At 66.2% G+C, this 41,601-nt stretch carries 35 protein-coding genes and 1 other RNA gene; 8 read left to right on the top strand and 28 right to left on the bottom strand.

Going from position 1 to position 41,601, the window contains the following annotated elements:
- On the bottom strand, nucleotides 1-784 hold a 784-nt coding region (mnmD, locus tag WBB14_RS32060), incomplete at its 3' end, for a tRNA (5-methylaminomethyl-2-thiouridine)(34)-methyltransferase MnmD (protein ID WP_424243348.1).
- A 143-nt stretch (nucleotides 785-927) separates the two neighbouring features.
- Here mnmD and WBB14_RS32055 point away from each other — a divergent pair.
- On the top strand, nucleotides 928-1,803 hold the full coding sequence (locus WBB14_RS32055) for an inositol monophosphatase family protein (protein WP_424243347.1): 876 nt from the start codon (nucleotides 928-930) through the stop codon (nucleotides 1,801-1,803).
- Between the two features lie 6 nt (nucleotides 1,804-1,809).
- Here the strand turns inward: WBB14_RS32055 and WBB14_RS32050 are convergent, their stop codons facing one another.
- Nucleotides 1,810-3,510, bottom strand: a complete 1,701-nt coding sequence (locus tag WBB14_RS32050; protein WP_424243346.1) for an AMP-binding protein — start codon at nucleotides 3,508-3,510, stop codon at nucleotides 1,810-1,812.
- A 75-nt stretch (nucleotides 3,511-3,585) separates the two neighbouring features.
- Between WBB14_RS32050 and WBB14_RS32045 the strand changes: the two genes are divergently transcribed.
- Nucleotides 3,586-4,782, top strand: coding sequence for a M20 aminoacylase family protein (locus WBB14_RS32045; RefSeq protein WP_424243345.1), 1,197 nt, complete (start codon nucleotides 3,586-3,588; stop codon nucleotides 4,780-4,782).
- A 3-nt stretch (nucleotides 4,783-4,785) separates the two neighbouring features.
- Here WBB14_RS32045 and WBB14_RS32040 read toward each other — a convergent pair whose 3' ends face one another.
- Entirely contained in the window at nucleotides 4,786-5,679 is an 894-nt protein-coding gene (locus WBB14_RS32040; RefSeq protein WP_424243344.1) for a LysR family transcriptional regulator, read from the bottom strand.
- A gap of 120 nt (nucleotides 5,680-5,799) precedes the next feature.
- Between WBB14_RS32040 and WBB14_RS32035 the strand changes: the two genes are divergently transcribed.
- The 4 genes from WBB14_RS32035 to pagP all read left to right on the top strand — a co-directional run bounded on the left by WBB14_RS32035 (nucleotide 5,800) and on the right by pagP (nucleotide 9,571).
- Nucleotides 5,800-6,888: a YeiH family protein gene (locus WBB14_RS32035; RefSeq protein WP_424243343.1), complete on the top strand. Its 1,089-nt coding sequence runs from the start codon at nucleotides 5,800-5,802 to the stop codon at nucleotides 6,886-6,888.
- 105 nt (nucleotides 6,889-6,993) lie between these two features.
- Complete coding sequence (locus WBB14_RS32030; RefSeq protein WP_013391547.1) at nucleotides 6,994-7,404, top strand: acyl-CoA thioesterase; 411 nt, start codon at nucleotides 6,994-6,996, stop codon at nucleotides 7,402-7,404.
- A gap of 10 nt (nucleotides 7,405-7,414) precedes the next feature.
- Complete coding sequence (gene mgtE, locus WBB14_RS32025) at nucleotides 7,415-8,887, top strand: magnesium transporter (RefSeq protein ID WP_332014970.1); 1,473 nt, start codon at nucleotides 7,415-7,417, stop codon at nucleotides 8,885-8,887.
- A 129-nt stretch (nucleotides 8,888-9,016) separates the two neighbouring features.
- The gene (gene pagP, locus WBB14_RS32020; RefSeq protein WP_424243342.1) at nucleotides 9,017-9,571 is read left to right on the top strand and encodes a lipid IV(A) palmitoyltransferase PagP; all 555 of its coding nucleotides are present in this window, start codon (nucleotides 9,017-9,019) and stop codon (nucleotides 9,569-9,571) included.
- A gap of 14 nt (nucleotides 9,572-9,585) precedes the next feature.
- On the opposite strand, the gene WBB14_RS32015 is transcribed toward pagP, so the two are convergent.
- From WBB14_RS32015 to WBB14_RS31975, 9 genes are all read right to left on the bottom strand, one after another.
- Complete coding sequence (locus WBB14_RS32015) at nucleotides 9,586-10,197, bottom strand: gamma-glutamylcyclotransferase (RefSeq protein ID WP_424243341.1); 612 nt, start codon at nucleotides 10,195-10,197, stop codon at nucleotides 9,586-9,588.
- Between the two features lie 160 nt (nucleotides 10,198-10,357).
- Nucleotides 10,358-10,816 carry an Lrp/AsnC family transcriptional regulator gene (locus WBB14_RS32010; protein WP_332014967.1) on the bottom strand — a complete coding sequence of 153 codons (459 nt, stop codon included), beginning with the start codon at nucleotides 10,814-10,816 and terminating at the stop codon, nucleotides 10,358-10,360.
- A gap of 92 nt (nucleotides 10,817-10,908) precedes the next feature.
- On the bottom strand, nucleotides 10,909-11,691 hold the full coding sequence (locus tag WBB14_RS32005) for an SDR family NAD(P)-dependent oxidoreductase (protein WP_424243340.1): 783 nt from the start codon (nucleotides 11,689-11,691) through the stop codon (nucleotides 10,909-10,911).
- Nucleotides 11,692-11,760: 69 nt separating this feature from the next.
- Nucleotides 11,761-13,455 carry a thiamine pyrophosphate-binding protein gene (locus WBB14_RS32000; RefSeq protein ID WP_424243339.1) on the bottom strand — a complete coding sequence of 565 codons (1,695 nt, stop codon included), beginning with the start codon at nucleotides 13,453-13,455 and terminating at the stop codon, nucleotides 11,761-11,763.
- A 61-nt stretch (nucleotides 13,456-13,516) separates the two neighbouring features.
- Nucleotides 13,517-14,506 carry a tripartite tricarboxylate transporter substrate binding protein gene (locus WBB14_RS31995; RefSeq protein ID WP_424243338.1) on the bottom strand — a complete coding sequence of 330 codons (990 nt, stop codon included), beginning with the start codon at nucleotides 14,504-14,506 and terminating at the stop codon, nucleotides 13,517-13,519.
- Complete coding sequence (locus WBB14_RS31990; protein WP_424243337.1) at nucleotides 14,503-15,258, bottom strand: GntR family transcriptional regulator; 756 nt, start codon at nucleotides 15,256-15,258, stop codon at nucleotides 14,503-14,505. Before WBB14_RS31990 ends, WBB14_RS31995 begins: the two co-directional genes overlap by 4 nt.
- 200 nt (nucleotides 15,259-15,458) lie before the next feature.
- Nucleotides 15,459-16,178: a VOC family protein gene (locus WBB14_RS31985; protein WP_424243336.1), complete on the bottom strand. Its 720-nt coding sequence runs from the start codon at nucleotides 16,176-16,178 to the stop codon at nucleotides 15,459-15,461.
- A gap of 14 nt (nucleotides 16,179-16,192) precedes the next feature.
- Nucleotides 16,193-18,928: a preprotein translocase subunit SecA gene (secA, locus tag WBB14_RS31980; protein WP_424243335.1), complete on the bottom strand. Its 2,736-nt coding sequence runs from the start codon at nucleotides 18,926-18,928 to the stop codon at nucleotides 16,193-16,195.
- A 191-nt stretch (nucleotides 18,929-19,119) separates the two neighbouring features.
- Nucleotides 19,120-20,091: a M23 family metallopeptidase gene (locus WBB14_RS31975; RefSeq protein ID WP_424243350.1), complete on the bottom strand. Its 972-nt coding sequence runs from the start codon at nucleotides 20,089-20,091 to the stop codon at nucleotides 19,120-19,122.
- Nucleotides 20,092-20,218: 127 nt separating this feature from the next.
- On the opposite strand from WBB14_RS31975, the gene WBB14_RS31970 reads away from it, so the two are divergent.
- The gene (locus WBB14_RS31970) at nucleotides 20,219-20,626 is read left to right on the top strand and encodes a DciA family protein (RefSeq protein ID WP_424243349.1); all 408 of its coding nucleotides are present in this window, start codon (nucleotides 20,219-20,221) and stop codon (nucleotides 20,624-20,626) included.
- 252 nt (nucleotides 20,627-20,878) lie between these two features.
- Here the strand turns inward: WBB14_RS31970 and lpxC are convergent, their stop codons facing one another.
- The 16 genes from lpxC to rnpB all read right to left on the bottom strand — a co-directional run bounded on the left by lpxC (nucleotide 20,879) and on the right by rnpB (nucleotide 39,945).
- Nucleotides 20,879-21,802, bottom strand: a complete 924-nt coding sequence (lpxC, locus tag WBB14_RS31965) for a UDP-3-O-acyl-N-acetylglucosamine deacetylase (protein WP_332013174.1) — start codon at nucleotides 21,800-21,802, stop codon at nucleotides 20,879-20,881.
- 240 nt (nucleotides 21,803-22,042) lie between these two features.
- On the bottom strand, nucleotides 22,043-23,227 hold the full coding sequence (ftsZ, locus tag WBB14_RS31960) for a cell division protein FtsZ (protein ID WP_013391532.1): 1,185 nt from the start codon (nucleotides 23,225-23,227) through the stop codon (nucleotides 22,043-22,045).
- A 189-nt stretch (nucleotides 23,228-23,416) separates the two neighbouring features.
- On the bottom strand, nucleotides 23,417-24,643 hold the full coding sequence (ftsA, locus tag WBB14_RS31955) for a cell division protein FtsA (RefSeq protein WP_006217473.1): 1,227 nt from the start codon (nucleotides 24,641-24,643) through the stop codon (nucleotides 23,417-23,419).
- Nucleotides 24,644-24,647: 4 nt separating this feature from the next.
- Nucleotides 24,648-25,472: a cell division protein FtsQ/DivIB gene (locus WBB14_RS31950; RefSeq protein WP_424243334.1), complete on the bottom strand. Its 825-nt coding sequence runs from the start codon at nucleotides 25,470-25,472 to the stop codon at nucleotides 24,648-24,650.
- 12 nt (nucleotides 25,473-25,484) lie between these two features.
- Nucleotides 25,485-26,435: a D-alanine--D-alanine ligase gene (locus tag WBB14_RS31945; RefSeq protein ID WP_424243333.1), complete on the bottom strand. Its 951-nt coding sequence runs from the start codon at nucleotides 26,433-26,435 to the stop codon at nucleotides 25,485-25,487.
- A complete protein-coding gene (gene murC, locus WBB14_RS31940; RefSeq protein ID WP_424243332.1) occupies nucleotides 26,432-27,838 on the bottom strand; it encodes a UDP-N-acetylmuramate--L-alanine ligase in 1,407 nt (468 codons plus the stop codon). The genes WBB14_RS31945 and murC overlap by 4 nt, the downstream gene beginning before the upstream one ends.
- Nucleotides 27,835-28,911 (bottom strand): undecaprenyldiphospho-muramoylpentapeptide beta-N-acetylglucosaminyltransferase, encoded by a 1,077-nt coding sequence (gene murG / locus WBB14_RS31935; RefSeq protein WP_424243331.1) that lies wholly within the window; start codon nucleotides 28,909-28,911, stop codon nucleotides 27,835-27,837. Before murG ends, murC begins: the two co-directional genes overlap by 4 nt.
- Nucleotides 28,908-30,101 carry a putative lipid II flippase FtsW gene (gene ftsW / locus WBB14_RS31930; RefSeq protein WP_424243330.1) on the bottom strand — a complete coding sequence of 398 codons (1,194 nt, stop codon included), beginning with the start codon at nucleotides 30,099-30,101 and terminating at the stop codon, nucleotides 28,908-28,910. Before ftsW ends, murG begins: the two co-directional genes overlap by 4 nt.
- A complete protein-coding gene (murD, locus tag WBB14_RS31925; RefSeq protein WP_424243329.1) occupies nucleotides 30,098-31,630 on the bottom strand; it encodes a UDP-N-acetylmuramoyl-L-alanine--D-glutamate ligase in 1,533 nt (510 codons plus the stop codon). The genes ftsW and murD overlap by 4 nt, the downstream gene beginning before the upstream one ends.
- Nucleotides 31,627-32,796, bottom strand: coding sequence for a phospho-N-acetylmuramoyl-pentapeptide-transferase (mraY, locus tag WBB14_RS31920; protein WP_013391525.1), 1,170 nt, complete (start codon nucleotides 32,794-32,796; stop codon nucleotides 31,627-31,629). Before mraY ends, murD begins: the two co-directional genes overlap by 4 nt.
- Nucleotides 32,786-35,641, bottom strand: coding sequence for a bifunctional UDP-N-acetylmuramoyl-L-alanyl-D-glutamate--2,6-diaminopimelate ligase MurE/UDP-N-acetylmuramoyl-tripeptide--D-alanyl-D-alanine ligase MurF (gene murF, locus WBB14_RS31915; RefSeq protein ID WP_424243328.1), 2,856 nt, complete (start codon nucleotides 35,639-35,641; stop codon nucleotides 32,786-32,788). The genes mraY and murF overlap by 11 nt, the downstream gene beginning before the upstream one ends.
- Entirely contained in the window at nucleotides 35,638-37,368 is a 1,731-nt protein-coding gene (locus WBB14_RS31910; RefSeq protein WP_013391523.1) for a peptidoglycan D,D-transpeptidase FtsI family protein, read from the bottom strand. Before WBB14_RS31910 ends, murF begins: the two co-directional genes overlap by 4 nt.
- Nucleotides 37,365-37,655 carry a cell division protein FtsL gene (gene ftsL, locus WBB14_RS31905; RefSeq protein ID WP_207472113.1) on the bottom strand — a complete coding sequence of 97 codons (291 nt, stop codon included), beginning with the start codon at nucleotides 37,653-37,655 and terminating at the stop codon, nucleotides 37,365-37,367. Before ftsL ends, WBB14_RS31910 begins: the two co-directional genes overlap by 4 nt.
- Nucleotides 37,655-38,749: a 16S rRNA (cytosine(1402)-N(4))-methyltransferase RsmH gene (gene rsmH / locus WBB14_RS31900; protein WP_424243327.1), complete on the bottom strand. Its 1,095-nt coding sequence runs from the start codon at nucleotides 38,747-38,749 to the stop codon at nucleotides 37,655-37,657. The genes ftsL and rsmH overlap by 1 nt, the downstream gene beginning before the upstream one ends.
- Before the next feature lie 7 nt (nucleotides 38,750-38,756).
- A complete protein-coding gene (gene mraZ / locus WBB14_RS31895; RefSeq protein WP_006226256.1) occupies nucleotides 38,757-39,185 on the bottom strand; it encodes a division/cell wall cluster transcriptional repressor MraZ in 429 nt (142 codons plus the stop codon).
- A gap of 354 nt (nucleotides 39,186-39,539) precedes the next feature.
- Nucleotides 39,540-39,945, bottom strand: an RNA gene (rnpB, locus tag WBB14_RS31890) — RNase P RNA component class A.
- A gap of 133 nt (nucleotides 39,946-40,078) precedes the next feature.
- On the opposite strand from rnpB, the gene WBB14_RS31885 reads away from it, so the two are divergent.
- Nucleotides 40,079-41,601, top strand: a 1,523-nt coding sequence (locus tag WBB14_RS31885) for an ATP-binding cassette domain-containing protein (RefSeq protein WP_424243326.1), incomplete at its 3' end; no start/stop codon positions are given.

The raw sequence follows: 41,601 nt of genomic DNA, 5'->3' as shown, positions 1-41,601 counted from the left end.
GCCCCGCCCCCACCACCACGGCAAGGCGGGAATCCCCGTCCGGGACGCTCGGCGCCGCGCTGCCCTGCTTGACTGCGGTCGCCACGGTCATATGCCACTTGCCGCCGTAGCCGGACGCTCGCCGCGCCTCGAAACCCGCCGCCTGCAAGGCCTGGCGCAACTCGCCGGTGCAGGCCCATGTGGCCAACGTGGCACCGGGCGCCGCCAGCCTGGCCAGGTCGCGCAGCAATGGCAGCTCCCACATCCGCGGATTGCGGTCGGGCGCGAAGCCGTCCAGAAAGAATGCGTCCACGCTGGCGCTCAGGCGGGACGCCAGGACCTGCGCATCGCCGAAGCCCAGCGTCAGCGTGACGGCGCCGCCCTCGAACTCCAGACGATGCAATCCAGGCAACAGGATCGGCCATTGCGCCGCCAGTTGCCGCCCCAGGCCAGCCAACGGTTCGGGCGCGTAGCGCGCCAGCAGGGTCGCCAGGTCTTCGCAGTCGAAGGGGTGCCCTTCCAGCGACACCACATGCAGCGCGGCGCTGCGCTGGGGATCGTCGCGCCATGCTTGCCAGAGGGCCAGGAAGTTCAGTCCCAGGCCGAAGCCTGTTTCGCAAACCGTGAACGCGCGGCGTCCACGCCAACGCTCGGGCAGGTCGTTGCCCCGCAGGAACACGTGCTCCGCCTGTCCCAGCGCGCCCGATGGCGAATGGTAGACATCGCCATAAGCGGGGCTGTAGAGCCGCCCGTCGGCATCGAATTCAGCCTTGGCAGGGATCAGGGGAGCATAGGTAAGGGGCATGGAAACGGCGGTGACGGACGAAAATGGAGAATGGGAATCAGCGCGGATTATCGGATGCGGCTGCGTTGGGCGGACGCCACGCAGCGAGGCGGATTCGGCGCGCCGCCACGGACTTGACGCATACATAGGCTTACACTGGTTTCATGGATACCTACGATCAGCCCCGTTCGCAGACCTCGCCCATCGACCTGTGTGCCGCGATCGACGCGGCAGTCACGGCGGCCCATGCCGGCGCGGCCATACTGCAATCCTACGCGCATCACCGCGCGGATCTCGTGATCGACCGCAAGGCGCGCAACGATCTCGTGTCCCAGGCGGACCGCGAGGCGGAGGCCGCCATTATCCAGGAGCTGCAAGCGCGCACGCCCAAGTTTGGCATCGTCGCCGAAGAGACCGGCGGCAAGCCGCAAGGCCGCGCCACCTGGTACATCGATCCACTGGACGGCACCACCAACTTCCTCCACGACATTCCGCATTACGCGGTGTCGATCGCCCTGATCGCGCACGCCGGCACCGCCATATCGGCCACCGAAACGCTGGCCGAGGACACGCCCGTGGTCGGCGTGGTGTACGACCCCAGCCGCGAGGAACTCTTTACCGCGGTCTACGGCCTGGGCGCGTGGCTCAACGGCCGGCGCATCAAGTGCTCGCGCACGCCGACCATCGAAGACGCGGTGCTGGCCACCGGCTTTCCCTTCCGCGATTTTTCATTCGCCGCGCAATACATGCCCATGCTGCATGACGCCATCAACCGCGCCCGCGGCGTGCGCCGCATGGGCGCGGCCGCGTTGGACCTGGCATGGACCGCTTGCGGCCGCTACGACGGCTACTGGGAAATGGGCCTGGCGCCGTGGGACGTGGCAGCCGGCACGCTGATCCTGCGCGAGGCGGGCGGTGCATGTTCCGACATGCACCGGCAGGATCCCTGGCCCATCGGCGGGCGCGTCGTGGCGGGCAACAAGGCCATCGAACGCGCCTTGCACGACATGATCGCGCCGCACCTGGACAAGAAGGACTGACGGCCCTTACGCCGCCGTGCCCGTGGGTGCGCCGGCGACCGCATCGGGACGCAGCTCCCGGCGCAGTATCTTGCCCACATTGCTCTTGGGCAGCTCGTCGCGGAACTCCACGTAGCGCGGACGCTTGTAGCCGGTGAGCTTATCGCGGCACCAATCCTGGATCTGCGCCTCGGTCAGCGTCGGATCCCGCCGCACCACGAACACCTTGACGGCCTCGCCCGAGTGTTCGTCCGGCACGCCGATGGCCGCGCACTCCAGCACGCCGGGGTGCTGAGCCACGGCCGCCTCGACCTCGTTCGGATAGACCTTGAAGCCCGACACGGCGATCATGTCCTTCTTGCGGTCGACGATGCGGGTATAGCCCTGCTCGTCCATGATGCCGATGTCGCCCGTGCGGAAGTATCCATCGGCCGTCATGGAATGCCGGGTTTCCTCGGGCTTCTGCCAGTATCCCAGCATGACCTGAGGTCCGCGGATACCCACTTCGCCACGTTCGCCAAGTGGCACTTCGCGGCCTTCGTCGTCCAGGATGGCCACATCGGTGGACGGCAGCGGCAAGCCGATGGAGCCCGAGTAGGCGGTCGCGTTGGTGGGATTCACGGTGGCCACCGGCGAGGTTTCCGACAGGCCATAGCCTTCGATCAGCGGCCTGCCCGTGATCTTCAGCCAACGTTCGGCGACCTGCTGCTGCACCGCCATGCCGCCGCCCAAGGTCAGCCGCAGGGCCGAAAAGTCCAGCCGGGCGAAGTCGTCGTTGTGCGCCAGCGCGTTAAACAGCGTATTGACGCCGGGGAACAAATTGATGGGAACCTTGCGCCACGCATTGATGAGCGCAGGCTGGTCGCGCGGGTTGATGATGAGGACGTTGCGCATGCCCGCATGCAGGCCATACAGCCCGCACACGGTCATCGCGAACACGTGGTAGAGCGGCAGCGCGCTGATGATGGTGAGCTGCTGGTCCGCCAGGTCATGCACCACGGGCTGGGCCACCGCTTCGGTCTGCAGCACATTGGCCACCAGGTTGCGATGCGACAGCATCGCGCCCTTGGGCACGCCGGTGGTGCCGCCGGTGTATTGCAGCACCGCCACGTCGTCCATCGACAGCGCCGGCGGCGCAAAGCGCTGGCGCGCGCCGTCGCGCAGCACATCGGGCAGCTTGTGGGCGCCATCGATCTGCCAAGCGGGAACGATCTTCTTGATATAGCGCGCGGCCAGGTTCACCAGCGGCGCCTTCAGGCCGCCGAGCAGATCGCCGGGGCCGGTCACGATGATGTGCTTGAGCTGTCCGCGGTCCGTGACCCGCTGCAAGGTGTGCGCGAAGTTCTCCAGGATGACGATGGCCGACGCGCCGCTGTCCTGCAGCTGCCGCTGCAGCTCTTCGGCGGTGTAAAGCGGATTCACGTTCACCACGACCAGGCCCGCGCGCAGCGTGCCCAGCATGCTGACCAGATAGGCCGGCACGTTCGGCATCATCAATGCCACCCGCTCGCCCTTGGACAGGCCCTTGCTTTGCAGCCAGCCGGCGAATGCCTGCGCGTGGGCGTCGAGTTGCGCATAGGTGATGTCGCTGCCCATCGCGGTGCAGGCGATGCGCGAGGCGTACTGCTTGCAGGCCCGGTCCAGCAAGTCAGTCAGGGAGGCATAACCCTCTGTGGATATCTCCGCTGGAACCCCCTGCGGATAATGGGCAAGCCACGGACGCATCATGGTATTTGTCTCCATTAAATTGGTTTTTGATTGATGATACCCTTGTTGCGTTCCCTTTTTTCGCCCGAGAGCTCCATGAAACTGCTCGAACCCATCGTCGCGTGGCATCACGACATTTCCAAGATCCGACGCGACATCCACGCGCATCCCGAACTGGCTTTCGAAGAGTTCCGCACCGCCGACGTGGTCGCCGCGAAGCTCGAGGAATGGGGCATTGAAATCGACCGCGGCCTGGGCGGCACGGGCGTGGTCGGCATCATCCGCGGCAAGCTGCCGGGCGAGCGCGCCGTGGGCCTGCGCGCCGACATGGACGCCCTGCCCATGCAGGAGGCCAACACCTTCGCGCACGCCAGCACCAACGCCGGCAAGATGCACGCCTGCGGCCACGACGGCCACACGGCCATGCTGCTGGCCGCCGCGCAATACTTGTCGCAGCACCGCGATTACGCCGGCACGGTCTACGTGATCTTCCAGCCCGCGGAAGAAGGCGGCGGCGGCGCCAAGCGCATGATCGACGACGGCCTGTTCACGCGCTTCCCCATGGAAGCAGTGTTCGGCATGCACAACTGGCCCGGCATGAAGCCCGGCCAGTTCGGCCTGACGGCCGGCCCCATCATGGCCTCCAGCAACGAGTTCTCCATCATCGTGAAGGGCAAGGGCACGCACGCCGGCATGCCCAATCTGGGCGTCGATCCGGTCATGGCGGCGGTGCAACTGGCGCAATCGCTGCAGACCATCATCACGCGCAACCGCAATCCGCTGGACGCGGCGGTGCTCAGCATCACGCAGATCCACGCCGGCAGCGCCGACAACGTCGTGCCCAACCACGCCGAATTGCGCGGCACCGTGCGCACCTTCACGCTGGACGTGCTGGACCTGATCGAACGCCGTATGGAAGAGATCGCGCGCCACACCTGCGCGGCGATGGACTGCGAAGTCGAATTCACGTTCCAGCGCAACTATCCGCCGACCATCAACCACGCCGAAGAAGCCGCGTTCTGCGCCGACGTGCTGCGCGACATCGTCGGCGAGGCCAACGTCAACGACCACGTGCAACCCACCATGGGCGCGGAAGATTTCGCCTTCATGCTGCAGGAACTGCCGGGCTGTTATGTCTGGATTGGCAACGGCACCGGCGACCACCGCGACAGCGGCCACGGCCTCGGTCCCTGCATGCTGCACAACGGCAGCTACGACTTCAACGACGAGCTGCTGCCGCTGGGCGGCACCTACTGGGTCCAATTGGCGCTCAAGCGCCTGGCCAAGGCCTGATCGTCAAACGCCCTCCGCCGTCCCGACCGCCAGGCACATCGCCAGGAAGCGTTCGGCGGCGCGGGCGGCCGCATCCGCATGCGGCACCAGGATGCTCAGGGTCCGCGTCAGCGGCCGGGGCAACAGGCGCAAGGCCGCCAGGGCCCCATCCTCGTGCCGCATCGACATGACAGATACGAAGCCCACGCCCAGTCCGGCTCGCACCGCCTGCTTCACCCCCTCGACGCCGGCCAGCTCCAGGCCCACCGACGGCGCCAGGCCTGCATCCGCAAATGCGCGCTCCACCAGCCGGCGCACGCCCGAACCGGGTTCGCGCATGATCAGCGCCGATGCCGCCAGGTCGCGCAGCGTCACCGCCCCTTTGCTCGCCAGCGCGTGGTCCGCGCGCACCACCGCCACCACTTCGTCCTGGCGCCAGGCATGCACCGCGGTATCCGCGGGCAGGCCCGTAGGCACGTCGCCCTCGATGAACGCCAGATCCAGGGCCGGCAGGCGTTCAACGATTTCACGCGTATTGCCGTCGGACAGATGCAGGCTGACCGCCGGGAAGGCATGGCGGAAATCCGCCACCAGGCTCGGCAGCAAGTAGCTGGCGGGGGTGGTGCTGGCGCCCAGGCGCAGATCGCCGGTTTCCAGTCCGCGCCACGATTCGCGCACCGCCTGCGCCTGTCGGTACACCTGGCGCAACTGGCGAGCCTGCTCGGCCAGGCGTTCGCCGGCCTCGGTCAGCGCAATGCCGTGGCCGCTGCGGCGGTACAGCGGCTCGCCGAACCATTCCTGCAACATCCGCAGCTGGCCGGAAACCGCGGGCTGGGACAGGTTCAACTGTTGCGCGGCGCGGCTGATGTTGCCGGCATCGGCCACGCTGGCGAAGGTAAGTAGCTGGTCCGGGGTCATGGCCGCCTAAACATCAGAATTATTGATATTACATATCCGAAATAAAGATTTTTCAAATAGTAGGCCGCAAATTAATATTTCGGGAAGTTATTTAGATATGCCTCCTCCCAAAGGCCAGCCATGAGTACCTCCACCAGCACCGCCGTCCCCCTACCCGCCACGCCAGCCACGCCGGTAACGCCTCCCGCCGCCACGCCCTGGCGCGACAAGCTCAATGGCGTGCTGTTCGTCGGCCTGCTGGCCGGCGCGGTGATGCAACTGGCGGACCTGCCCGCCATTCGTCAACTGGGCTTTTCGCCGCTGGTGGTGGGCATCGTCTGCGGCATGCTCTACGGCAACTTCCTGCGCGGCACCATGCCGGCCGACTGGGGCGTGGGCGTGAACTTCACCGCGCGGCGCCTGCTGCGCATCGCCGTGGCCTTCTACGGCCTGAACATCAGCATCCAACAGATCGCCGCGGTGGGCCTGCCCGGACTGGCGGTCTCGGTGGCGGTAGTGGTGGGCACCCTGGTGCTCGGCACGGTGGTGGGCCAGCGCCTGCTGGGCCTGGACCGCGACACTGCCATGCTGACCGCCGCAGGCAGCGCCATCTGCGGCGCCGCCGCCGTGCTGGCCTTCGAGCCCACGCTGCGGGCCGCCCCCCACAAGAGCGCGGTAGCCGTAGCCACCGTGGTGCTGTTCGGCACCCTGTCCATGTTCCTTTACCCGGTGCTCTACCATGCGGGCTGGCTGAATTTCGATACCCAGGCGCTGGGCATCTACATCGGCGGCACCATCCATGAAGTGGCCCAGGTCGTCGGCGCGGCCAGCAATATCGACCCCGCCACCACTGAAGTCGCCACCATCGTGAAGATGACCCGCGTGGCCCTGCTGGTGCCGGTCCTGCTGATTCTGGGCATGTATCTGCGCAGCGCGGCCTCGCATGCCGCCGGCGGCCAGGCCAAGGGCGCCAAGCTGCCCATTCCCTGGTTCGCGGTAGGCTTCCTGGTGCTGGCCATCATCAATTCGCTGAACATCATCCCCCCGGACGCCGTGGCCGCCATCCGCCGTCTGGACGTCTTCGCCCTGACCATGGCCATGACCGCGCTGGGCATCGAAACCCGTTTCGCCCAGATCCGCAAGGCCGGCCCCCGGGTGATGGCGCTGGGCCTGATCCTGTACCTCTGGCTGCTGGTCGGCGGCTACGGCATCGTCAAGCTGGCGTCCTGATCCCCGGCCCGCCGCGCCCAGCGCCGCGGCGGGCTTTGCGCATGCACGCCGCTGTCGCGTTTTTCCTGCATAATCGGCTGGTTCCCTAGCAGTGGAGTCGGCCGCATGACCTCCAGCACCAAAACCCCGTTTACGACTTTGCCCGCCGATCGCGACGCGGTATTGCGCGTCATGCCGATGCCGGCGGACGCCAATATCCACGGGGACGTTTTTGGCGGCTGGATCATGTCCCAGGTCGACATCGCCGGATCGATCCCCGCCGCGCGCCGCGCAGCCGGACGCGTGGCCACCGTCGCGGTCAATGCCTTCCAATTCAAAGAGCCGGTGTTCGTGGGCGACCTGCTCAGTTTCTACGCAGCCATCACCAAAACCGGCACGACCTCGGTCACGGTGTCCGTCGAGGTCTACGCGGAACGCCAGCGGCTGGACGCCGAGATCGTCAAGGTCACCGAGGCCACGCTGACCTACGTCGCCACCGACGAAGCCCGCCGCCGCCGTCCCCTCCCTACTCTTTGAGCCGTATCGCATGACGCAGTCCGCCGCCGCGCAGAAACCGCCCGCGACGCCCCGCCGCCTCGACCCGGAAGACGCCCAACACGCGCTGGCGGAAGTGCAGGAACGCCTGCGCCGCCAACAACTGGTCGCCGACCTGGTGCATCGCCAGGAAGAAGGCGACTCCAAGGCCTCGCTGGTCGAAGATCTGGTGCATCGCCAGCACGAAGCCGAACTCAAGACCCTGCTGGACGGCCTGCATCCGTCCGACATCGCCTTCATCCTGGAATCGCTGCCCAAGGACGAACGGCAAGCCATCTGGAAACTCGTCAGCCCCGAGCACGACGCGGACGTGCTGCTGGAAGTCGAAGACTGGGTGCGGGAATCGCTGATCGAGGCGATGGACCGCCAGGACCTGGTCGCCGCTACCGGCAACATGGACGCCGACGAGCTGGCCGACCTGGCGCCCGACCTGCCGCCCGACGTGGTGGCCGAAGTCCAGAAAGGCCTGACCGAAGAGGAACGCGCGCAGTTGCTGGAGGCCATGGGCTATCCGGAGGACAGCGTGGGCGCCATCATGGACTTCGAGATGGTCCGGGTGCGCGAGGACGTGACGCTGGAAGTGGTGCTGCGCTACCTGCGCCGGCTGCACGAGCTGCCCGACCACACCGACCAGATCTTCGTGGTGGACCGCCAGGACAAGCTGCAAGGCATCCTGCCCCTGTCGAAACTGCTGGTCAGCGAGCCCGAAACCGAAGTGAGCGCGGTGATGAACTCGGATTTCCTCGCGCTCAACCCGCTGGACTCCGACGCGGACGCCGCCGGCGCCTTTGAACGCTACGACCTGGTCTCCGCGCCGGTCATGGACGACCAGGGCCGCCTGATCGGCCGCGTCACCATCGCCGACGTGGTCGACGTGATGCGCGAAGACTCCCAGGAACAGGCGCTGTCGCGCGCCGGCCTGCAGGAAGAAGACATTTTCGCCCCCGTCGCCACGGCCCTGCGCAACCGCGCCCCCTGGCTGCTATTCAACCTCTGTACCGCCGCCACGGCCTCTTTCGTGGCCTCCCAGTTCGAAGGCACGGTCAGCCAGATCGTCATCCTGGCGTTCCTGATGTCCATCGTGGCCGGCATCGGCGGCAACTCCGGCAACCAGACCATGACCCTGATCATCCGGGCCCTGGCCATGGGGCGGATCACCGGCCGCAACCTGTGGCAGCTGGTCAAGCGCGAACTCCTCGTCACCCTGATGGTGGGGCTGTGCGGCAGCCTGGTCGCCGCCTTGTTTGCCTGGGCGATTTCGCATTCGCTATCCATCGCGCTGGTGATGATGGCCGCCATGATCTGCAACATGCTGGTCGGCGCGTCGGTGGGCGTGCTGGTGCCGATGGTGCGCGCACGCTTCGGCAAGGATCCCGCGATGGGCTCATCGGTGCTCCTGACCTTTGCCACCGATTCGCTGGGGTTCTTCATCTTTCTTGGCCTGGCGACGATTTTCCTGCTGTAGCCCGGATACAACGGTAAAAAAAACCAGCTTCCCTCTGGCGAGGCCTGCTTGACAGCTAGCTGACAGGGTGGATGACGACCGTTCCATTACAGTAATGGGATTGTCATCTTCCTCCCTTCAGTGCTCACAATGACTGCAAGATTCCGGGCGGCAATCCTTTGCCTGCTGCTCGCCACCTTCGCCGCCACCGCCCAAGCCTGTGACAGCATGCCCTCATGGGCCAAGTCGGCCTGCAACCGCCTCGACCAGATCTGGACCGAGGGCGGCAATGACCTGTACCTGACCGGCTACTCGTGGCACAACCGGGCCACCTACAGCAAAGAGAAGATCGACAGCTTCAACGAGTTGGCCTGGGGCGGCGGCTACGGCCGCAGCATCTACGACGAAGACGGCGACTGGCAGGGCCTGTACGCCATGGCCTTCCTCGATTCGCACAGCAAGGTCGAACCCATTGCCGGCTACGGCTTCCTGAAGATCGGGCGGGTCAGCGAGAACTTCCGCTTGGGCGCGGGTTATACCGTCTTCCTGACGGCCCGCCACGACATCATGAGCTATGTGCCGTTCCCCGGCATCCTGCCGCTCGTGAGCGCAAGCTACAAGGACACGATGCTATACGCGACCTACATCCCGGGTTCCGCGGGAGCGGGCAACGTGCTGTTCATGTTCGGCCGCTGGCGCTTCTGACGCGCCCGCAAGCCTCAGAAGGCCTGGCCCAGCCTGCGCACCAGATCGCCCAGGCGCCAATCGTCGATGCCATGCGCGCGCAGGGCGCGCTCGGTCTCCACGACATAGTCCAGGCAAGGCCCCGAATGGCCCACGGCATTGCGCACCGACGCGAGCAGGCGGTCGTCGCTCAGCCCGGCCGCATACTCCTGGCAGGCCCGGTTCAACAGGAATACCAGCCCCCGCACCGGCGCGGCTTCCGTATGGCAGGTGAGCCAGCGCGGCGAGTAGGCGCCCGTGATCATCTCGCGGCGCCACAGCGCCTGGAATACCGCGAGCACGTCGCAGGCGGCGATCTGGAAAGCCACGCCGCGGCAACAGCCGCCGCGGTCCAGGCCGAATACCAGGCCAGGATTGTCGGGCGAACCGCGATGATCGTGCGACCACAAGCACAAAGACCGGTGATAGCCGCGCACCGTCGCCAGCCGTCGTTCGAGCCAGGTGAAGCCGGGGTGCCATATCAGGGATCCGTAGGCGAACACCCACAGATCGTCGACGCCGTTCCAGCCGACCAACAGGTCATCCACCGAAAGCGCGCGCCGCGAAGTTTCCGTACCGGCGCAGCCGGCGGGTACTGCCAACGACATAGGATCCTCTGATATCCCGATTCATCCCATGATGGGAGTGGGGGATATCCTACGCCGTAGCCCGCGCAAAAGAATTGCGTGATGAGGTCTGGCGCGCGGGCCGAATGGAATTTGCATCCCCGCCGCGCCCCGCCATGGAAAAAAAATTGCGCGCGCCCGCCTACACCGCGTCCAGCGGCAATTCGGTGGTGCTTTTGATGACTTCCATCGAGAAGCTGGCGCTGACGTCCAGCAGGTCCACCGCGCCGATCAGGCGCCGGTAGAAGCGGTCATAGGCCGCCATGTCCTCGACCACGACCTTGAGCAGGTAATCGACGTCGCCCGCCATGCGGTGGAACTCCACCACGTTGGGCAGGGCCATCACGGCGTTGATCAGGCTCTGGGTCCATTTCTCGTTGTGCTGGCTGGTCTTGATGGACACGAAGACGGTCAGGTTCAGGCCCAGCGCGCGAGGATCCAGCAAGATGGCGTTGCGGGCGATGACGCCGTCATCCTTCAGCTTCTGGATGCGGCGCCAGCAAGGCGTGACGGACAGATGCACCTGCTCGGCGATCTCGGCGACCGAACAGGTGGCATCCTTCTGCAGCAAGGCCAGTATCTTGATGTCCGTCTGGTCCATGGGTTTCCTCGGCTGGATCGGCCCCAATGTTGCCTGTTCCGCCTGCCCGCGTCCAGCTTGGAGCGGCGCCCCGAGGCGCCGGATCGCCAGCCTCAGTACGTGCCGGGGTAACCGCCGCCGTCGATCAGGATGTTCTGCGCCGTCATGTAGCCAGCCTGCGCGGAACAGACATAGGCGCAAAGCGCGCCCAGTTCTTCGGGCTGGCCGTAGCGGCCCGCCGGATTCGCGCGCCCGCGCTCGTCCCAGAGCTGCTCGAAGCTCTTGCCGCCAGACTGATCCAGCATGCCCTGTATGTGCCTGACCTGCGCATCCGTGGCGAAGGCGCCGGGCAGCAAGTTGTTGATGGTGACGTTGTGGCGCACGGTCTGGCGCGCCAGGCCGCTGACGAAGCCGATCAGGCCCGAGCGCGCGCCATTGGACAGGCCAAGCTCGGCGTGCGGCGCCTTGACGCTGCGCGACACGATGTTCACGATGCGCCCGAAGCGCCGCTGCATCATCCCGTCCACCACCCGGCGGATCATGTCGATGGGCCCCAGCATCATGGCGTCCAGCGCGGCAATCCAGTCGTCATGGCTCCAGTTGCGGAAGTCCCCCGGCAGCGGGCCGTCCGCGTTGTTGATCAGGATGTCGGGATGCGGACAGGCCGCCATGGCCGCGTCCCGGCCTTGCGCCTGCGTCAGGTCGGCCGACACCCAGCCCACCCCTATCCCGGTTTCATGCGATATCTCGGCCGCGGCCTGCTCCAGCGTGGCGGGATTGCGGGCGGCGATCGTGACCGCCACGCCTTCCCGCGCCAATTGCAGAGCGCACGCCCGGCCCATGCCCCGGCTGCCGCCGAATACCAGTGCCGTCTTGCCGCTGATGCCCAGATCCATGCCCGACTCTCCTGTGATTGCGCGTTGGCGGCGAGCGCCGCCAACGCGAACCAGTATAGGACTGCCCTATCAGCCCATCCACTGGCTGACCGGCGCCGCCGCATCCTGCAAGGGCTGCGCCACCACGTCGATCAGCGCCGGGCCGTCATGCTCCATTGCCGCCTTGATGGCGGCATCCAGCTTGGCCGGATCCTCCACGCGCCAGGCCTTGACGCCATAGGCTTCCGCGATGCGGGCATGGTCGGTGCGATTGAAGTCCACGCTGTAATAGCGCTTGTCGTAGCCCGCCTTCTGGCTGGCCTTGATCCAGCCATAGACCGAGTTCGAGAACACCACCATCAATAGCGGCGCCTTGTGCCGCACGATGGTTTCCAGTTCGCCCACCGTGAAGCCGAAGCTGCCGTCGCCCATCACCGACACGCACTTGGACTGGGGCCGGCCGACCCAGGCGCCCAGGGCGGCCGACATGGAAAAGCCCAGCGCGCCATGCGCGCGGTTGGTGATGAAATGACGGCCGGGGCGCGACACGTCATAGTAGGCGGAGAAATACGGGCAAGGCGTGCCGGGGTCGGCGCAAACCACCGCGTCATCCGGCAGCAGGCGGTTCAGGGACTGCACCACGCGCTCCGGACGGATGGGTGCGTCCAGGCTGTGGGCCAGCGGCTCCAGCTGCGCCCGGCGGGCCTCCTTGGCGCGGCCGGCCAGCACCGCGCCGTCGGCGGCATCCGCAGGACGGTGCGCCAGGCGCGCCGCCACCTCCACGCCCAGGGCTTCCAGCGCCAGCTTGGCGTCGCCCACCATGCCGACCTCGGTCAGGTAATTGGCACCGATCACCATGGGATCGATGTCGATGTGCAGGATGGGCACGTTGCGGTTGGGGAAGCGCCAGTGCTCGGTGGAGGTCGAACCGGCGCGGCAGCCGACGAACAGTACCGCGTCGGCCGCGGCCACCACGTCGCGCGTCGCCATCACGCCGCCGTTGGAGCCGACCACGCCCGCATTCAGGGGATGGTTGTCAGCCAGGCTGCCCTGCCCGCTCACGGTTACGCAGACCGCGGCCTTGAGCGACTCAGCCAATTCCTGCAAGGCGCCGCTGGCGCCAGCGATGACCACGCCGCCGCCACAGATGATCACCGGCGCCCGCGCGCCGACCAGCCGCTGCGCGGCGCGCGCGACGTCCAAGGGATCCGGCGCGTAGCGCATGGCGGGGAAACGTCCGTGCTCGGGCTGGGCCCAGACATCGGACGCGTCCACCTGCTGCTTCATCACGTCGTACGGAAAGCACAGATGGGCGGCGCCGGGCTTGCCCGTCGTCATGGCGCGGAAGGCCGCGCGCACCATGCCGGGAATCTGGTCCGCGCGGTCGATGGTGCGGTTCCATTTGGTCAGCGGACGGTACAGCGCTTCCTGGTCCAGCTCGGTCAGCGGATACTTGCCGCGCGAGCCCACCGCCACGTCCGAGGTGATGCCGAGTACCGGGATGGACGATTCATTGGCCTCCACCAGGCCGGGCAGCAGATAGGTCGCGCCGCCGCCGCTGGGGCCTTCGCACACGCCGACCTTGCCGGTCACGCGGGCATAGGCGTCCGCCATGTAGCCGGCGCTGCGCTCATCGCGCGTCAGGATGTGCTGCATGCCGTGGTCCAGCCGGTACAGCGCGTCGTAGAACGGCAAGCTGGTATCGCCGCACAGGCCGAAAATGTGCTTGACGCCGTTGTGCTGCAGCATGCGCACCATGGCTTCGGCGCCGGTCATGTTTTCCATGTCATCTCCACTTGTGTTGCACGCGCGGTGGCCGAGCGGCATTCCGCCGGCCACGCGTGGTTCAGTTGTCCAGATTGATGTTGCTGCTCTTGATGAAGGCGCTCCAGCGGTCGTATTCCGACTTCACGTAGGCGTCCAGCGCCGGGCCATCGGAGGCCACGATCTCGAAGCCCGCGTCCGTGATCTTCTTGCGGATTTCCGGATCGGCCAGCACGGCCTTGAAATCGGCGGTCAGCTTTTTCACCGTCGCTTCCGGCGTGCCCTTGGGCGCGAACATGCCGCTCCAGGAATAGGCGACAAAGCCGGGGAAACCCGATTCCGCCACCGTCGGCACATTGGGCAGGTCGGCCAGGCGCTTATCGCCCGCCACCGCCAGTGGCTTGATCTTGCCGGCCTGGATCTGGCCGCGCAGGGCGGCGAAGCTCAGCCAGGTCATGCTGGCCTGGCCACCCACCACCGCCTGGATGGCCGGTCCGCCGCCACCATACGGCACATGCAGCAACTCGACCTTCGACAGGCGCTTGAGTTCTTCGGGCGCCAGATGGTTCAGCGAGCCCACGCCCGTCGAGGCGTAGTTGAACTTGTTGGGCGGCTGCTTGGCCGCGGCGGCCAGGAACTCCTTCAGATTATCCCCGGGCACACTGGGATTGGCGCCCAGCACCAGCGGAAAGCGCACGGTCTGCGATATGGCGACGAAGTCCTTGAACGTGTCGTACGGCAGCTTGGGCTTCACGGCGGGGTTGATGCCGTGGTTGTCGAAGCTGACCAGCAAGGTGTTGCCATCGGGTTCGGCGCGCGCCACGAATGCGGTGGCGATCTGGCTGGCCGCACCCGGGCGGTTTTCAACCACGACCGCGCGGCCGCCCAGTTGCTGCGACAGGCGCGGCTGCAGGATGCGCGCCAGGATGTCGGTACTGCCTCCAGGGGGATACGGCACGACCAATATCAGCGGCCGTTCCTCCGCGGCGGCGGCCGGCGCGGCGACAAAGCCCCCCGCCGTGGCGGACAGCATGCATAGCGCAGCCAGTCCACGCTTTATCCTGTGATTCATGAATTTTCCCCTGCCTGTATGGTGTTGGCCGGCGCTGCCGCGGCGGGTTCGGCCTGGTCCCGCATGTAGATTGTGGAAAAACCGGTACGTATGACGTCGGTGATCTGGTCCAGGCGACGGCCGATGTGCGCGCTCATCAGGCCCGGCAAGGCCTCGATATCGCGCCGCGCCAACGCTTCGACGATGCGCATGTGTTCGCCCTGCGTATGGCTGCGGCGCCCTTGCTGCATGTCGATCCAGCGCACGAAATGGATGCGGGCGTTGACGCTTTCCAGTGCGCGCACGAATTCCTCGTTGCGCGAGTAGCGGGCCAACGTCAAATGGAAGGCCTCGTCGAGTTCCAACAGGCGAGTGGCGTCGCTGTCCTCGGGCACGTCGCGGGACCGCTCCACGAACTCCCGCAGGCTGGCCAGTTCTTCGTCGCTGGCGCGTTCGCAGGCCGCGCGCACGATGCCCGCCTCCAGCACGGCGCGGTATTCGTAGAGACTGTGGATCTGCTTGGCGTCGAGCAGGCGGGCGATGAAACCACGGTTGACCGAGCGCGTCAGAAACCCTTCCACCATCAACTGGTTCAGCACCTCGCGCAATGGCGTGCGGCTGACGTTCAGCCTGCGGGCCAGCTCCACCTCATTGATGCGTTCGCCGGGTTTGAAATCGAAGCGCACGGCCATCGCCTTGACCGCGCCATACAACTCCGCCAGCGCTTCCTTGGTGCGCGCTGCGGGCCGGATTGCAATTGCCGCTTGGGCCATGCCTGATCACCTGCGCTCGATTGGATCATCGGGAATGAAATGCATACTAAAGTGCATACAGTTCGAGCAATAGCCCGGGTTTCCCCGGACGCCGGCCTCCCCGCCCCTAACGAACGGCAAAACGCAGGCGAAAAAAAAACCGCAACGCAGACGTTGCGGGCGGTTCATTCTTTCCTGCGGCGGCGCCTGCCGCCTGACGCTTACAGGCCGGTATCCAGCGTGTAGTGGGCGCCGTCCCTGTTTTCAAGGGTCAGCGTCGAGAGCATGGGCCCCGCCGCTGCCGCGTCCTGACTCACATGGATGCGCAGATTCGCCAGCGGCACATCCCAGCCGCCGCCAGCGGCCTCGGCATTCACGCCGGCCACCAGCGCCAGGCGCTCGGCCACCGCGCGCGCATCGGGCGCCCGCGCATCGATGCGTAGCAAGCTGCGCGCACCGTTGGAATGCGCCATGAGTTCGGGCGACCACACGCACTCGGGCGTCAGATGGCGGCAGAAATACATGCGGATGCCGGGCAAGGGCTGCTCGGCAAAACGCACGGTATGGAAACGGGCCTGCACTTCCTGGCCGTCCAGCATGGCGGCACGGCTCAGTTCCTGGACCGGGTTGACGGCAAACCCAGCCGCCAGCAGGCGCTCGCGGGTGGCTTCGGCGTCATACGTGCGGAACACCAGCGCCTCCAGCCCGAACGGCGACTCGGCGATTTCCTTGCGGGCGGGCGGCGCGCCGGGCGGCCAGCCCAGCAGTTCGACATACGTGCCTTCCAGCACGATCAGCCGGTTGCACGATCCCAGGTTGTGCACCGCCTTGTCGCTGAGGTGGAACCCCTGGCGTTCGAAATGCGGAGCCAGCGCATCCAGCCGGTCGCGCACCATGACCACGGCATGGTCGAATTCAGTGCGGCCGACGGAATGCAGCATGGATGGCTCCTGGATCAGACGAGCTTGCCGTGGCACTGCTTGAACTTCTTGCCGCTGCCGCAAGGGCACGGGTCGTTGCGGCCGACCTTGGGCAAGGCATTGCGCACGGGCTGCGCACCGCTTTCCGGTTCGGACTGGGCCAACGCTTCGTCGTAGTCGGAATGGTGGTACTGCACGTTCTGCACGTGCGGCTGCGCCGCTTCGGCCTCGGCCTGTTCGACCTGTTCCTGCGACTGCACGCGCACCGTCATCAGCACCCTGACCACGTCGTCGCGGATGCGGTCCAGCATGCCCGAGAACAGCTCGAAGGCTTCGCGCTTGTATTCCTGCTTGGGGTTCTTCTGCGCATAGCCGCGCAGATGGATGCCCTGGCGCAGGTAATCCAGCGCCGACAGGTGCTCACGCCAGTGCGTATCGATCGCCTGCAGCATGATCGAACGCTCGAACTGCGCCCAAGATTCCGTGCCCACCTGGTCGACCTTGGCCTGGTAGGCGTCGCGCGCGGCGCTCACCACGCGCTCGCGCAGGTCGTCGTCGGTCAGGCTGGTTTCCTTTTCCAGCATTTCCGTCAGCGGCAGTTGCAGGTGCCAGTCGCCTTCCAGCGCATTCTGCAGCGCCGGCACGTCCCACTGTTCTTCCACCGATTCCGGCGGTACGTAGGTGTTGACCATGTCGGTCACGGCGGCATCGCGCAGGTTCTGCACGGTGGCGCTCACGCTGGCGGCTTCCAGCACGTCATTGCGCTGCGAATACAGCACCTTGCGCTGGTCATTGGCGACGTCGTCGTACTCCAGCAATTGCTTGCGGATGTCGAAGTTGCGGCCTTCCACCTTGCGCTGCGCCGTCTCGATCGAACGCGTCACCATGCCGGCCTCGATGGGCTCGCCCTCGGGCAGCTTCAGGCGTTCCATGATGGCGCGCACCCGGTCGCCCGCGAAGATGCGCATCAGCGAGTCTTCCAGCGACAGATAGAAGCGCGACGAACCCGGATCGCCCTGGCGGCCGGCACGGCCGCGCAGCTGGTTGTCGATACGGCGCGATTCGTGGCGTTCGGTGCCGATGATGCGCAGGCCGCCGGCGGCCTTGACCTGCTCGTTCAGCGGCTTCCAATCGGCGCGCACCTTCGCGATGCGAGCGTCCTTTTCAGCCTCGGACAGCGCCTCGTCGGCGCGGATCAGGTCGACCTGCTTGTCGACGCTGCCGCCCAGCACGATGTCGGTGCCGCGGCCCGCCATGTTGGTGGCGATGGTGATGTGGCCTGGCTTGCCGGCTTCAGCGACGATCTCGGCTTCACGGGCGTGCTGCTTGGCGTTCAGCACTTCGTGCGGCAGCTTGGCCTTCTTCAGCAGGCCCGACAGCAGCTCGGAGTTTTCGATGCTGGTGGTGCCCACCAGCACCGGCTGGCCGCGTTCGTGGCAGTCGCGGATGTCTTCGAGGATGGCGTTGTATTTTTCGCCGTCGGTCTTGAAGACCTGGTCGTTCTGGTCCTTGCGGACCATGGGCTTGTTGGTCGGGATGATGACCGTTTCGAGCCCGTAGATTTCCTGGAACTCGTAGGCTTCCGTGTCGGCCGTGCCGGTCATGCCGGACAGCTTTTCGTACATGCGGAAGTAGTTCTGGAACGTGATCGACGCCAGCGTCTGGTTCTCGTGCTGGATCTTCACGCCTTCCTTGGCCTCGACCGCCTGGTGCAGGCCGTCGGACCAGCGGCGGCCCACCATCAGGCGGCCAGTGAATTCGTCGACGATCACCACTTCGCCGTCCTGCACCACATACTGCTGGTCGCGGAAGAACAGCGTGTTGGCGCGCAGCGCCACCATCAGGTGGTGCATCAGCGCGATATGGCGCGGGTCGTACAGCGATTCGCCCTCGGGCAGGATGCCCAGGCGCGACAGGATGCCTTCGGCGTTCTCGTGCCCGGCTTCGGACAGGTAGACCTGCTGGCTCTTTTCGTCGACCCAGTAGTCGCCTTCGGGTTCCGGCTCCTGCGGCTTGGGTTCGTGGGCCATGCGCTTGAGTAGCGGCGGCACCGCGTTCATGCGGACGTAGAGCTCGGTGTGGTCTTCGGCCTGGCCGGAGATGATCAGCGGCGTGCGGGCTTCGTCGATCAGGATCGAATCCACTTCGTCGACGATGGCGTAGAACAGCCCGCGCTGGCGACGGTCTTCAACACGGTACTCCATGTTGTCGCGCAGGTAGTCGAAGCCGAACTCGTTGTTGGTGCCGTAGGTAATGTCGGCGAGGTAAGCCGCCTTCTTTTCCTCGTTGGGCTGCTGCGGCACCACCACGCCCGTGCTCAAGCCCAGGAAGTGGTACAGGCGTCCCATCCATTCGGCGTCGCGGCGGGCCAGGTAGTCGTTCACCGTGACCACGTGCACGCCCTTGCCGGCGATCGCATTCAGGTAGACCGGCAACGTCGCCATGAGCGTCTTGCCTTCGCCCGTGCGCATTTCGGCGATCTTGCCGCTGTGCAGGGCGATGCCGCCCAGCATCTGCACGTCGAAGTGGCGCATGCCGAACACCCGCTTGCCCGCTTCGCGCACAACCGCGAAAGCTTCGGGCAGCAGATCGTCCAGGGATGTGCCCTGGGCGTGGCGGGAACGGAATTCCTCGGTTTTGGCCGCCAGCTCCGCATCGGAGAGCGCGGAGATCTTGGGTTCGAGCCCATTGATCTGGGTTACCAGCTTGCGATACTGCTTAAGCAGCCGGTCGTTGCGGCTGCCTATGAGTTTTTTGAGCAGAGAAACCATGCGTATGTCGGCCGCACGAGCCACACCGCGCCTGCAAAAGGCCGGAGCAGCGTCACCCGTGACTTGATGTTATTGGTTGAGCGGGGGTCCGCTGGGAAACGAACCAGTTTAACGCACCTGGAGCGCAATAGCCTGAACCTATGGACAGGGTAGCACTGCCGGCCGGTTTGACCGGCGCGGACGCTGCAGGTTCACTGCGCGGCGTGGGCCACCGCGGAAGGCGGCGCGGTCTGATGCGGTCCCAGGAACAGCCGCGGGTCCAACGGCTGTCCCGCCAGGCGGACCTCGAAGTGCAGATGCGGGCCGGTGGAACGGCCGGAACTGCCCACGCGGGCCACCTGCTGGCCGCGTTCGACCAGTTGTCCCTGCTTCACCATCAGGGAGGAAGCATGGGCGTAACGGGTGATCAAGCCATCACCGTGATCGATCTCGACCATATTGCCGTAGCCCGGCTGGAACTTGGACTCCAGTACCACCCCGCCCGAGGCCGCCAGGATGGGCGTACCCGGAGGCGCGGCGAAGTCCAGGCCCTCGTGCATGGCGCTGCGGCCGGTCACGGGGTTGCGGCGCCAGCCATACGATGAGCTGAGATAGGGGTAATCGGTGATGGGCATGGCTGTCGGCATGCGCGCCTGGTCCGCCGACCGCTTGGTCAGCGCCGCGTCCAGCAGCTTCAGATTGTCCGACTGCTGGGCCAGCCTGGCCTGGATCTCGTCGAGCTGGCGGCCCAACGCCTCGGCCGAGGCCGCGCTGGGCGGCGGGTGGTCAGTGAACAAATCGTCCATGACCTGGGTGGCTTCGGGCTGGGTCAGCGCCTCGGGCTGCGCCACGGCCAGTTGCTTGGCCAGCTCGGGATCGGTGTAGGCCACGCCAGCAACCTTGGCCACGCGTTGGCCCAGGCCGTCGATGCTTACCAGCTTGGCCTGCAGCGCCCCTACCTTGGCGGCCAGCAGATTCATGTTTCCGCGCAGGAAATCGGCGTCGCGCCCGGGTTGGCCCGCCAAGGGCCAGCCCACGGTATGTACCGCCGGCAGGATCGGAGTAAGGTATCGTTGTAACGCGGCGCCAAAGATGGCGGCCGTGATCAAGGCGCCCCCCAGAAACAGCGCGAGGCGCGCGCCGCCCAGGGTGAAATGCCCGTCCCGCCCGTCGCGGGCGTGCATAATCACGATTTTCAAGGTTTGCTTCCTAATTCTTAGAGCCGGCATGAATAGACCCACTTCATACCGTCAACGTTCCAGTTCCAGCCGGCGGAAAGAAGATACCGCCCTGGGATGGCTGGGTCATGACATGCGGGGCGCCGGCGTTCTGGCGACCGCCCGCAAGCACTTGCAAATCCAGTACGCGGTGGCGGCGGTTCTGCCCGCCCCGCTGGGCGCCGTATGCCAGGTGGGCAAGCTGGAAAACCAGTGCCTCCACCTGGTGGTGCCGAGTGCCGCGCATGCGGCCAAGATGCGTCAATTGGCACCGCGCATCGCGCGGACCTTGGCAGACCAAGGCTGGAACCTTAACGAAATCGCCGTCAAGGTACAAGCGGGTTTGCCCAAACCCGGCGCCCGCCAGCCGCGCCCTCCCAAAGAGGCGCAACCACTGGGCGAAACCGCCCTGGGCGCGTTCGAGACACTGCACGACAGCCTGCGGCCAGGCCCTCTGGCCGACGCGGTTGCCAAGCTACTGAAGCACCACAAGAGTAGCTGAAGCAGGCTGCGTTGTCCTTGATCCGGCGCCCCCGGAAACGAAGCGAAACCAAGTTCTCGGACGGATCCCTACTATGGTTTGCCACCGGTTTGCGCCTTAAGCGCGAGAGGATGACGACCGTCACATCCTCTGGGCGTCCTCAGGGATCCAGCCGCGCAAAATGATAGCGCGGACGTCGCGGAGCCGGCTTTGCCGGTCCGCAGGCGTCGCCCCCTTGAGGGGGCCCGCATCAGCGGGTAGGGGGAGAGCCTCTCAGGCCAGCTTCCACTCTTGGCGGAACGCCTGCGGCGCTTCAGCCTGGGATTCGTAAGTGATCAGTTCCCAGGCATCGCGCTGCTCCAGCAGCGCGCGGGCCAACTGGTTGTTCAGGCCGTGGCCCGACTTGCACGCGACGTAGCGCGCCACCAGGGGCTTGCCCAGCAAATACAGGTCGCCGATGGCGTCCAGGATCTTGTGTTTTACAAATTCGTCGTCGTAGCGCAGCCCGTCGCTATTGAGCACGCGGTACTCGTCCATGACGATGGCGTTGTCCAGGCTGCCGCCGCGGGCCAGGCCCATGGAGCGCAAGGCCTCGACTTCATTGACGAAACCGAAGGTGCGCGCGCGGGCGATTTCACGCACATACGAGTGCGTGGCGAAATCGATCTCGGCGAAATTGGCCGTGGAATCGATGGCGGGGTGACGGAAGTCGATCGAGAACGCCAGCGCGTAGCCCTCATGGGGTTCCAGGCGGGCCCATTTCTCGTTGCGGCCTTCGCCTTCGCGCACTTCCACCGGCTTCAGCACGCGGATGAATTGCTTGGGCGCGTTCTGTTCAACGATGCCCGCCGAGCGCAGCAGATAGACGAACGTGGCCGCACTGCCGTCCATGATGGGGACTTCTTCGGCAGTGAGGTCGATATGCAGATTGTCGATGCCCAGGCCGGCCAGCGCCGACATCAGGTGTTCCACCGTGGAGACGCGGACATTGCCCTGCTGCAGCACCGATGCCATGCGCGTATCGCCCACGCCGGTGGCCTGCGCGGGCAGATCCACGACCTGCGGCAGATCGACGCGGTGGAAAACGATGCCCGTATTCGGTTGTGCCGGGCGCAAAGTGAGCTCGACCCGCCGTCCGGAGTGGACGCCGACGCCTGTCGTGCGGACGAGATTCTGAATGCTGCGCTGTCGGAACATGAGACTTGGGGAATTTGAGCCAGGAAGCCGGCAAGATGACGAGCAGATTGCCGGCGTAACTGACGTATTGTAACTCTGTCCGATCCCTGGCGCCATTTGGCGTCCGGATCGACCGATACCTCCGTCCCTTATTGAAGCCGTGCAAGGGAAACACGGACCGCTCTGCCTCCGGCTTGCCTGTGGGGACAGGCAGGCCGGAGATGAGGGAGTGCGTTTAGAGCCGAAAATCGGCTCCTAGGTTCAATCCGCTTGCTTGCGCAGGAAGGCCGGGATGTCGAAATGATCCATGCCCGAGCTTTCCAGAGCACGCACCTGGGCCGACGCCTGGCTGCGCGGGTTGCGCATGACAGACGGCATATCCAGGTTGCGGTAATCGCCTTGACCGCCAGCCGGCATCGTGCCCATGGGCATGTTGTCGGTGCCGGTACGCAGCACTTCAGCGGTGTTCTGCACCAGCTGCGGACGCGCTTGCGCACGGCCCAGGCCGGTTGCAACCACGGTCACGCGCAGGTTTTCGCCCATGGATTCGTCGTAGGCGGTGCCGAAGATCACGGTCGCGTCGTCCGAAGCATAGCTGCGGATCGTTTCCATGATTTCGCGCGTTTCGCGCATCTTCAGCGAGCGGCTGGCGGTGATGTTGACCAGCACGCCACGAGCGCCGTTCAGGTCCACGCCTTCCAGCAGCGGGCAAGCGATGGCGTGCTCGGCGGCCACGCGGGCGCGGTCCGCGCCCGAAGCCGACGCCGTGCCCATCATGGCCTGGCCCTGCTCGCCCATGATCGTCTTGACGTCTTCGAAGTCGACGTTGACGTTGCCTTCGACGTTGATGATTTCGGCGATGCCCGCGCAAGCGTTGTGCAGGATGTCGTCGGCCGAACGGAAGCAGTCTTCCTGCGTCGCGTCCTCGTCCATCAGTTCATAGAGGTTCTCGTTGAGCACCACGATGAGCGAATGAACGTGCTTGGCCAGTTCCGAGATACCGTCCTCGGCCATCTTCAGGCGCTTGTTGCCTTCGAAGGTGAAAGGCTTGGTGACCACGCCCACGGTCAGGATGCCCAGTTCCTTGGCGACTTCGGCCACGACCGGACCTGCGCCGGTGCCGGTGCCGCCGCCCATGCCGGCGGTAATGAAGACCATATGCGCGCCATTCAGCGCGGCACGGATCTCCTCGCGCGCGGTTTCAGCCGACGCGCGTCCCTGCTCGGGCTTGGCGCCCGCGCCCAGGCCGGTGCGGCCCAGACGGATCTGCACCGGAGCGTTGGTCGCCGCCAGTGCCTGCGCATCGGTGTTGGCGCAGATGAAATCCACCCCGTGCACACCGCTGCGAATCATGTGCGCGACGGCATTGCCGCCCGCACCGCCCACACCAACGACCTTGATAACGGTCCCTTTGGTGTTGTTCTCAAGCATCTCAAAGTTCATCATGATGACTCCCTCACAAGTCCGATTTCGCAAATCACAAAAATTCCCCAACCAACCTATGTTTTGTGAATCGCCTCAAACTCGTCGCCGGACGGGCCCGCAACGGGTTTGAAGCGCCTCCCCTCTTCTGGCCCAGTCCGCATTACCGCCGCTGACCGCACCAAGGACAGGCCCCAACCTGCCCCTTGAAACTCAGTTCATGAACCATTCCTTCATGCGCGCCAGCAGGCTCTTGAAATTGCCTGTCTGGGCGGCGACCTTGCGGCCGCGCACGCGCTGCATTCTTGCTTCCTGCAACAAGCCCATCACCGTCGAGAAGCGCGGATTGCGCATCACGTCGGCCAGGCTGCCTTCGTATTCGGGCACTGCCACGCGCACCGGCTTGAGGAACACGTCCTCGGCCAGTTCGATCATGCCGGGCAGCTGCGCCGAGCCGCCGGTCAGGACCACGCCGGAAGCCAGCAGGTCTTCGTAGCCGGAATCGCGCACGACCTGCTGCACCAGCGTGAACAGCTCTTCCACGCGCGGCTCGATCACCGCGCCCAGTGCCTGGCGCTTGACCTGGCGCGGGCCGCGATCGCCCAGGCCCGGCACTTCCACGGACTCGTCCGGGCTGGCCAGCACCTGCTTGGCCACGCCGTAGCGCAGCTTGATTTCCTCGGCATCGGGCGTGGGCGTGCGCAGCATCGCGGCGATGTCGTTGGTGATCTGGTCGCCGGCGATGGGCAGCACGGCGGTATGGCGGATCGCGCCGCCGGTGAAGATGGCCACGTCGGTGGTGCCGCCGCCGATGTCGACCAGCACCACGCCCAGCTCCTTTTCATCGGCGGTGAGCACGGCCAGGCTGGAGGCCAGGGGCTGCAGGATCAGGTCCTGCACTTCCAGGCCGCAGCGGCGCACGCACTTGACGATGTTCTGGGCGGCACTGACCGCGCCCGTCACGATGTGCACGCGCACTTCCAGGCGCAGGCCGCTCATGCCGATGGGCTCGCGGATGTCTTCCTGGCCATCGACGATGAACTCCTGCGTCAGCACGTGCAGCACCTGCTGGTCGGTCGGGATGTTCACCGCCTTGGCGGTCTCGATGACGCGGGCAACGTCGGTGGCGGTGACTTCCTTGTCCTTCACGGCGACCATGCCGCTGGAATTGAAGCTGCGGATATGGCTGCCGGCAATGCCGGTGTAGACGTCGCGAATCTTGCAATCTGCCATCAGCTCGGCTTCTTCAAGCGCGCGCTGGATGGAATTCACAGTGGTCTCGATATTGACGACCACGCCCTTGCGCATGCCGCGCGATTCGTGCTGGCCCAGGCCGAGCACTTCGAATCGCCCTTCAGGCAAAATTTCAGCCACCACAGCCACCACCTTGCTGGTGCCGATATCGAGGGCGACGATAAGGTCCTTGATGTCACGGGTCATGGCGTTAGCGTTTCTTGGGAGGTTTCGGTATGGATTTGGATTTGGTTTCCGACGGCGGCAACGGGGCCAGCGCCAGGGCGAAACCATTCGGATAGCGCAAATCGGCCTGCGTCACGGTGCGCCCTTCCAGGCGCCCCGCCACGGCGGGCCACGCCTGCACAAAACGTTGAATGCGGGCCGCGAACGGCAGCGCGCCCGGCAAGCCATGCGGATCCGGCGCATCGGCGCCCGGATCGCGGCCCAGGTCCAGCGACATGCCGTTCGACAGCACCACGCGCCAGGCGTAGCGCGGACTCAGGTCCAGCTGTGTCACGTGCATGTCCAGCGGGGCGAACCAGCGCGCCAATTCGGCGTAGCGCTGCACGACCAGCGATTCGGTGCCATCCGGACCGGAGAATTGCGGCAACACGGTCTCGTCGTCCACCTCGCCCGTGTTGGCCGTGAACGCCTCGCCCCAGGTGTTGATCATCTGGTTCTCGTTCCACAGCGCCAGGGGCTGCTGTTCCTCGATCCGCACGCGCAGCACATTGGGCCAGATCCGCCGCACCGTGGCATGCCGGACCCACGGGACCGACTCGAAGATCTCGCGCGCGTCGTCCAGGTCCACCGTGAAGAAATTGCCCTTGAAGCGGCCCGCGATCGCCGACCGCACCGCCCCCGTGGACACGTAGTGCAGCTCGGTGTCCGGCATCGATTCCAGCTCGATCGCCGACAGCGTGAAGAACGGGCGTTGCACGACCCACACCACGCCCGCGACGAGCATGGCGCAAACCGCCAGCACGGCCAGCGTGTTGGCGATCAGGTTGGTGGTGCGAGCGTCGTTCCACACAGAGTATCCGGGTCAAGCGTTGCGGGCCGGGCTGCGCACTTTGCACGCGGCCTCGGACAAGATCGCCACGCACAGGTCGGCGTAGCTGATTCCCACCGCCTTCGCGGCCATGGGAACGAGTGAGTGACTGGTCATGCCAGGCGAGGTATTCATTTCAAGCAGCCACGGCCGGTTGTCGCGGTCGAGGATGAAATCGGCGCGGCCCCAGCCTTCGCAGCCCAGCGCCTGGTAAGCCTTGACCGCAATCTCGGCGACTTCCGCGGCCACTTCGGGCGGCAGCGTGGCCGGGCAGAAGTACTGCGTGTCGTCGGAAAAGTACTTGTGCTCGTAGTCGTAATTGCCGCCAGGCGCGGCGATCTCGATGACGGGCAGCGCGCGCGCGGTCTTGCCGCCGCCCAGCACCGCCACGGTCAGCTCGCGGCCGGTGATGAACTGCTCGGCCAGCACTTCGGCGTCGAAACGCGCGGCCGCGGCGTAGGCTTCCTTCATGTCGGAATAGCCCACCACCTTGGTGATGCCCACCGTCGAACCTTCGTGCGGCGGCTTGATGATCAGCGGCAGGCTCAGGCGGTCCGGCACCAGGCGCAGTTCCGTGTCCGCGTCCAGCAATTCAAAGTCGGGCGTGGGTAGACCATGCTGCAGCCACACGCGCTTGGTCATGGTCTTGTCCATGGCGAGCGCGGACGCCAGCGGGCCGCTGCCGGTGTAGGGGATGCCCAGCAATTCCAGGGCGCCCTGGATCGTGCCGTCTTCGCCATAGCGGCCGTGCAAAGCGATGAACACGCGGTCAAAGCCCTGTGCTGCCAACTCGGACAGGCTGCGCTCGCCCGTGTCGAACAGGTGCGCGTCGACGCCGGCGCTGACCAGCGCCTGGTGCACGCCCGCGCCCGACATCAAGGACACTTCGCGCTCGGCGGATCGCCCGCCGTACAACACACCCACCTTGCCGAATTGCGTGCTCATGCCAGTTCTCCAACTTGGGCGGGGACCTTGCTGATCGAACCCGCTCCCATAACAATCACCACGTCGCCGTCGCGCACGAAATCCACCACGGCCTGCGGCAATTCCGCCACGTCCTCGACGAACACCGGTTCGACCTTGCCGGCCACGCGCAAGGCGCGCGACAGGGCCCGGCCGTCCGCCGCCACCAGCGGCGGTTCGCCCGCGGCGTAGACCTCGGTCAGCAGCACGGCATCAGCGGTGCCCAGCACGCGCACGAAGTCTTCAAAACAATCCCGAGTCCGCGTGTAGCGATGCGGCTGGAACGCCAGCACGATGCGGCGGTCGGGCCAAGCGCCGCGCGCGGCGGCCAGCGTGGCGGCCATTTCCACCGGATGGTGGCCGTAATCGTCGATCACCGTGAAGCTGCCGCCGCCATGGTTGGCGGGCACGGGGAAGTCGCCGGTTTGCGTGAAGCGGCGGCCCACGCCGTGGAAGGAAGACAGCGCCTCGCAGATGGCCTCGTCGGCCACGCCCAGCTCGGTCGCCACGGCGATCGCGGCCAGCGCGTTGCGCACGTTGTGCAAGCCGGGCAGGTTCAGTTCGACCTGCAGCGGCGGCAACAGGGTGTCGCGATGCGTGCGCTGCACGTTGAAGCGCATGCGCGTGCCTTGCGGCTGCACTTCGTAGGCGCGCACCTGCGCCTCTTCGTTCAGGCCGTAGGTCGTGATGGGCCGCGACACGAAGGGCATGATCTCGCGCACATTCGCGTCGTCCGAACACAGCACGGCGCTGCCGTAGAACGGCAGGCGCTGCGTGAACTCGATGAAGGCGCTCTTCAGGCGCGCCACATCATGCCCGTAGGTGTCCATGTGATCAGCATCGATGTTGGTCACGATGGCCATCACCGGCAGCAGGTTCAGGAACGAGGCGTCGGATTCGTCGGCTTCGACCACGATGTAGTCGCCCTGCCCCAGGCGCGCATTGGCGCCGGCGGAATTCAGGCGGCCGCCGATCACGAAGGTCGGATCCAGGTCGCCGGCGGCGAGCACGCTGGCCACCAGGCTGGTCGTGGTGGTCTTGCCGTGCGTACCGGCGACGGCGATGCCGCGCTTCAGGCGCATCAGTTCGGCCAACATGATGGCGCGCGGCACCACCGGAATGCGCGCCGCGCGGGCGGCGATCACCTCGGGGTTGTCGCCTGCCACTGCCGTGGACGTGACGATGGCGGCAGCGCCGGTGACGTTGCTGGCCACGTGGCCGATCGCGATCTTCATGCCCAGGCCGGCCAGGCGGCGCGTCACCGCCGACTCGTTCAGGTCGGAACCGCTGATGGTGTAGCCCAGGTTGAGCAGCACCTCGGCAATGCCGCTCATGCCCGAGCCGCCTATGCCTACGAAATGGATATGTTGAATTCTGTGTTTCATGATGAACGCCCCGCTGCTTGTTCACAGACGTCGGCGATATGGGCCGCGGCTTCGGGGCGCGCATGCGCGCGGGCCCGTTCGGCCACGGCTTGAAGTTCTTGTCGGGAGCGCTGGCCCAGCCACTGCGCCAGCCACTCGGGAGTGAGGCCGGTCTGCGGCTGCAGCCAGGCGGCCTGCGCGTCGCTCAGGAAGCGCGCGTTGGCAGTCTGGTGGTCATCGATGGCATGCGGGAACGGCACGAACAAGGCCGCGACGCCCGCTGCAGCCACTTCGGACACCGTCATGGCGCCCGCGCGGCAGATCAGCAGGTCGGCCTCACCCATGGCGCCCGCCATGTCATCGATGAATGCGCGGCAGTCGGCTTCCACGCCCGCCTGGGCGTAGGCCTGCTGCAGCGCGGGCAAATGTTGTTCGCCAGCCTGGTGCACCACCACCGGCCGGCTTTCCTGCGGCAGCAGCGCCAGCGCCTGCGGCAGCGTGGTATTCAGCGCCAGGGCGCCCAGGCTGCCGCCCACGACCAGCACGCGCAGCGGACCGCCGCGGCCGGCATAGCGCGCCGCCGGGTCCGGCAGCGCGCACAGGTCCGCTCGCACCGGATTGCCCATGGCCTCGCCCTTGGGCAACACGCCGGGAAAGCCGCTGAGCACGCGCCGCGCCATCCTGGCCAGCCACTTGTTCGCGGTACCGGCCACGGCATTCTGTTCATGCACCACCAGCGGCGTGCCGCGCAGCGCGGCAATGACGCCGCCCGGGAACGCCACATAGCCGCCCATGCCCAACACCACGTCGGGCCGCACATCGGACAGACGCGACCAGGCTTGTCCGAACGCGCGCAACAGCAGGAACGGCAGCTTCAGCAGCGCCGAGGCACCCTTGCCGCGCACGCCCTGGAAGCGCAGCGGGACCAGCTCGATGCCGCGCGGCGGCACCAACCGGCCTTCCATCTTCTCGGGATTGCCCAGCCACAGCACGCGCCAGCCGCGCTCGCGCAACACGTCAGCCACGGCCAGGCCCGGCATGATGTGCCCGCCGGTGCCGCCGGCCATGATCAGGATCGTGCGCGAGGTGCTCATACCCGCCCCCCACGCATCATGACGCGGTTTTCCACGTCGACCCGGATCAGCATGGCGAGCGCGCACAGGTTCATCACCACGCCCGAACCGCCGTAGCTCATCAGGGGCAGGGTCAGGCCCTTGGTGGGCAGCAGGCCCAGGCAGACGCCCATGTTGATGAAGGCCTGCACGCCGAACCACATCGCCACGCCATGCGCCACCAGGCCCGCGAAGGTGCGTTCCATGGCGATGGCCTGGCGGCCGATGTCGAAACCGCGGTAAACAATGATGGCGAACAGCGTGATGACCAGCATCACGCCGGCGAAACCCAGTTCTTCTCCCACCACCGCCATCAGGAAGTCGGTGTGCGCCTCAGGCAGGTAGTGCAGCTTTTCGACGCTGGCGCCCAGGCCCACGCCCAGCCATTCGCCGCGGCCCAGGGCGATCAGCGAGTGCGACAGCTGGTAGGCGCTGCCGTAGGCATTGTCTTCGTTCCAGGGATCCAGATAGGCGAACAGGCGCGCGCGGCGCCACGGCGACAGCCAGATCAGCATCAGGAAGGTGCTGACCAGCACCGCCAGCAGGCTGCTGAAGTACTTGCCGTTGATGCCGCCCAGGAACAGGATGCCGATGGCGATCGCCACGATCACCATGAATGCGCCCAGGTCGGGCTCGAGCAGCAGCAGCATGCCGACGCCCGCCAACGCGAATGCCATCGGCAGGAAGCCGCGCGCAAAGGCCTGCATGTGTTCCTGCTTGCGCACGGTGTAATCGGCGGCGTAGAGCAGCGCAGCCAGCTTCATCAGTTCGGAAGGCTGGAAGTTCAGCGGACCCAGCGGGATCCAGCGGTGCGCGCCGTTGACTTCGCGGCCGATGCCAGGAATCAGCACGGCCACCAGCAGCACGATGGCCACCACGAACAAGGGCACGGCCAGGCGCTGCCACACGCGGATCGGCACAGCCAGCACCACGGCGGCGGCAAGCAGTCCGGCGCTGATGAACAGGCCGTGGCGGATCACGAAGTAGTAGCGGCCATAGGACGCGTAGCGCGGGCCGTCGGCCAGCGCGATCGACGCCGAATACACCATCAGCAGGCCGAGCAGCAGCAAGGTCGAAGCCGCGATGACCAGCGGCAGATCGAAGTTGCGCATGCGGGTACGGCCGGGCCGTACGGCATTGACGCTGGCGGTGAGATCGGCGATCAGGCTCATGCGACCTCTCCACGGTCGCGGGCCAGGTCTTCGACCTCTTCCATGAACACCTGTCCGCGATGCGGGTAGTTGCGGAACATGTCCAAGCTGGCGCAGGCTGGCGACAGCAGCACGGCATCGCCGGGCTGGGCCAGTTCGGCGGCGCCGCGCACGGCGTCTCGCAGCGTCTCGACCGTCACGCAATTCACGCCGGTCGGCGCCAGCACGCGGCCGATTTCGGGGCCGTCCAGGCCGATCAGCATCACGGCGCGCGCATGGCGCGCCACCACCGGAATCAGCGGCGAGAAATCCTGACCCTTGCCCTGGCCGCCGGCGATCAGCACCACCGGCTGGCCCAGGCCCTCCAGCGCGGCGACGGTGGCGCCCACGTTGGTGCCCTTGCTGTCATTGATGTAGTCGACCCCGCCGATGGTGCGCACGAACGCTGCGCGATGCGGTTCGCCGCCGTACTCGCGCAGCGCGCGCAGCATGGCGCCCCAGCCCAGGTCCAGGCAGCGCGCCAATTGCAGCGCGGCCAGCGCATTCAAGGCATTGTGGATGCCGCGGATGCGCAGGGCATCCACCGGCATCAGGCGGCTCATGCGGCCCTTGGCGCGCACGGGTTCGGGCGCGTCCTTCTTGCGGCGCACCGGCGGCGCGGGTTCGTCGAAATCGTTCGGTTCGCAAGCCGCCAGCCAGGCCACGCCCTGCCCCAGCTCCAAGCCCATGTCGCCGACCAGTTCCGGCACGTCGCGGCCGAAGCTGCGCACATTCAGCGCGTTCAGGGTCGCGACCATGTCGACGGTGTACGGATCGTCACGGTTGACGATGGCCACGCGGGCCATCTTCAGCACGCGGGCCTTGGCCTGCGCATAGGCTGCCATGCTGCCGTGCCAGTCCAGGTGATCCTGGGTGACGTTCAGCACCACGGCCGCGTCGGCCATCAGCGAACGCGTGGTTTCCAGTTGGAAGCTGGACAACTCCAGCACCCAGACCTGCGGCAGCGACTCAGCGTCCAGCGCGTCCATCAGCGCGGTCAACGCCGCGGGGCTGATGTTGCCTGCCGCCACGACCGACAGGCCGCTGGCCTCGATCAGTTGGCGCGTCAGCGCGGTGACGGTGGTCTTGCCGTTGGTGCCGGTCACGGTCAAAAGGCGCGGCCGGTACTCGCGCGTTTCGGCCAGCTCGGCCAGCGCGCGCGCAAACAATTCAATCTCGCCGACGATCTCGATGCCGCGGGCCTCGGCCTCGCGCAGCAGATCCGCCGCGGGCGCCTGCGCCGGCGCCAGGCCGGGGCTCAGCACCACCTGGCTCACGCCGTCCAGCAGCGCCGTGTCGAAGGATTCGTCGCAGCCCAGGCGATATTCCACTTCGCTTTGCGCCAGCGACTCGCGCAGCGCGGCCAGCCCGCCCGGCTCGGCGCGCGTGTCGGCCACCCGCAAGCGGGCGCCGAGTCGGGCGCACCAGCGAGCGGCGGCGACACCCGTCTCGCCCAATCCGAGGATCAGGACGAGCGGCGCGTCTGCGCGGGAGGATTCCATCGTATTCATCGCAACTTCAGGGTAGAGAGGCCAATCAGCACCAGCATCATGCTGATGATCCAGAAACGCACGACCACCTGGGTTTCTTTCCAGCCACCCACTTCAAAGTGATGATGCAACGGGGCCATGCGGAAAATGCGTCTACCTGTTCCATAACGTCGCTTGGTGTACTTGAACCAAGTCACTTGCATCATCACGGAAAGCGTCTCGACCACGAACACGCCGCCCATGATGAACAGCACGATTTCCTGGCGCACGATGACGGCGATGGTGCCCAACGCGCCGCCCAGCGCCAGCGCGCCGACGTCACCCATGAAGACCTGCGCCGGATACGCGTTGAACCACAAAAACGCCAGGCCGGCGCCGCCGATCGCGGCGCACAGCACCATCAATTCCGATGCACCGGGGATATAGGGGAACAACAGGTACTTCGAATAGTCCACCCGGCCGACCACGTACGCGAAGATGCCCAACGCGCTGCCCACCATGACGGTCGGCATGATGGCCAGGCCGTCGAGGCCGTCGGTCAGGTTCACGGCATTGCTGGTGCCGACGATGACGGCCCAGGTCAACGCCACGAAGCCCAATACACCCAGCGGATAGCTCACGCTCTTGAAGAACGGAACGATCAGGTCGGCGCGCGTCGGCAGGGGCATCGTGAAGCCGCTGCCGACCCAGGCCTTGAACAGGGGCCACAGTTCGGTATTGGCGGGCGCCGACACGGCGAACGCCAGATACACCGCGGCCACGATGCCGATCGTGGCCTGCCAGAAGAACTTCTGCCGCGCGGGCATGCCTTCCGGATCGCGATAAACCACCTTGCGGTAGTCGTCCATCCAGCCGATCCAGCCGAAGCCGAAAGTCACCAGCAGCACCACCCACACGAAGCGGTTGGTCCAGTCGGCCCACAGCAGCGTGCTGATGGCGATGGAAATAAGGATCAGCACACCGCCCATGGTAGGCGTGCCGGTCTTGACCAGATGGGTTTCCGGACCGTAGGAGCGCACGGCCTGGCCGATCTTCATCTCGGTAAGTTTACGGATCACGCGCGGACCGGCCACCAGGCCGATCAAAAGCGCGGTCGCGCATGCCAGCACGGCGCGCAGGGTGATGTATTCGAACACCCCCAGCGCGCGCACATCGTCAGACAGCATGCGGGCGATTTCAAGCAGCATTCTGCTCTCCCTGCCCCTTGGCCGTCACACCTTCATTCGTAGAAAAAGCCGTCACTACCCGCTCCATGCGCATAAAGCGCGATCCCTTTATCAATACGCAGGACGCGCGCAAGCCGCGCAACGCGGCAACCACTTCGTCTACCGATGCGCAGGCGTGCGCGCCCACACCGAATGCGGCCGCGGCCGCCCGGCTGGCTTCGCCTAGCGTGATGAACGCGTCGAGCCCATGCTCGCGCGCGTAATTGCCCACCTCTACATGCATGGCGGGGCCGTTGTCCCCGACCTCGCCCATGTCGCCCAGCACCAGGACGCGCTTGCCGGCCATGCGGGCCAGCACGTCCACGGCTACGCGAACCGAGTCGGGGTTGGCATTGTAGGTGTCATCGATGAGCAACGTTCCGTCACTCATATGCTTGTGCTGCATGCGGCCCGCGACGGGGCTGAAACCGGCCAGGGCGCGCACCGCGCCTTCCAGCGGCGCGCCCGCGGCGATCGCGCTGGCGATGGCCGCCAGCGCGTTGCGCAGGTTGTGCAGGCCCGGCACCGGCAGCGCCAGATCCGCGACACCCAGCGGCGTGACCACGCGGCAACGCGTGGCTTGCACGTCCGCCAGAATCTGCTCGGCATACACGTCCAGGCCGGGCTGCAGGCCGAAGCGCAGCACGCGGCGCGGCTCGGCCAGCGCGTCCCAGATCGCCGAATAAGGTTCATCGCCGGGATAGACCGCGACGCCATCGTCGGGCAGCGCTGCGATCGCCGCGCCGTTCTCGTGAGCCACGGCTTCCACGCTGTGCATGAATTCCTGGTGCTCGCGCTGGGCGTTGGTCACCAGCGCCACCGTGGGCGCGGCGATGGCGGCCAACTGCGCGATCTCGCCGGGGTGGTTCATGCCCAGCTCGAATACGGCTGCGCGGTGCTCCGGCCGCAGGCGCAGCAAGGTCAGCGGCACGCCGATGTCGTTGTTCAGGTTGCCCGCAGTCGCCAAACGGCCCGCCTCGCCCTGCCACTCGGCCAGCATGGCCGAGATCATTTCCTTGGTCGTGGTCTTGCCGTTGCTGCCGGTCACCGCTATTACGGGCAGCGCGAATTGCGCGCGCCAGGCGGCGCCGATGCGCATCAGCGCGTTGCGGGTATCGCCCAGCACCAATTGCGGTAGCTTGGCATCCGGCACGGCATGCGCCACCACGGCCGCGCAGGCGCCGCGCGCCTCGGCCTGGTCCAGATAGTTGTGCGCGTCGAAGTTCTCGCCCACCAGCGCCACGAACAATTCGCCCTGGCCGATGCGGCGGGTGTCGGTGGACACGCCCTTGACCTGCGGCACCAGCAGCGCCAGCCGCGCCCATTCGCGGTCGTCGAAGGGCAGCTTCTCGCCCCCGATGTCCTGATAGGTTTCATGCCCCTTGCCGGCCAGCAGCACCACGTCATCGGGCGCAGCCGCCCAGATGGTCTGCATGATGGCTCGCGCGCGGTCCACCTGCACGTCGGGACGCACACTGTCCGGAATGCCGGCCAGGATCTGTTCGACGATGGCTTCGGGCGATTCGGTGCGCGGGTTGTCGCTGGACACGACCACGTGGTCGGCCAGGTCCGCGGCGATACGGCCCATCTCGGGGCGCTTGCCCGGATCGCGCTCGCCGCCGCAGCCGAACAGGCAGATCAGGCGGCCCGAGCGCGCGGTCGCGACGGCGCGCAAGGCGGACAACGCCCGCGACAGCGCGTCGGGAGTATGCGCATAGTCCACCACCACCAGCGCGCCGCGGCCCGTAGGGGCCTGGGTGCTGTGCGCCACGGGCTCGACGGTCTGCAGGCGGCCGTCGACGGGGTCCGTCGCCGCCAGTTCGCGCGCGATCTGCGCAAAGGGCAGGCCCAATTGATACAGCACGCCCGCGACCAGCAGCAGGTTCGATACGTTGTGCGCGCCCAGCAGGCGGGTCACGATCTGGGCCTCGCCATGCGGCGATACCAGCGTGAAGATCTGGCCCTGGGCGGTGGCCTGGAGATCGCGCGCCCGCATGCCGGCGGGAATCTCCGGGTCTGCGCTCAGGCTATAGCCCATCGCCATGCCGGCAGGCAGACCGGCGATCAGGCGGCGTCCGGCTTCGTCGTCGGCGTTGATCACGGCGGCGGTCAGGCCCGGCCAGCGGAACAGGCGCGCCTTGGCGGCTTCGTACCGTTCCATCGTGCCGTGATAATCGAGATGATCACGGGTCAGATTGGTGAAGGCGGCCAGCGCCACACGCACGCCTTCCATCCGGCCCTGCTCGATGCCGATGGAGGAAGCCTCCATGGCGACGGCCTTGGCGCCGGCGTCGCGCATGGCTGCCAGGGTGCGGTGCACGGTCAGCACATCGGGCGTCGTCAGGTCGCCGCCCAGCGTCTGCCCATCGGGCAGCACGGCGCCCAGGGTGCCGATGGTGCCGCAAGGCTTGTCATTGCGGCTCAACGCGTGGGCGATCCATTGCACCGACGACGTCTTGCCGTTGGTGCCGGTCACGGCCACGACCGCCAGCGCGGCCGAGGGCCGCCCGTACCAGGTGTCGGCCAGCTCGCCCAACAGGGCGCGCAGGCCGGTCACCGGCAACATCGGCGCCTGGTCCGCCGCCGCCTGAATGGCATCGCTTGCGGGAGCTTCGAACAGCACCGCGCTGGCGCCCAGCGCCAACGCTTTCTCTATATAGAGACGTCCGTCGCTGGACAGGCCCGGGCAGGCGACGAAAACGTCGCCCGGCTCGATATCGCGGGAGTCCAGTTTGAGGTGCGCGGTCAACGACACGCGCGAATGCAACCACGCCACGGTTTCGGCAACCGTGGCGACAGGGTTGGAGAGGAAGCCTTTGGCGCTCATCTGCCTGGCTCCTTGAGACCAGCAACAATTGTGGATTCGAAGGGCGCGTCCGGGCGCACCCCCATCAGCCGCAAGCTCCCCCCCACGATCTGGGAGAACACGGGCGCGGCAATAGCGCCGCCGTAATAACCGCCAACCGTCGGCTCGTCGATGGACACGGCCACGACGATCTTCGGATCCGACACCGGAGCGAAGCCCACGTACGAGCTGCGATAACGTTGCATGCTGTACTTGCCGTCGACGATCTTGCGCGCCGTGCCGCTCTTGCCCGCCACGCGGTAGCCCTGCACCTGGGCAGCCTTGGTGCCTTCGGGACCGGCGGCGGCTTCGAGCATGCCGCGCACCATTTCGGTGGTCTTAGGCGTGTAGATCTTGACGCTGGTGGGGTCGCTGTCACGCTTGACCAGCGTCAGCGAAACCATGTCGCCATTGCGGGCGAAAACCGTATAGGCGCGCGCCACTTGCAGCAGCGACACCGACAGGCCGTAGCCATAGGCCATCGTGGCCTTTTCGATCAGGCGCCAGCGGTCCCAGGGGCGCAGGCGGCCGGGCGCCGCGCCGGGAAATCCCACCTGAGGCGCCTGGCCCAGGCCAAGTTCCGTGAAACGGTCCCACATTTCGCGGGATTCCAGCTTCTCGGAGATCATGGTCATGCCGATGTTGCTGGACTTGCGCAGCACCCCGGCCACGTCCAGCGTGCCGTTGCGGCTCACGTCGCTGATCGTGCTGCCTTGGTACTGGAAACGGCCGTTGCCGGTTTCGAACAGGGTCTTGGTGCTGATGCGGCCCAGGTCCAGCGCCAGCGCGGCGGTGAACGGCTTCATGATCGAGCCGGGCTCGAAGGTATCGGTAATAGCCTGGTTGCGCAGCTTGGAGCCGTGGAAGGTCTCGCGCTTGTTCGGATCGAAGGTCGGCACGTTGGCCAGAGCCAGGATCTCGCCGGTGTGCACGTCCACGACCACGGCAGTAGCGCCCTTGGCCTGGTGCTTGTCCATGGCATCCTTCAGGGCCTTGAACACCAGGTACTGCAGGCGGGTGTCGATCGACAGGCGCAGGTCGCGGCCGTCCACCGGCAGGGTCACGGCCTGCACGTCCTCGATCACGCGGCCCAGCCGGTCCTTGATGACGCGGCGGCTGCCGGGGCGTCCGGACAACTGCTGGTTGAACGTCAGTTCGACGCCTTCCTGCCCCTGGTCCTCGACGCTGTTGAAACCCACCACGTGGGCCATCACGTCGCCGTCCGGGTAGTAGCGGCGGGTCTCCGGCTGCTGGTGCACGCCGGGCATGCCCAACTGCTTGATCTTGTCGGCCACGTCCATGGAGACCTGGCGCTTCAGGTAGACGAAGTTCTTGTCCTCGTCGACGAGGCGGTGACGCAGGTCGGCCAAGGGCGTTTCCAGCAGCTTCGCCAACGTGTCCATCTGCGCGGGGGTAGCCTGCTTGGCGTCTTCGGGAATCGCCCAGATGGCGCGCGCCGGCACGCTGGAGGCCAGCACCGCGCCATTGCGGTCCATGATCTTGCCGCGCGTGGCGGCCAGGGTCAGCGTGCGCTCATAGCGCCGTTCGCCCTGCTGCTGCAGGAATTCAGTGGACAGCCCCTGCAGGAACAGCGCGCGGCCGGCCAGCACGGTGAAGCCGCCGAATAGCAGGATCAACACCAGGCGCGCGCGCCACGTGGGCAATTGCCCGCGCAGCACAGGATTGTCGAAGAAGGGGACGCGTTTCATTGCGCGCCTCCGCTGGCGGAGACAGGCGCCTGGTTCATGTACAGCGTGCGGTCCGGAACGATGGAAATCATCTTCAGGCCGTCACGCGCAATTGCGTCCACCCGCGCGTTGCGGGCGAGTTCGGCGCGGTCCAGCTGCAGACGCCGCCAACTGGTTTCGAGGTCGCGTGCGTGCGCCTGATCGCGGCCCAGCTCGATGAAGAGCTGGCGCGACTGATACCGGCTGGTGACCAGGGAAATGGCCGACAGCATCAGCAAAGCCGCAACGATCAGGTTGACGCGACCCATTAGCGACGCCCCCCCTTGCCGCGGCGCGGCGGAGGAGCCAGGTCGCTGCCCGGCAGCGAACCGATTTTCACGAACGCGAAGCCGCCCTCGGCGGGCAGCGGCGTTTCGGTGCGTTCGGCGACGCGCAGGACGGCGGAGCGGGCGCGGGCATTGGCCGAGACCTCATCGTCTTCGGCCAGCACGCGCCCGAGGGACCGTAGGATCGGCTGGGGCATTTCGCTTTCCCGCAGGGGCAGGCGCGCATGCGCGGCAGCCGGACGAGCCGCCGCCGCGATGCACTGCTTGACCATGCGGTCTTCAAGCGAATGAAAGCTGATCACCGCCAACCTCCCTCCCGGGGCGAGCAGGTCTAGAGCTGCCGCGAGGGTGCGCGCGAGCTCTTCGAGTTCCCGATTGATGTAAATCCGTAGAGCTTGAAAGGTGCGTGTGGCCGGATGCTGCCCCTTTTCGCGCGTGCGGACGGCGCTGGCGACGCACTCGGCAAGTTCGAGCGTGGTGCGCAGCGGCCTTGTTGCGCGGCGAGCAGCAATCGCCTTTGCAACCTGAAAAGCAAACCGTTCTTCGCCATAATCCGCTATGACCTCCCGCATCTCATCCACACTGGCTTGCGCCAGCCAATCCGCCACCGTGGGACCACGAGTGGTGTCCATCCGCATATCGAGCGGGCCGTCTCGCATGAACGAGAAACCGCGCTCGGCATCGTCGATCTGAGGCGAGGAAACGCCCAGATCCAGCATCACGCCATCGACCTTGCCGATGCCGAGCTGCTCCAATTCTTCGGCCATGGTGGCAAAGCCGCCATGCACCACGGTGACCCTCGGGTCCGCCGCCGCCAACGCATTGGCTACGGCGATCGCCTCCGGGTCCTTGTCGAACACCACCAGCCTGGCGGCCTTGCCCAGGCGGCCCAGCAGTTCGCGGCTGTGCCCGCCACGTCCAAAGGTGCCGTCGACGAAGACGCCGCCTTCCGCTCGCGTAGCCGTAGCCGGCCCGGCCTGCTGATGCGACCGTGTCGCGCCCTTGCCGCCGAAGTCGGGCAGCAATAACGCGTCCACCGTCGGCTCCAGCAGAACGGGCCGATGTTCGAATTCCATAACTTTTTCAGAACGAAAACTGATTCAACACATCCGGCATACCCTTGGCCAGGTCCTCAGCCTCGCGGCTGGCCAGAGTAGCGGCGTCCCACAGCTCGAAGTGCGCGCCCAGACCGAGCAGCATCACATCGCGCGTCATACCGGAAGCGTTGCGCAGTTCAGGAGCGATCAGGACCCGGCCGGAGCCGTCCAGTTCCACGTCCTGAGCGTTGCCCAGCAACAGCCGCTGCAACGCGCGCGCCGTCATGGGAAAGGCGGCAATCTGCTCGCGCTTCTTTTCCCACTCAGGCCGCGGGTAGACCAGCAAGCAGCCGTCAGGGTGGCGTGTCAGGGTCAGCCGGCCATCGGCCTGCGACATGAGCGCGTCACGATGCCGGGTCGGAATCGAGATCCGTCCCTTGGCATCCAGCGTGAGCGCGCTGCTTCCCTGAAACACCACTTTTACCCCACTTAATTGCACAATTTCCTACTATTTCCCACTCTACGGTATGGGATCAGGGCGGTCAAGCGCGTGGTTGCAATTTTTTCAATCACAACAAGGACTTAGATCAATATGTAAATCCGCAAAAAGAAAAACCTCCCAATAAATCAGGAGGTTGCGACACTATCTAAAAGTCCTTCTTCAGAAGTGGCGGCTAACAATGGCTTTGCATTGTTTTACGATCCGTCGATTGCTCCAGTTGGCGAGGCTTCCCGCCGACCCCGGCGCTTCGAGAGATCGAAAAATTGGCGCAACCCGCCCAGCGCGATGCCAGGCTCCAGCCTGGGCATCGCTCGCTTTGAGAATGAGTTGCAAGACGGGTCTATAGGCCGGATTCTGTACACCAGGTTTCCCTGGCGGACGATCATTCCTCTGCGCGGATCATTGCTGAGCCGCTCTAGCCATCTACCCGCATGCTTGGACGGAGCCGCCCTTCGCGATCCGAAGACCGCACGCATGCCTATTTGATGTTGCTCCGGGTAGAGGTTGCCGCGTTTCACCCTGCGATGCCGCCGCCCGTTGCCGGACGGCGCGATACGGAGATGGCCGTATCTGTGCGCGCGATGCGCGCCCGCCCCGCAGACTCGTCTCTGTGGCCCTATTCCTCAACCGCGCCCGAAGACGCGGCCGGACGGCCGTTAGCCGTTACCCTGCCCTGTGGAGTCCGGACCTTCCTCGATGAATTCGCATCCACCGCGATCGTCCAACCCGCCTTGCGGTGCGTATTCTATTACACCCGGCAGCTCTGTCCCCGAAGGGGCCTCGGCACGGGTCGCACAAACGGCTTTGCGGGGTTCCTGCGACAATACGCCTTGATTCAGTCAGACGCCGCAGACACTACCCACCACATGGCCCTTGCTACGCTCATCACCCTTACCGACATCCAGCTGGCCTATGGCCACCATCCCCTGCTGGATCACGCCGATTTCGCCATCCAGGCCGGCGAGCGCATCGGCCTCATCGGCCGCAACGGCGCCGGCAAGTCCTCCTTGCTGAGACTGCTGGACGGCCGGACCCTGCCCGACGACGGCGACATCGCCCGCAGCTCGGGACTGCGCGTGGCCACAGTCGAGCAAGAGCCCGAACTGGACGAAAACGCCACCGTATTCGACGTCGTCTGCAATGTCGAGGGTGACCACGAGGATTGGCAGCGCCCGTCCCGCGTGCGCTCGGTGCTGGAAAAACTTGGCCTGCCCGCTGACGTGCAGATCGCCGGCCTGTCCGGCGGCACGCGCAAGCGCGTCGCGCTGGCGCGCGCCCTGGTCGACGAGCCGGATCTGCTGCTGCTGGACGAACCCACCAACCACCTGGACTTCGAGGGCATCGCCTGGTTGGAAGAAATGCTGCGCACCTGGAAAGGCGCCGCGGTCATCATCACCCACGACCGCCGCTTCCTGGATTCCGTCGCCACCCGCATCGTCGAGCTCGACCGCGGGCGCCTGCTGAGCTTTCCCGGCAATTTTTCGCAATGGCAGGAGCGCAAGGCCCAGTGGCTCGAGTCCGAGCGCCTGGAGCAAGCCCGCTTCGACAAGCTGCTGGCGCAGGAAGAAGTCTGGATCCGCAAGGGCGTCGAAGCCCGCCGCACCCGCAATGAAGGCCGCGTGCGCCGCCTTGAACAGCTGCGCGTCGATCGCGCCGAACGCCGCGAACGCGTCGGCGACGTATCGCTGGCGCTTGCCGAAGGCCAGCGCTCCGGCAAGCTGGTCGCCGAACTCGACCACGTGTACAAAGCCTTCGGCGACAAAATCGTGGTGGACGACTATTCCACCACCATCCTGCGCGGCGACCGCATCGGCATCATCGGTCCCAACGGCGCCGGCAAAACCACCCTGCTCAAGCTGATCCTGGGCGAGATGCAACCCGACAGCGGCACGACTCGGCTGGGTACCAACGTTGCGGTAGCGTATTTCGACCAGATGCGCGCGCAGCTGGACGAGAACGCCACGCTCATCGACATCATCAGCCCGGGCAGCGAGTGGGTCGAGATCGGCGGCGCCCGCAAGCACGTCATGAGCTACCTGGGCGACTTCCTGTTCTCGCCCGCCCGCGCCGGCTCGCCCGTGCGCAGCCTGTCCGGCGGCGAACGCGCCCGCCTGCTGCTGGCGCGCCTGTTTGCCCGCCCCGCCAACATCCTGGTACTGGACGAACCCACCAACGACCTCGACATCGAAACGCTGGAGTTGCTGGAAGAGTTGCTGCAGGAGTACCAGGGCACAGTGCTGCTGGTCAGCCATGACCGCGCCTTCCTGAACAACGTCGTCACGCAGACCATCGCCTACGAAGGCAATGGCCGCTGGCGCGACTACGTGGGCGGCTATGACGAATGGGTCGCCCAGCGGCCCGCGCCGGCCGCTCCTGCTGAAGACACCGC

It is taken from the genome of Achromobacter sp., from assembly GCF_049647645.1.
Classification (GTDB): domain Bacteria; phylum Pseudomonadota; class Gammaproteobacteria; order Burkholderiales; family Burkholderiaceae_B; genus Achromobacter.
Note: the sequence above shows the minus strand (reverse complement) of the source record. Positions and strands in the feature narration are given on the sequence as shown.

Excerpts from the sequence above, each read along its gene's own strand:
- WBB14_RS31910 (WP_013391523.1), bottom strand. The coding sequence starts at position 37,368 with ATGAAACGCGTCCCCTTCTTCGACAATCCTGTGCTGCGCGGGCAATTG.
- WBB14_RS31975 (WP_424243350.1), bottom strand. The coding sequence starts at position 20,091 with ATGCACGCCCGCGACGGGCGGGACGGGCATTTCACCCTGGGCGGCGCG.
- WBB14_RS32015 (WP_424243341.1), bottom strand. The coding sequence starts at position 10,197 with ATGTCGTTGGCAGTACCCGCCGGCTGCGCCGGTACGGAAACTTCGCGG.
- mgtE (WP_332014970.1), top strand. The coding sequence starts at position 7,415 with ATGACGCAGTCCGCCGCCGCGCAGAAACCGCCCGCGACGCCCCGCCGC.
- WBB14_RS32010 (WP_332014967.1), bottom strand. The coding sequence starts at position 10,816 with ATGGACCAGACGGACATCAAGATACTGGCCTTGCTGCAGAAGGATGCC.
- WBB14_RS32000 (WP_424243339.1), bottom strand. The coding sequence starts at position 13,455 with ATGGAAAACATGACCGGCGCCGAAGCCATGGTGCGCATGCTGCAGCAC.
- murF (WP_424243328.1), bottom strand. The coding sequence starts at position 35,641 with ATGAGCGCCAAAGGCTTCCTCTCCAACCCTGTCGCCACGGTTGCCGAA.
- lpxC (WP_332013174.1), bottom strand. The coding sequence starts at position 21,802 with ATGTTCCGACAGCGCAGCATTCAGAATCTCGTCCGCACGACAGGCGTC.
- WBB14_RS31995 (WP_424243338.1), bottom strand. The coding sequence starts at position 14,506 with ATGAATCACAGGATAAAGCGTGGACTGGCTGCGCTATGCATGCTGTCC.
- WBB14_RS32035 (WP_424243343.1), top strand. The coding sequence starts at position 5,800 with ATGAGTACCTCCACCAGCACCGCCGTCCCCCTACCCGCCACGCCAGCC.
- WBB14_RS31945 (WP_424243333.1), bottom strand. The coding sequence starts at position 26,435 with ATGAGCACGCAATTCGGCAAGGTGGGTGTGTTGTACGGCGGGCGATCC.
- WBB14_RS32055 (WP_424243347.1), top strand. The coding sequence starts at position 928 with ATGGATACCTACGATCAGCCCCGTTCGCAGACCTCGCCCATCGACCTG.
- murC (WP_424243332.1), bottom strand. The coding sequence starts at position 27,838 with ATGAAACACAGAATTCAACATATCCATTTCGTAGGCATAGGCGGCTCG.
- WBB14_RS32045 (WP_424243345.1), top strand. The coding sequence starts at position 3,586 with ATGAAACTGCTCGAACCCATCGTCGCGTGGCATCACGACATTTCCAAG.
- pagP (WP_424243342.1), top strand. The coding sequence starts at position 9,017 with ATGACTGCAAGATTCCGGGCGGCAATCCTTTGCCTGCTGCTCGCCACC.
- WBB14_RS31985 (WP_424243336.1), bottom strand. The coding sequence starts at position 16,178 with ATGCTGCATTCCGTCGGCCGCACTGAATTCGACCATGCCGTGGTCATG.
- WBB14_RS31990 (WP_424243337.1), bottom strand. The coding sequence starts at position 15,258 with ATGGCCCAAGCGGCAATTGCAATCCGGCCCGCAGCGCGCACCAAGGAA.
- ftsZ (WP_013391532.1), bottom strand. The coding sequence starts at position 23,227 with ATGATGAACTTTGAGATGCTTGAGAACAACACCAAAGGGACCGTTATC.
- murG (WP_424243331.1), bottom strand. The coding sequence starts at position 28,911 with ATGAGCACCTCGCGCACGATCCTGATCATGGCCGGCGGCACCGGCGGG.
- mraY (WP_013391525.1), bottom strand. The coding sequence starts at position 32,796 with ATGCTGCTTGAAATCGCCCGCATGCTGTCTGACGATGTGCGCGCGCTG.
- ftsW (WP_424243330.1), bottom strand. The coding sequence starts at position 30,101 with ATGAGCCTGATCGCCGATCTCACCGCCAGCGTCAATGCCGTACGGCCC.
- ftsA (WP_006217473.1), bottom strand. The coding sequence starts at position 24,643 with ATGACCCGTGACATCAAGGACCTTATCGTCGCCCTCGATATCGGCACC.
- ftsL (WP_207472113.1), bottom strand. The coding sequence starts at position 37,655 with ATGGGTCGCGTCAACCTGATCGTTGCGGCTTTGCTGATGCTGTCGGCC.
- murD (WP_424243329.1), bottom strand. The coding sequence starts at position 31,630 with ATGAATACGATGGAATCCTCCCGCGCAGACGCGCCGCTCGTCCTGATC.
- WBB14_RS32050 (WP_424243346.1), bottom strand. The coding sequence starts at position 3,510 with ATGATGCGTCCGTGGCTTGCCCATTATCCGCAGGGGGTTCCAGCGGAG.
- secA (WP_424243335.1), bottom strand. The coding sequence starts at position 18,928 with ATGGTTTCTCTGCTCAAAAAACTCATAGGCAGCCGCAACGACCGGCTG.
- WBB14_RS31970 (WP_424243349.1), top strand. The coding sequence starts at position 20,219 with ATGCGGGGCGCCGGCGTTCTGGCGACCGCCCGCAAGCACTTGCAAATC.
- rsmH (WP_424243327.1), bottom strand. The coding sequence starts at position 38,749 with ATGGAATTCGAACATCGGCCCGTTCTGCTGGAGCCGACGGTGGACGCG.
- WBB14_RS32040 (WP_424243344.1), bottom strand. The coding sequence starts at position 5,679 with ATGACCCCGGACCAGCTACTTACCTTCGCCAGCGTGGCCGATGCCGGC.
- WBB14_RS32005 (WP_424243340.1), bottom strand. The coding sequence starts at position 11,691 with ATGGATCTGGGCATCAGCGGCAAGACGGCACTGGTATTCGGCGGCAGC.
- WBB14_RS32030 (WP_013391547.1), top strand. The coding sequence starts at position 6,994 with ATGACCTCCAGCACCAAAACCCCGTTTACGACTTTGCCCGCCGATCGC.